This window comes from Bacillus sp. T2.9-1, from assembly GCF_950097965.1.
Taxonomy (GTDB): domain Bacteria; phylum Bacillota; class Bacilli; order Bacillales; family Cytobacillaceae; genus Niallia; species Niallia hominis.
In genome coordinates this window covers 1-57,671 of sequence record NZ_CATNHG010000079.1, presented here as the reverse complement: position 1 = coordinate 57,671, position 57,671 = coordinate 1, and the positions used below count along the sequence as shown (strand labels likewise).

The window sequence follows — 57,671 nt, the reverse complement described above, 5'->3', positions numbered from 1 at the left end:
CCAATACCAGGCTGTCTTTTTAACTTGGCACTCGGAAATTTATTTAATAATTGCTCCATTTTATTCAAATCATTACGCACTGTTTTTTCCGAGCACTCTAATCGTTCGGAAAGCTCCTGTATATTCCGAGTCTCCCCTTCATTCGAAAGCAAAAGTTGAAGTAGAACTTTTTGTCTATCATTCATGTAAAACACCTACTTTTATTTATCATTAAAAAGTGTAGCTTATAAAGTAGACGAATTCAATTTTATTTTAATTTAAACCCCTTCTTCAAGATGGGTGGATCTATAGTTCTAGAAAATGACCATTAAAAAGGATTTACAACTTATTAATCTTAAGTAGTAAATCCCTTCTTTCTTACTTATTTCGATATAAACATCTGTGTCCAATAGTTTCCGCTTTGGTAATAGCCTACTCCTATTTGCGTGAAACTTTTGCTTAAGATATTTGCTCGGTGACCACTTGAATTCATCCATGCTTGTACGACTGCTTGTGCACTTGTTTGTCCTTGAGCAATATTCTCTCCAGCTGATTTGTAGCTGATTCCATATGCTTTCATCATATCAAATGGTGATCCGTATGTTGGACTTGTATGGCTGAAATATTTCTTTTGTGCCATATCCATTGATTTGTCTCTAGCTACTCGGGATAATTCCCAGTTTTCCGTTAATGCTGGAAGTCCATTTTTTTGACGCTCAATATTACAAAGTCTAATGACTTCACGTTCTACTGTTTTAATAGAATCAATATTGGGAATCGTTAATTTTTGATTAGGATAAATTAAGCTTGGGTTTGAAATCTGCGGGTTTGCATCAATAATTTCCCGTAAGCCGATTTGATATTTCACAGCAATTTTCCACATCGAATCTCCGCTTTTTACTGTATATGTATCAGCGATTACCATCGTTGGAAGTGTAACTAAACATATAAATAAACTAAACATTGCCATAAATTTTTTCATTTTTCTTTCACCTCCTTCTGAGTAATAAGTTGCGCACAAAATTTTGTTCTTATCCTTTCTTTCTATGATTTTTTGATTTTTTTCAAAAAAAAGCAGAAATCAGATTTTACACATAAAATCCTGACTTCTGCTCTTATTTCACATTAGTGTATTTGTTTTTTTCTACGAAGGATAAGAAAAAGACTTACTCCAGTAACTAAAAGAATAGTACCAATCAACAGATATGTTCCATTATTTGTTGCTGTATTTGGCAATGAATTTTCGGAATTTCCATCGTTATATACTTCCTTTTCATTTGCTGCTTTTTCGTCGCTACCAGCATTGACTTCCTTTTCAGCTATAACTGGATCTTCGTCCTTTTCAGCCGGATTTTCTGGTGTAACTGGATCTGTTGACTCACCTGGCGTTTCTGGCTTAGTTGGCTCAGTAGCATTATTATCCGGCTTTTCTTCTGTTTCTTTCTCATCTTTTATAACAACTGTAGTTAACGGCTCAAGTGTTATTTTGTCAGACGCTAATGTAAAGCCACTTTTCTCTGAAACAGCATCTTTGCCAGCTTCATCATCGTCCACTAGCACTTTGTAGCCTGTTAAGTCCTCCTTTAATGTTAGATCTCTTGATTTTGTATCACCATTCATAAATACATAGTAGCTTCCTGTATTATCTGTTGAGTCATTTTTATATGCGATTACAAGATCTTCTTCCTGAATTTCCTTCGCTTCTATTAATGTCACATTAGAATTTACAAGGCTCTTTTCCCCTAAACGAAATGCATTTGTTGATTTTCTTAATTCAATCAATCCTTTTGTATATTCGACTGTTTCATCATTCACTGCATATTCTTCCTTATTTGTTGCTTTTGTCCAATCAAACATATTGATTGCATCAGAAGAATCATACGAATCATGGATAAAATAGCCAAAGGCGTTACCATTTTCATCGGTGAATTCATCATATTTTTGCTCTGGAATTCCTTTACCTAGCCATTGCTTTGTTCTTCCATATTCCTGGCCAGCATGTAAGAAAGCCGTTCCTTGAGATGTTAAAATCAACGAGTTTCCAAGACGAATACGTTTATGAATTTCCAGATCATTAGCTGGAATGGACGGATCTTTTTTCAATGCTTTCGCAATAATATCATATAATGGTAAATTATCATGTGCTTCAATATATTGCACTATGTCCCCTGGATCATCTGCCGGAGTATTGGATGGCTGTGCTTTAATATTGTTGAAAATCGTTTGAATATTACGAGCTCCTCCCGTAATAAAGCGCGGCTCCCCTTCTGATCCAAACCCTGACTTTAACTCATTTCTCATTTCATCGGAGAAAACACCAACATTATCTGTCTTATCCATCCAGTCTTGATCCGCACCTTTTCCTGCTAAAGATGAATCTGCTAGTTGTCCAGAAAAGGTCCTCCAGCCTTCCCCGATAAATAATGCATCAGGATTGATAGCTGCTGCTGCATCATAAGCATTTTGAACAGCTTCATAGGTCGCATCCCCCATCATATCCCATCTCATACCATCAATTTTAAATTCAGTAAACCAGTATTTTACCGAATCAATCATTAGTTTTTCCGCCATTTTGTGATTTGTTGCCAAGTTATTCCCAAACCCTCCGACAAATTTCCCATTACTGTCCTGGAAAAAATAATAATCTGGCACAATATCATTTAATAGACTCGCATTGGACATATGGGTATAAACGACATCTAGTACGACTCCCATTCCGGCATCATGAATGGCATTTATTAACTCCTTTAATTCTTTAATACGCTGCTCAGGGTCTTTCGGATTTTCAGAATATGCACCATCTGGAGAGAAATAGTTATGTGGGTCATAGCCCCAATTATATTCATTTCCTGCTGAAGAATACTCTAATTCTCTGTCCCCCATTTTTGTCTCATCCCCCCAATACCATGCCATTACTGGAAGTAACTGAACATGCGTGACACCAAGGGATTTAATATAATCTAGCTTATCAATAAATGCCTTATAGGTACCCCATCGACCATTTAAATCTGTTTCAATTGTCGGATCAGAAGTAAAGTCACGAATATGCGCTTCCCAAATGATTGCATCTTCTCGTTTTTCATAGCCATTAATATTCGCACTATTAAAGTTTGCTGGGTTTGTTTGACTTAGATCCACAATTGCTGCCTTACCAACTGTATCACCATCGCTGCCAACCTTTCCTTCTGTGTTCACAGTAAAAGCAGCCATTGATTTAGCATAAGGATCTAAAACTTTTGATACTTTCCCGTCATTTGTTACTTCATATTGGTAGTAATATCCTCTTACATTGTTAATCCCCAGCTCTTTTGCCTCTGCTTCCACGCTCCAAACACCTTTGTCACCTTGTACTAAATCTAAACTACCAATTTTCTTAGCAGCATCATTTTTATCATAAAAAACAGCTGTAACTTTTGTTGCCTTTGGCGCCCATAATTTTAACGTTGCATCCCCATTTTGATAAGTAGCCCCTAAATCGTCGCCCTCATAGAAATAATTTTCATCTAACATTTTCCATCCAGATTTAACTGTTACTGATCTTCCTTGATAAGAGATCGTAAAAGGCCCTTGTTCCGCATCAAAAACACCTGTTATTTCCACAGTTGTTTCATTGACAATTTTCACTTCATTAAAATCGATTGTTTCTTGATTTTTATCAATAATGGTTAATCCTTTTGCTAACTCTTCTTCTGCAAGATCTTTTGTACTGGAAAAAATTAATTGGATTGTTGTGTCAGACAATAATTCGCCAGATACTAAATCAGTTGGAGATTCCCAGTATGGTGAAATATAAACTTGATCATCTTCATTCTTAATCCATAAATGGTCGTATTCCTCCAATAATGCGAACCCTTTATCCCCGCCAATTTTTTCTCCATTTTCACGGTTTACAATAAGAAATCCAATCTTCTTTGCATCTTCTTTCACTTTTACATCGACATAAGCACCATAGCGATCATTTTTTTCTAATGCTACGGCATCAAGCGGCCAATTTGCAGAAGGAGACTCTACATCTTCCCACAGCCACAGCCCTAACTTTTCATAGTTTTGATCTTCTCTTTGATAATGAATTCTGATTGTGTTCTCAGGTAAAGCTACTGGCTCAAATAGATGAACCGTATCCGATCCTTCCTTTATCCATATTTCATTCAATGACGGATTGGTTAAGGGAACAACCTTGTCCCCGCCCTTCTTCTCTCCATTTGTTCTGTTTACGACTAGAAATCCTACCTTTTTTGCATCTTCTTTCAAAGGAATATCAATATATGTACCATACTCATCTTGTTGTTCTTTTTCAAAAGCCACAGCGCCTTGTGGCCAATTCGCAGTTGGAGATTCTACATCATCCCACAGCCATAATCCTAGATCTTGATAGTTATTATCCTTGTTTTGATAGTGTATTCTTAATGTGTGTTCAGGTATGTCTTTGCCATCTGCATTCTCTGCTTTTACACTCGATTGATCGAACGCAAATCCTCTTGTGGTTAACACAAGGACAAATACAGTTAGAATAATGAGCAATTTCCTTAACCATTGGTTCATTCCCTTTCCTCCTATTCAAAAATATAAGCAACCTGTTCATTTAAAAATTTATATTCCTAAAAATAGTTGCTTGCGTAACAAAACATTTACCTGTAAAATAAGCTACCGACAAAAGTAAACGCTTTCTTTCTATGTGCGATTATAAATATAGTAGATTAAGAGTGTCAATGATCCTTTTAATTGTTCACGGTAACAGAATTTTCAGTTAGAAACATACAGGCATTCAGACTTATTAAATATACATAAAAAGGAAGACTTAGATAGGGATTAAATCTAAATGATAGAAGGGGTACAATAACTAATTAATCGTTTTTGTTTACGACTTTAGAAAGACATCATGGGGATTGGATACGTTTTGTTTTGGCTGATATCCATGCCACATTGGCTGATTTATCTTTGTTTTGGCTGATATCTATGCTCCGTTGGCTGATTTATTTTTATTTTGGCTGATTTATCTTTATTTCGGCTGATATCTATGCCACGTTGGCTGATTTATCTTTATTTTGGCTGATATCTATGCTCCGTTGGCTGATTTATCTTTGTTTTGGCTGATATCTATGCTCGGTTGGCTGATTTATCTTTGTTTTGGCTGATATCTATGCCACGTTGGCTGATTTATCTTTGTTTTGGCTGATATCTATGCTCGGTTGGCTGATTTATCTTTGTTTTGGCTGATATCTATGCCACGTTGGCTGATTTATTTTTGTTTTGGCTGATATCTATGCTCGGTTGGCTGATATCTATGCTCGGTTGGCTGATTTATTTTTGTTTTGGCTGATATCTATGCCCGGTTGGCTGATTTATCTTTGTTTTGGCTGATATTTATGCTCAGTTGGCTGATTTATTTTTGTTTTGGCTGATATCTATGCCCGGTTGGCTGATTTATCTTTGTTTTGGCTGATATTTATGCTCAGTTGGCTGATTTATCACTGTTTTTGGCTGATATCCATTCCCATTTGGCTAATTTATCTCTTTAAGAGCAAGGAATATCCTTCTCCTATTGCTATTTCACTGTCTGAATAGATAACTCGGTCAGTGAAAAATTCAGACAGTGACCTATCATTCAAAAAACGAAAATCTTAAGCTTATTATCTATTCAACTGCCACATATCCAGTTTCCGAGACTATCCTTTGCCCCTGCTCTGACAACATCCATTTTAAAAATCTATCAACTTGGGGAGAATCATTATCCTCCAGCGTAATTGCATAAAATTCATTAATGAAGGGATAGCTTCCATCTTTAATTGTTTCTATTGTAGGTGGAATTCCTTCAACCGAAATATTTTTTATTTTGCCATTACGAACCATCTCTTCTGAAAAATGACGGAAAGAAAAACCAATGGCATCACTCTTATTCTGATAATCTGCAGTTTCATTAATAATCCCTTCCATTGCACTTACAACATCTTTTGTGGGCGGATCCATTAATGGCTTTCCACCCATTACCCTTATCAATGCTGTTTGACTTCCACTTTCTGCTGGCCTTTGAAAGGCTCTTATTTTTTTCCGGTTTCCACCGACTTCCTTCCAGTTTGTTATTTTCCCAGAATAGATATCCTGTATTTGTTCCACGCTAAGTGTCTCTATTGGATTCTTCGCATGAACAAAAAAGATAAACGCTTCTCTTCCAATTGGAGTTAATTTTAATTGAACACCATGACTTTCTGCCAACTTATATTGTTGCTCTGAAGGCTTCGGTATAAATATGATGTCTGCCTCTTTATTTAACAATCTCTCAAATGCCTCACCTGTTTGGCTAGATACTACTTCGCTTTCTTCTATAGAATAATCTTTTTCTGGATATACAGCTTGAGCAAACCCAGCATATACTGGATAGAGAGCCGTTGAGCCATCTAACTTCGGAAGATTCCCTTCTATTTTTAAGGTGGATTCTTCATTTAATTGAACTACTTTTGTACCTTCAGAATATGGTATGTATTCCGTTAAATCTGCATCTTGACTACTGACAACCTCTAGACTTCTATCATATTTCACAAAAAGGATATGACCAATCACAATACTTATACTAATGATAAGGATAAATAGATTCGCTTTTTTTGCTGTTCTTTTCTGCCATACTTCAAAGATTGGTAGATTTACTGTCATAATAAAAAATAAAGTTACTATCGGTATAAGCCATAAATAAAACGTACTTGCTGTAAATAAGGATGTGAGGACCGTTAAGATAAACCCAATAAACCCGATACATCCCGTAATAACTATTGCTTGTAATATTTTCATTTTTTCTCCTTTATGCGTTTTTTTTCACTTTCAACAGAAAAATACCACTTTCTTCCTTAAAAACACCATAATAATGTTATATTATCATTTTAGTGTATTTTTACACCTTATTCAAGTGATTATTATTCTTTTTTTAAAATTGTGATTTAAACTGCATAAAAAAAGACGAGTCTCTGTGAAGAACTCATCCTTAAATATACCTTTTATATCAGCTTTCTTGAGCAGTATCGATCTTAAAATAATGGAATAATAAATATGATAGCCAAACACAATCGCGATGATGCCGAATATTTTCAATTAAGCCTTTTAATAGAACTGGATTTAGTGTTTCCTCTTCCAACTGCTCTGTAAGCAAAAGAAGAGATTCTTTCACATAGCGATCATCAACTTCTTCTATTTTCCCTTTTACTAGCTTTATTATTTCCTCTCCTGCAATATTTTCTTGCGTAACAGACTGATGTAACAACTGATATATATTTTCAGTGAAATATGGTGACTTTGTATGTGTAGCAAGAATATCTGTTTTCTCCACCAGCGATTTTGCAAGCATATGTAAATCAAAATCAATCCATTCATTATGACTTAATACAATATGAGTATAAGCATTAAGAAATCCTTTAATACTAAATACTAAATCATATTTAATTGATTGTTTTGATGAATCGTACACTTTTTCAATCATGTGCTCAATTGTTTTTTCTAGCAAATGATCATAGTAAGTAAATTTCTTAATAAATTCTTCATTAAACGAAAGCGCTTGCTCTTTAATGAATAGAGTTGCAAAACTGGAATTTTCTTTAAAGGTATAAAAGATCTCATAATAAAAATGATAAAGGATATCATCCACATGATTGACTGCATAGTCAAGTTTTGCAATGAACTGTTCCATAAAATAATCAACCAATGCCATAATCAGCTCATCCTTGGACTTAAAGGATAAGTAGAAGGCACCTTTTGAAATGCCACAATGATCCGTGATTTGTTGAACGGAAGTAGCCGCAAATCCCTGTTTTGCAAATAATTCTATTGATTTTTCCATAATCAGTTGTTTTTTTGCCATGTTCATACACTCCTATGCACTATTGATTGACATATGACTACTTAGTCATTTATTATAGGTAAATGAGTAAGATTAGTCAATAAAGGGAAGGTGTAATATGAAAGGTTTAGTAAATTTTGTGTTAGGTAACAAGCTAGCGGTTTGGTTACTAACCATTATTATTACTGTATCAGGTATCTATTCTGGTACAAGAATGAATATGGAGACCATACCGAACATTTCGATTCCATACTTAACGGTAATGGATGTTTATCCGGGAGCAACACCGGAAAAGGTGATGGAAGAAGTATCCATGCCGATAGAAAAACTTGTGGAAAATCTAGAAGATGTGAAAGCTGTTTATTCGAATTCTTATTCGAACATGGCAAATGTTCAATTAGAATATGAATATGGTACAGATATGGATGAAGCAAAACGTGCTTTACAATCCGCTCTAGATAATATCACCTTGCCTGACGGCGCACAGGAACCTACAATCACAGCAATCAGTATGAATATGATGCCAGTTGTAGCGTTAAGTGTCAGCAGTACAGAAGAAGATATTACTGAATTAACATCAACTGTTGAAGAAATCATCCTTCCGAAGATTGAAAAGATTGATGGTGTTGCATCTGCAACGATTACCGGACAACATATCGAAGAAGTAGATTTAACATATGATAAGGAAAAAATGGAACAATTAGATTTAACAGAAGACACTGTTAAAGATATGATCCAAGCAAGTAATTTAGCTGTTTCTTTAGGACTTTATGAGTTTGAAGAAGGCGAACAGGCAGTTGCAATTGATGGTAAGTTTATGACAGAAAAAGAACTTAAAGATATGCTTATCCCTGTCACTCCTTCTGAACAAAATCCATCCCCATTTGTTAAACTTAGTGATATTGCCACAATCGAAGTGGTTGGGAAAGTTGAATCTGTTTCTCGTACAAATGGTGAAGATGCTATTGCCATCCAAATTGTCAAAGGTCAACAAGCAAACACTGTTGATGTTGTTAACAGTGTAAAAGATTTAATTAAAGATGAGCAAAAGAATATCGATGGATTAGTAATTGATGTTTCCCTAGACCAAGGGGCTCCAATTGAAGAATCTGTATTTACGATGATTGAAAAAGCGGTGTTTGGTTGTTTAATTGCCGTATTAATTATTTTACTATTCTTACGTGATTTTAAATCAACGATAATTTCCATTATTTCTATCCCAGTTTCTATTTTCATGGCATTAATGCTATTAAACTGGATGGATATTACGTTAAATATCATGACACTTGGTGCTATCACTGTTGCGATTGGCCGGGTTATCGATGACTCTATTGTTGTTGTTGAGAATATTTACCGACGCTTGCACCTGAAAGAAGAAAAATTAACCGGCCGTGCACTAATTAGAGAAGCGACGATTGAAATGTTTAAACCAATCCTTTCTTCAACTTTAGTAACAGTTGCTGTATTCGCTCCATTAATGTTCGTTGGGGGAATGGTGGGAGAGTTATTCCGTCCTTTCGCATTAACAATGGCATTTTCACTTGGAGCATCACTACTTGTTGCGATTACAATTGTACCTGCTCTTTCTCATTTCTTATTTAAGAAAAAATTATATGGTGAGAAAACAGAAAGTAATCATAAAGAAGCCGGTAAATTGGCAAATTGGTATAAAGGCATTCTTGAAAAAGCTCTTAACCATAAAATCATCACTTCCCTTATCGCTGTTGTTTTATTAGCCGGAAGTGTTGCTCTTACTCCGCTAATTGGCTTTAGCTTCTTAGGAAGTGAAGAAGAAAAAACAATGTATATCACTTATACACCAGAAACTGGTGAATTAAAGGATGAGACATTAAAGAACGTTACAGAAGTAGAAGAAAAAATGCTTGAACGCAAAGATATTGATATTGTTCAATTATCTATCAATGAGACAGCAGATGCACAAAGTGCGATGATGGGTATGGGATCTGGCGGTGCACTTATGTACCTAATCTTTGATGAAGATATGAAAAACTTCCCTGAAGTCCGCGATGAAATTGAGGACTATATTACAAATATCGATCAATCTGGCGAATGGAAAACACAAGACTTCACATCCATGGGGATGTCAACAAATGAAGTTAGCTATACATTCTACAGTGAAGATTTAGATAAACTTAATGAGTCTGTGAAAAAAGTAGAAGACATTTTAAAAGAAAATGATGGATTAGAAGATGTTACTACAACTGCTGAAGATGCTTATGTAGAATATACATTTAAAGTTAATCAAGATGAATTATTGCAGTATGGGTTAACTGCAGGACAGCTTCTCATGATGCTAAGCCCAGACAATACTAAAGATGTACTAACAACAATCGAAAAAGATGGCGAAGCACTTGATGTTATTGTCCAACAAGAAAAATCAGCACAACCTAAATCAATTGACGAAATGCTAGATATGGAAATTCCAACTGCTCTAGGAAATACGATGCCACTTTCTGAACTAGTAGAAGTTGAAGAAGGAACAACTTTAAATACTCTTTCTCGTAGTAAGGGTGAGTATTATGCAACAGTATCAGGAAAAATTCTCGGTGATGATGTTTCCAAAGTAACGAACGAAGTCGATAAGGAAATTGATAAAATTGACTTACCAAAAGGAGTTACAATGGGAGTTGCTGGTGTAGCAGCAGATATGAATGAAACATTTACGCAATTGGGTGTAGCAATGATTGCTGCTGTTGCGATTGTATACTTTATTCTGGTTGTAACATTCCGTGAAGGGGTTGCCCCATTCTCTATCTTATTTAGTTTACCGTTTGCCGTTATTGGTTCATTTGTAGGCTTATATCTGGCAGGTCTAACTATTTCCGTATCGGTTATGATGGGATTACTCATGTTAATTGGTATTGTTGTAACAAATGCCATCGTATTAGTAGACCGCATCATTCATATGGAACGTGATGGAATGCATATGCGTGAAGCGATTCTGGAAGCAGGTTCTACTCGTCTTCGCCCTATTCTAATGACAGCAATTGCAACAATTGGTGCATTAATTCCATTAGCAATTGGATCAGGTGGTAGTGGATTAATCTCTAAAGACCTAGGTATTACGGTTATTGGCGGTTTAATCAGTTCTACTCTATTAACACTTGTTATTGTCCCAATTGTTTACGAAGTTCTTTCTAAAGTATTTAAGAAAAATCGTAAAGATATTGACGAAAGCTAATATTAACTTTTACTAAAAGCCAGTGAAGAATATTTCACTGGCTTTTTGTTATCATAATTCTCCTGCCAACCTCTTATTTTTAATGGCTGTTTTCTAAAGGATTGCTGTTTTTTCAATAGAAAAAAGAATTAGTAGGAAAATTGGAGCAGCCGGAATACACTTCGCTTTCCGTGGGGCTAAGCTTAAGCCTCCGGGGTCTCAGACTGTCTCGCTAATCCTCGTGGCGTCTTCGTGTATTCCGGCTGCGAGTAATCGCAACAAACTTTTGCGAAAACAGCCTTTTTAATAATAGGTTTCGTTTACTCGATTGCTCCTTTTTTACTGCTTTCTAATAATTTCAGCTTTCATTCACAATAAAGAAAACTTCCATTAGTGGGTGTTTTTTCTCATTCCCCTTTGACTTTTAAACTTAAAAGACTTTTTTAATTTTCCACAACTCGAGCTCGGGCGTTAAATGGAATAAAATTAATTTCCCATGTTCCCTTCATAAAAAAATACAAACAGGAAAAACTATTCACAATACTCCAATGGAAAGGATTTTGTCATGAAAGTACATTGCTCGAATGAATATGATCCATTAAAAGCAGTCGTCTTAGTTTCTCCCGAATATATGGCTATTAAAGTTCCTATAAACGATATTCAAAAAAAACATGCAAAGAAAAATATCGATCGAAAAGTGGCCGAAAAACAACATGAAATGTTTATTGAAAAGCTGCAAGAAAACGGGGTTGAAACAATCCTTCTTCCTCCTGTGGAAAAATATCATGAACAAGTATTTACAAGGGATATTGGTTTTACTTTAGGAAATCAAATCTTTGTAGCAGAAATGGCCCGAGATGTAAGACGTGGAGAAGAGAAAATTTTAATCGACTATTTGAAGGAACAGGAGATTACTTATACGGATATTAAAGGAAATATGATTGAAGGCGGAGATGTTATCATTGACGGTAAAACGATTTATATTGGCCTCAGCCAACGCACAAATAAATTTGCTATCCGGCATTTACAAACATTACTTCCTTCTTATGATGTCATCGCTGTTCCATTTACAGACTCGTATCTTCATTTGGATTGTGTTTTCAACGTACTTTCCCCTACAGAAGGATTAATATTCCCAGGCGAGTTTCATAAAGAGAAAGAAAGAATGCTGCGAGATCGCTATGATTTAATCCATGTAAATGCAAAAGAGCAAGAGACATTAGGTACAAACGTATTATCCATCGGTAATAAAAAGGTTATTAGCTTACCTGTGAACGAAGGAGTCAATAAAGAGCTTCAAAAAAGAGGCTATGACGTGATTGAGGTGGATTTTTCAGAAATCATCAAGTCAGGTGGATCCTTTCGTTGCTGTTCTATGCCATTGCTGAGAGAATAATTAAGTAACCAATGATAATCAGTGGGGATTCCCATCCCCACTGATTATAGTTTTCTTTATCCTATTGAAAAAAATGTCTCATCAAATATAGCTTTTCACTACTTTTGTTCCCCTAATATTTTTCTTAAATTATTTAAGCTAATTTCAATGCTTTCAAATGGTGTTCTTCTTGTGGCATCCTGTTCAATAATCCACCACTGTATATCCGCTTCCTCTCCCTTTTCAAGAATTGCTTGAAAATCGATACTCCCAGTACCAACTTCTGCAAAGAATCGTTCTTCATCTGTTGTCATGTCTTTTAAATGGACAAGCTTTGTTCTGTTTTTATATGTATCAATCCATTGTGCAGGATCATACTCTCGCTTTGAAAGCCAGTATACATCTAGCTCTGCAAAAACCAGCTTAGAATCTGTTTCTTCCATTATCGTATCTAATGCTGTTCTTCCATCATACAATCTATCTAATTCAAAATCATGATTATGATAACACAGCGATATCCCTTCTTTTTGACACTCCGCTCCCGCCATATTTAAGAAAGCAATTAGTGACTCATAATCCGCCTCCGTTCTTTTGTCTGGTAAAAGATAGGGACATACTAAAAACTTACTCCCTAAAACTAACTGGTCTTGAACGACTTGGGTTAGATTGCTCTCTAAGTCTGCTAAAGGTACATGACTAGCCGCTACTTGAAGATTTAGTTCATCCAGTAATTCCTTTAATGCGGCTACAGAAATCCCGCCATACCCTGCAAGCTCTACTCCTTGAAAACCAAGGCTTGCAACCTTCTGGAGAGTTCCACGGAAATCCTGTTCACATTCCTCTCTTAACGTATACATTTGAATGGCAATTGGTATATTTTTCACTATATTTCCTCCTTTTAATTAATTCCTTTGAAATCAACCACTTCTACATTATGAAGTAAGTCAAAATAAGTTCCTCTTATCATTGTATAAGAAAACGCTATCATTTTTATAGATTAAGATGGTAAATCGTTAACTTTTTTTGTAAAATGGACTAAAATAACTAGGATGTGTAAGCCATTGGAAAACCATATCAGAAAAGTCATCGAACAAGCAGAAAAAGAATTTGCCATAAAGGTGCTTTATGCCTGTGAATCTGGAAGTCGTGCATGGGGATTTCCGTCAAAGGATAGTGATTATGATGTCCGGTTTATTTATATCCATCATCCAAGCTGGTACTTATCCATTGATCAAAAGCGAGATGTAATAGAAATTCCAAACCATGATCCTATATCAATTCCTGTTGATCCATTATTAGATATGAGCGGCTGGGAATTGACTAAAACACTGAAGCTTTTTCGTAAGTCTAATCCTCCTTTATTAGAATGGTTGCGATCCAACATGATATATTATCAGCGCTTTTCAACCATTGAAAAAATGAAGCAGCTTGAAAAACAAATATTTTCTCCTACTTCTACCATTTATCATTATTTAAATATGGCTAAAGGAAATTTCAGAGAATATTTGCAAGGAGATACCGTTAAGATTAAAAAGTATTTTTATGTATTGCGACCAATTCTAGCAGCCAAGTGGGTACAAACATTCCAAACAATTCCTCCAATGGAATTTGATATTTTGGTACATGGACTTATTCCTGAGGGTGCACTTCGCACAAAGATTGACATTTTATTAGAAAGAAAAAAATCTGGAGAAGAATTGACTCTTGAACCACGAATCAACCTTATTAATGAGTATTTGGAAAGAGAGATGCAACAATTAGAAACGTATGCAAAAGGTTTAGAGAGAAATTTAATTGATCCAACTGAACAATTAGATCAGCTGTTTCGTTATACTTTAAAGGAGGTTTGGAACGACTAAGAAGAAGTCATTGAAAAAAGGTATGTTCTCACAAATACTTTTTTCGATGACTTCTTCTGAATTACGATTAAAAACACTTTGTTTTATTAGGCATTTTTCGTATAGTTTGTTGCGATTACCCACAGACGGAATACACCTCGCTTTCCGTAGGGGTCTCAGACTGTCTCGCTAATCCCCGTGGCGTCTACGTGTATTCCGGCTGCTCCATTTTTCCAACTAATTCTTTTCTCCTATTGAAAAAACAACAATCTTTTAAAAAACAACAATCTTTTAAAAAACAGCCTTCTATCAAAAAGTAATTGCGGCATCTTTTGCACGAGCAATTGCATTCGCTTTAATCTCTTCTGCTCTTTCTGGTGCTAAATCATGACCTTCCACAAATAAACCTTGGAAATCATTAATGCCGAAAAATGCCATTAGCGTCTTTAAATAACGGTGTGCCATTTCTTTATCCGCTGCTGGTCCATGAGAATAAATCCCACCACTTGCTTGAATATGAAGAACTTTCTTATCAGTAAGGAGTCCCTTTGGTCCTTGGGCTGTATATTCAAATGTCTTACCTGCAACAGCAACAGAATCTAAATAAGCTTTCATCACTGGAGGAAACAATAAATTCCATAGTGGCGTAACAAATATATATTTATCTGCTTTAACGAATTGTTCACTTAGCTCTGCCAAACGACTAACTTTTGTTTTTTCCTCATCAGAAAGCTGATCAAATCCACTTCCAGATTGTAGCTTTCCCCATCCTTGAAATACGTCTGCATCAATGGAAGGAATATACTCATTGTATAGATTAATATGAATAACCTCATCATTCGGATTAGACACTTCATATTGATCAATAAACGCTTTACCAACTGCCATTCCATATGATCTTGATTCATCAAATGGGTTTGCCGTAATATATAATACTTTTGCCATTTTATTCAGCTCCTTAGAAAAGTCTCTAGTCATCTTTTCTTTACTATAGTGCTGATCGAAACGATATTCAATGGAAGCAGCTATATATTACTAATATTGTCACATTTAAAATAACCGTTAAGGTAGAGAGATCTTTTCTCCCTAAAAACTATTCCTTAAAATATGGATTTAAATGGATAAGTACTTCGTTGATATTATCGTGTTTTTTCATAAGTTTCTTTTTTATTTGTCTAGATAAGTCATGACCTTCCTTAATCGTCTTGTCATAATCGATAGAAATGCGTAAATCGACTAATATATAATGTCCATGTTCTCTTGCACGAAGACGATCAATCCTTTTTACTTCAGAGAAGGAAGCAATCATTTCACGATATTCTGTTAAGATCTCTAAATCGATATTTCGCTCCAGTAATATATCGAAAGCTTCACTTACCATTTCCTTCGCAATTTTAAAAATTAAATAAGCAACGATAATAGTAGCTACTTTATCGCCATAGAGCAGTGCATTTATCGTTAAATTTTCTCCAAGTATAGACAGTAATACTCCTATTGCAGCGGCAATCGAGGCAACTATATCTGCCTTATGATCATAAGCAATTGCTTCAATGGCTTTACTACTTTGTTCATTAGCGATTTTCTTACTATAACGATACAATAGTACTTTTGAAACGTATGAAATAACAGCAACCCACATTGTAATCATACTTGGTGTTGTAATGGGATGGAAGAAACCAATTATAGCTTCATACACCAAATAGATGGCAACACCGAGTAGAATCATCCCGACTATTCCGGATACAATTATTTCAGCTTTTCCATGTCCATATGGATGTTCCTGATCAGCAGGTTTATTGGCAATCCGTATCACTACTAAAACAATGATAGAAGCAAAGACATCTGCAGCAGAGTGAATACCATCAGCAAAAACAGCATCACTATTCCCCATCCAGCCAACTATTAATTTTCCCAATGTTAATACAATATTACTAATTACACTAATCCATGCAACTCGTTTAGCTAGAGATTCTCTTGATCCCATTTTCATCAACCTCATTTATTATTTCCAATAATTTCTATATGTACAAAAAGTCAACCTAACTATCTTAGCAGAAAAGAAATCAGTGGGTATAGAGAAAAAAAGTTGGCTCTCTTCAAATTTTAAATTTACCAATCATTGCGTATTTATTCGATTATGCGTGCCAATAATAAATACGATATAAATCACTTAGTATTTTTCTTACAAACAGAGCATTTTTGCGAAAAGACAATTGTAAGCCTTCGAGAGGATGACTGCCTAACAATCCATTGTTTTTTAACTAAGTAATGTTGATTAAAGAAAAAATTCACTATTAGGATGGTTAAGATGACAACTATTTTTGAAGCATTAAAAGATTATTTACAATTAAATTTAGATATGGAGCCCAAAAATCCTCTTCATGTAGGCGAAGTAATGAGTTGCTGGACCTATCTTACTATTGTGGATGAAGCCAATATTTATATTCAGGTGGCGTTAAATACGACAACAGATGATGATGTTATCAAGTCACTAAAAGACAGTTATAAACAATGCGATGCACAAGGGCAAAGATTTCGAGACTTTCTTAAAGCAGAAGGAATTCCATTGCCACCAACTAGTGAACAACGACCACTTTCTAATTCACAGGCTGTACCACTTGGTGTTAAGATGACAGACGACGAAATAATGAATGGGTTAAGCATTAAAACCGTTGCATCCATTACTCACTGTGCCGCTTCTGTATCTCAATGTATACGAAATGATGTAGCTACTATGTTTACCCAATGTATGTTAGAAAAAATGAAATTCGGTGCAAGTATAAAGGATTTAATGAGAAAAAGAGGCTGGATTAAAGTTCCTCCTTATTACTATCCACCTGGTGCACCAATTGAAAACTCATAAGAGATTATAGAGAAAGGCAAAATTAAGGGCCCCAGCTTCTTTCTTTTTAGCAGGGGCACAGTGTGTATTAATGGCATTAGCTTATGGACATTCTTTGTTATATTTTTTTGAATGAAAACTATATTTAATAGCTATCTTTTTCCAATAGTAAAGCATCCATAATTTTATTTTTTCCCACTTATATACTTTTGCTTTTGTATGATGTAATTCTTCCCATGCAGAATCTAATTGGTTTGCCTCTAGTAATCTTTTGCTGTAATCTAATTTTAATTTTGATAAATAGACATCTATATAAGGAAGATTTTCTTTATGAAGGAGTCTCTCTAAGTAGTCAATAATTGAATATCGATTTAAAATACTCAAATCCATGCACACACTATTTTCTAAACCACGATAATAAATCGCAAAGCTTTCATTTTTATAAGCAATCGGATAATTCAAACCGATTCTCAGCCACATATCTTGATCTTCCCCAAGTGGTTCTCCTTCTTTAAACAAACCTATTTCTTTAAAAACTTCTTTTCGAACAGCAACCGCAGAGGATATAATAGGCAAATCCTTTAGTGTTCTTTCCACATAGTTAGTAAACACACCTTCCCAGTGCTCTGGTGTTTCATAAATAGTAGGAATGATCTTTTTTTTGCTTGGCAACTGAATCTCATAACTTGTTGCATAAGCACCACAATATGGATATTTGTTTTTTAAATCGATGATATTTTCTAGGAATCGCGGCTTCCATTCATCGTCTGCATCAATAAAAGTAATTAAATCTGCCGTTGCAACTCGAATGCCTTCATTTCTTGCTGCTGAAGCACCCTTATGTTCCATTCTTCGAACTGTAATTCGATTGTCTATCCATGCTTCGGCTTTTTCTACACTGCTATCTGTAGAACCATCGTCAACAATAATAATCTCAAAATCCTGAAATGTTTGGGATAGAATAGACATTATCGTTCTTTCAATATACTGTTCTTTATTATAAAGGGGGATTACTACTGAGACAGCAACCATCTTGCACCCTCCCAATTTTTCATTGCTAATGATTGTGCTTTTTTTATTGGCAGTTTAGGATACTGATATTGACCAGCTGCAATTTCCCTAAGAGCGTGCCATATACTTTCCTCCGCAAAGGAATTGGAGGAAATAATAAAATCATTGTTTGCCTGAATTTGTTTTGCCCATCCATCGCATTTGGGATGGTAAGAGAAAATGATAGTTGGTGTATTAGTGATATAGCCAAAAACAGCACTATGCAACCGCATACCAAGCAACCCTTTTAAAGAAGCAATAGTGCGAAGAATATTTAATGGGTTTTTATCATAAGAAAGATGTCTAATTGGTATATTCGTGTGTAGCTGCTCGATAACCTCTCGATGAATATCCTCATCTCCAAAAATAGGATGTCCATTAAAATCGATAAAAACCAATTCCTCAAATTCCTCTTCTTTTAACCCATTTAAAACATTTACTATTTTTTCAACCCTTGTTTTTTCTATACTTGTATCTCCACCAATATATCTTTCATAATGGCATAAGGAAATTCCTAGCCCCTTTCTCTTATGATTTCCTGAAAAATCTTCTCCAGATACTAGCGGTAAGAGGACTGCTAAATCAAACGTTAATTCTGCATTAATAGTAGAAGTGAGAGATCGAATTAATTCATAGCTTTCCTCATCCCTGCAACCGATATATTTAAATCTCTCAACAAGCTTCCTACATGTCTCCTTGGCAGCAGAATCTCTAAATGGGCCAAAAGATACCCCAATCGCCGCTGCTCCTTTTCCTCTATTTAAATCGATTAAATCACCATCTCTTGTCATTTTATCTGTTGAATGAAAAACAGATCCGCCACCAAATAAAATGATATCACTCCGGTAACACTGCCTGTACAATCGTAAAAGGTTTTCACTGCGCTCTTGTTCTTCTGAAACAAAAAGCGCTTCAATATCAGCATCTAATGGAAGAACAGGTTTTTGTGTACATGTCCCATAGATTTTCTCTCCAAAAAGAAATTTCCGGCTACCCCAAGAGGATACTAGGAGTAATGCATCATCTCCACTATTTAGTTCCCCGTAATAACCAGAAAGAAGAATCTTATTCATCTAAGTACGCCTCCTACCTCTCATGTCTCTTAATAGTATATGGACAATCCATTAAAAGGTGACCGCAAGCTAATAATTGGACAAATTGCTATGGTCCGATTTAAGGGGACAAGAATAGAATATATAGTAAACATTAGGGAAAGGACATGATGCTGATGACATTAAAGAAGAAGAGAAAGATACTTTTTATTACAAAAAACTGGGAAAATGGGATAGAAAGAAATACGTATTATTTATCAGAGGAATTAAAGAAATACGTTGATATAAGAATCTGGGAGGAAGACGGTAATATAAGTGAAATACTACAAATAATGAACTTTCAGCCTGACTTTATCCTAGTAAATGATTTACGTCCTACTCGATCACCACAAGTAACAGGACTAAAGGACTGCAATATTCCATTCGGAATAATTATGCATGATTTAAACTACCAGATGGACCAAAGAAGAGCCTTTATTAAAGAAAATAACGTAAAATACATTTTCACCCATTATAGAGACACATTTTTAGAATGGTATCCAGAATTTAAAGATAAAATGATATGGTTCCCTCATTATGTAAATATCGATATATTTAAAGACTTCAATCAGAAGAAAACGATTGATTATTTAATGATGGGTGCTGTACATCCTACTGTATATCCATTACGTCAAAAAATCCTCGATGAAATGAAAAGTCTACCTAATTTCACCTATCATGCACATCCTGGCTATTTTCACAAACAGTACGACGAGAAATCGTTTAAGGTAGCTAGTAGTTTCGCAAAAGAGCTTAATAAAGCAAAAATGTTTTTTACCTGTGATTCCATTTATCATTATCCTGTAATGAAATATTACGAGACTCTGGCTTGTAATACATTACTATTAGCCTCATGCACGAAAGAAATTAAGGATTTAGGTTTCATCCCCGGTGTCCATTTCATTGAAATAAATGAAGAGAACTTTATGCGGAAAGCAAAATATCACCTAACACATTATGATACATTAGGGAGACGAATAGCTTTAAACGGTTACAAAATGGTCCGAAAAAAGCATTCTGTACAAGTTCGTGCCAAACAGCTCCTCCATCATATCGAAGCGATTCTTTCTAAGGAAGGAGGAAACGAACTGTGAGGATTTTATATCTTGGTTATTTAGGAGCCAATAATATAGGAGACGAAGTTTGTTATGAAGCATTTGCTCAAGCATGCGAAAGATGGCTTAACGAAAATTACACTTTATTTTCCTATCCAATTAGCTCCTCTAAAACACTGAAAGAATTACATGCAGAGAAACCTTTTGATCTGGTCGTCTTAGGAGGGGGCTCTTTATTTCAAGGTAGTTTCTTTATTGATTTAGCCTTAGAAGCAATTGAAATGAAGCTTCCTCTTTATTGCTATGGAACAGGCATTGATTATATGACGGAAGAAACAATAGAATCTTTTAAAAGAGGAGATTTCCAGTTATCGTCTACTTCTTTTAATAATAAAGAGATAAATAAAGAAAAAATAAAAAAAGTGATTGAATACTCCACATTTGCAGGTCTTAGAGGTCCACTTACACACAAATATGTTAAAGCTTTAAATCCATCACCAGCAAGTAATTATCAGATAATCGGTGATGCTGGGATGCTTTTTACTCCTAAAAAAGATGATTATATTCAAAAAAAATACTTGCATGACACTAGCAAAAAAACAATTGCAGTCAATTGGGGTACAACTCAAAATATTTTATTTGGCTATGATGAAAATAAACTTAAAAAACAAATGATTAAAGCTTGTACAAAATTATTACAAAAGGGATATCAAATTGTGATTTTCCCAATGTGGGATATGGATATCCCTCATTGCAAAAGTTTGTATGATAACCTAAAAGAAAAAGGTAACGTCATTTTTATTCCAGAAGTATGCACAGCTTCACAAATTTATCACTTCTTATCACTTTGCCATTTTTCTTTAAACCTAAAGCTTCATGCAAACGTGCTTTCTGCATCTAGCGGTACTCCATTTATTCAATTAGCCTATCGCTCTAAAGGAGTGGACTTCGCAGCCTCCATCCACCAATTACCTTATACAATATTAACAAATACAAATACTCTGTCTGAAACAATTGAAAAGAAAGAATTTTATTTAACAAGCAAAAAGAATCGGAAAAAAATACGTTTAGCAAAAGAAAGAATCGTAGCTAGACATAAAAACTTTATAGCTTCATTGAAAAAATAAGAAAACAGGATATTCCCATGCTGGAATATCCTGTTTTCTTATTTATAGAGGGATGAATACCACTCTTTGATTTATTTTATTATAAATACCTAGCAATACTCACACTTTTTACACAGAAATAAAATAGAAGCTTTCTAACCTTTCTTTCATGTGTAGTGGATCGAACGAAAGGAATCGAATAGCTTCTATTTTTCTGTTATCTTATTTTTCATAATTACTTATCTGTTTTAAACAAAGCTCATACACATCTACTTCTTTATACAATTTATACCATTCTATTGTATAATATACAGTTTGATCAATGTCCCATTTTGGATACCAAGCTAAATTATGCTTTGCTTTATTTATATCCAAGCTAAGAAGCTTTGCCTCATGTTCAGTAGAGTGTGACGTATCTACTTCCCATGTACCATCCTTCCATTGCAGTACTATTTTTTCTACTAATTGTTGCACCGTCGTCACACTATCTGATTCTGGTCCAAAATTCCATCCCTCTGCATATTGTGTTTTTCCTTTATATAAATAAGCTCCTATTTTTAAATAACCAGAAAGCGGCTCTAAAACATGCTGCCATGGACGCACAGATTGAGGGGAACGCACCTTAATAGATTGACCCGATAATAAAGAGCGCACACAATCAGGAATAATTCGATTTTCCGACCAATCACCGCCACCTATTACATTCCCTGCTCGTACAGAAGCAATGAGCTTCCCATGCTTATTATAGGAGTCAATAGGAAAGAAAGAATGCTGATAAGAGGAGATCAATAATTCGCAGCATCCTTTACTTGAACTATACGGATCATACCCTCCCATTGGATCTGTCTCCCGATATCCCCATACCCATTCTTTATTTTCATAGCATTTATCACTTGTTACCATTATTCCCGCTTTAACAGATGGTGTTTTTCTTATCGCTTCTAACACATTCATTGTTCCCATTACATTCACTTCATACGTATATACAGGATCTCGATAGGACTGTTTAACTAATGGCTGTGCTGCTAAATGAAAGACAATCTCTGGCTGATATTGCTCAAAAACAGCTTGAAGCTTAACCGCATCACGAATATCCCCTCTTATGTCCTTCATTTTATTACTCAGCTCAGCCAATTCAAAAAGACACTTGTCACTAATCGGATCTAAAGAATAACCAATTACATCTGCACCTAGCTTCGCTAACCAAATAGCTAGCCAAGAACCTTTAAAACCTGTATGACCAGTTATAAGAACCTTTTTATTTTTGTATATGGTTTGCCAATCAGTTGTCATCGTTACACCTCCGCTCCCTTATTGAAAATGATAATAACTTTTATGCCAGGCAATTGTTTTCTTAATCCCCTCTTCTATAGAAACAGCAGGAGTCCACCCAAGAATTGTTTGAATCTTTGTTATATCCGGTATTGGTGCGTTCCTCTCATTATGCCTTTTTGGAATGGCGCCATAATGAGGAACTTGCTTCGTATCTAAATGCTGATAAATTAAATCAACAAAATATCTTAAAGGATGTGCTTCACCAGAAGCAATATTTAAAATCATATTACTGCTTCCTTCATTTGTGACTCCAAGGATTAAACCATCGACAATATTGCCAACATAGCTATAATCGCGATATTGATCACATGTCGTTAATTGTACCTCTTCACCGCGAAGTACTTTTTCAATAATATGAGAGAATAATTTATGGTTATCCTCCGCTTCTCCAAAAATATTAAATGCCCTTAAGGTGATGATCGGAATTTTATATTCTTGTGCTAATTGATGGGCAATAATTGTAGAGGCTGCTTTCGTACTTCCATATATATCTACTGGTTCTAATAGCATTTCTTCATGAATCTGTTCTTTTTTATCTCCATACTCCGAACTACTGCCAAGACAAATAATTTTTTGGCAATTTATATCCTTTGCAGCAAAGAGAAGATTCATGGTTCCTAATATATTAGTCTCAAAAGCAAGTAAATCATTTCTATTATTTGGATTCGTTCCATAAGCTGCTAGATGAAAAATATAGTCTGGTTGGAATTCATGGATAATACGGCAAATTTCGGGGCGATTTTGAATATTTGCCTCATATATTTTTAATTGAGGCAAATATTCTTGAACTCTCCATGGATTAGAATCTTTTCTAACAATTACAGCAATAGTCGCATTTTCTTTCACTAGCTGTTTAATAAGATGCGATCCAATAAACCCATAAGCACCTGTTACTAACACTTTTTTATTTTTCAATTTCATCGTATTCACCTCTTATAAAGAGGAGATAGAATAGGGATTTTTTGCTGAATAATCAGCAGGTACGTTCGCAAAAAATTCTGGATTATTAGAGAAACTATTTGAGAACTCTTTTAATTTCACTAAATAAGGATTATAGATATTTATTAATATTGGGTCTGAAATACTAACTTCTTCTTGCTTCCATAGATCAAATTCATTCTCATTAAGCATTAATAGACTACCAAAATGGAAGAACATCAATGGGTAATTGTCAATATATACCTTAGTCTCCCTCATGGTTACTTCTTGTTGCGTATTATTTAAGATAAGATTCCATGGCGCAGCATTAATTCCTGGGTTTTTGTTAACTTTTATATTTTCAAATAACTCTGGAATACGATCTAAATACAATTGATCTCCCCATGATTTCCGTTCATCATTATATATTTCAGAGCATTCTTCTAAGCATCTCTTTTTCCACCAATTTAGAATCTTTCTGCTGTTTTTTTCGTTTTTGAATCCGATAAACCCAGCCTGATACTGACCATGGAAATGTTCTAATAAGTCTGTTCCTCGTTGACGACATAGATAGACAGAGTATCTAGCGAAGTCATCTAACACAGAGATAGGGTTGGAGAAGAAATATATATCACTATCACAATAGAAAAGATGGTCAATATCGGAATGAGTGGCTAATAAGTGTTCCACTAATGTCGCTTTTATTGTCCAACAATATTCTTGCAGTGTTCGTTGTTGCTTTAACTCTTTTAATTGCTGTGTCTCAATTGTTTCTATTGGCACTAATGTTACATTTTTTAAATTTAAATTTGATAGGACATCGTTGGTTTCTTGGTCCATCGTACAAATCCATAAGTGAAAATTGTCTATCTGCTTAACCAATGAATCGTACATCGCTAATCCTTTAACTAAATATTCTTTACTAAAAATAGAAGTTAATAGTAAATAATTATTATGCGTAATCATTTTTCTTTTCAATTTAGTGTTATGATACTTTGTCTTTGCCTGAATAAAGTCATTTGTCGAAAGCGTTGCTCGAATAATTCCAGGATAACTATTCTGATACGACGTAATTAATTCCTCTAAATGATCAAGGTATGGAACATATATATAGTTCATAATTTCCTTTTGAATAGTTAATTGATGCATACTCCATAAATCATATTTATTACTATCATAAATAGTTAAACAAGAAAAATGGTAAGCAACTAGCGGGTCATTATTTATGAAAACTTTATCTCCTTGTAGAGAAATTTTAAAATCATTATTGTAAACAATATTCCATGGTGCAGCATTAACCCCTAAATTAGTAGATATTCGAACATTATCATACATAATTGGAAGCTGATCTAGATACTTTTGGTCACCAAATCGGCCATTGTTTTCCACTACACTACACCATTCAAGGCATCTATCCTTCCACCATTGAACAGCTGCCAATCCTGTCTCATCTTTTCTAAATCCGACAATACCTGCCTGATACTTCCCGTACTTTTGCTCTACCCAGTCTAAATCTCTTTGTGGAGTCAAGTAGATGGAAGCAGAGCCCCATTCATTAAAAATACTTTCAGGATTAGAGAAGAAATACATATCCCCATCACAATATAAAACTTGCTCAATATCATTATTTTTAAGAATGTATTCAATTAAAAAAGATTTTAATGTCCAACAATATTCATTTATCATTCTTTCTTGTTTAACAGCTCTTAATTGATCATTCTCTATTTCTTCTACTCTAATAAGATGCATATTTTTTAGATTTTTTTCATTCAAAAACTTGTACGTAATAGCATCCGTACAACAAACCCATAAATTGAAATTCTCACTATTTTTAACTAGTGATTGATAAACCGCCATAATCTTCATACAATATTCTTTACCTGCAATTACACAAAAATTTTGATTGGTGGATGAAATCGGCTCTGTTACAGACGTTTTTCTTACCTCATTTATTTTAGCTGATGCTCGTTTTACTTTTTCCTGTGTGACTGCTTCCTGTCTTGCCTTTTCTTGTGCGGCTGCTTTCTGTCTTGCCTTTTCTTGCGCGGCTGCTTTCTGTCTTGCCTTTTCTTGTGCGGCTGCTTCCTGTCTTGCCTTTTCTTGCGCGGCTGCTTTCTGTCTTGCCTTTTCTCGTGCGGCTGCTTCCTGTCTTGCCTTTTCTTGCGCGGCTGCTTTCTGTCTTGCCTTTTCTTGTGCGGCTGCTTTCTGTCTTGCCTTTTCTTGTGCGGCTGCTTCCTGTCTTGCCTTTTCTTGTGCGGCTGCTTCCTGTCTTGCCTTTTCTTGTGCGGCTGCTTCCTGTCTTGCCTTTTCTTGCGCGGCTGCTTCCTGTCTTGCCTTTTCTTGCGCGGCTGCTTCCTGTCTTGCCTTTTCTTGCGCGGCTGCTTCCTGTCTTGCCTTTTCTTGTGCGGCTGCTTTCTGTCTTGCCTTTTCTTGCGCGGCTGCTTCCTGTCTTGCCTTTTCTTGTGCGGCTGCTTCATCATTGTTTGAAATACCGTTAATTGTGCTTGGATTAGTTTCATTAATCAATTGATTTTGTATAACATTACTCTCTTGTGATGGTGTATCATCTTGTGGAGATGGTAAAGCAAGCATTTTATTATTTTTGTTTTTAGCTCCATTTAAAACTTCAACAAAATTATCTACATGGAATTTTACTGAAACCCCTTTAGAGAATAGTTGAATATTTATAGTAGCAGACTTATCTTCCTTTTCGTTACTGGACAATGCTTTCAAAAAGTCGTTTATGATATTCTTTTTTAGCCATTTCATGGCAGTCCTCTCTCTCCCCTGTCTCTTTATTTTTGTTTCCATATCTTTCTAGCATCTTCTAAATCCTTAGGCGTATCAATAGATATCCATGTTCCTTCATGTAAATAGACAGCCAATTCTCTTTTGTTAATTAGCTTTCTCAAAGGTTCTTCCTCTAACACACAATCTGGCTGCGCAGATAAATAGTGAAAGAATTCCTTATTACAAACAAAAAATCCGCCATTGATCAAGTTATCTAAAATTGGCTTTTCTGTAAAGCTAGTAGCAATTCCATCCTTTATATCAAGTACTCCATATTGATTATTTTTTTGAATACCTGTAAGTGTAACTGTTTTTCCTTTTTCTTTATGAAAGGCAATGAGTGCATCTAAATCAATATCAGATAAACCATCTCCATATGTTAATAGAAAGATATCATCCTGTATAAATTCTTCCAACTGTTTAATTCTCGCTCCTGTCATCGTATCTATGCCTGTATCAATACATGTGATTTTCCAAGGCTCTGTTTTTTCGAGAATGTCATATTGATTCTTTTCTAAATCTATTTTTAAATCATTTTTTTTCCAAGCTAAATTTACAAAATAGTCCTTTATTTGCTCACCCTTATATCCCAATGGCAAAATAAAATCCTGATGTCCATACTCACTATAATGCTTCATGATATGCCATAATATCGGTTTTCCATTAACATCAGCTAAGGCTTTCGGTAAGTTCTCTGTCAAGCCTCTCATTCTCATTCCTTTGCCCCCACATAAAATGACAACTTTCATGCTTTCACCTCTTCTCTTAGTATTTTCATGCCATTATATGTACAGGCCACTAATTATGCATAGGTTGTTTCATTAAGTTTTACAAGATATAGGCATAATTTCTGAGAGAGTGGGAAAAAACTTTTTTTCCCATTACTTTTTTCATATGGAATAAAGTTATTATTACTCCTTACAGGAAGCAAGCCCTGGTTTAAATTAAAGCGATTTCAATCGAATAGTAAACAAGCATTATTGTTTGTTAGATTGGCTAAATAAACATATATCTATTATCACAGTAGTAGTTGGTACTAAAGAACAACAGGATTAGAAATATTCCAAAAATCAACTTCACAAAAAATACCGCCCTACATGTAGGACAGTATAAACTAACATTTTTTTGGCTAAAGATTGATTTTCCCTTTCTTCTTTTATCTTTCAACTGCAGTTTTACCTGAATTTTATTTCAACTTTTCTCTTTATAAAAAATGCTATGAGGCTGTTTCTCCCCATAGCATTTTTTCTTATCCTATTTTTATTTCGTTGCCTTCAACTACTACTTTTTCATTTTCGCCTAGGTTTGTAAATACCATTGGAGTAATAATAGACGGAACCTTTGACTTAATTGCATCAAAATCGATTTCCATTAATTTTTGTCCTTGTTTCACTTTGTCTCCGTCCTTTACAAAAGTAGTAAATCCTTCCCCTTTTAAAGTAACGGTATCTAATCCAACATGGATTAAGATTTCTTTGCCATTATTGTCTGTCATGCTTAATGCATGTTTTGTAGGGAATACATTCATAATTTGTCCATCAGCAGGAGCAACTAAAACACCATTAATTGGATCTACTGCTATACCATCCCCCATCATTTTTTGTGAAAAAACAGGATCAGGAACTTCACTAATATTTAGTAACTTTCCTTCTAAAGGCTGAATATAATTTTGACTAGGCGTTTTATCTTCTTTATTTTTTTTAAATAGATTTTTAAACAAGCTGATTCCCTCCAATTAAAGATTCTCTCAATCTAGTTTAACGCAATAACAAAAATTTTCCCATAAATCTGATTAATGATATTTCCTGCGAGAACCTCCATTCGCAGGAAATAATTCTTACTTCATATAATAAACAATGGATTCATATGGTCTTAACTTAATACTCTCTCCATATGAAGCAGAATCTGGATAGTTAGAAAGAAGAGTTGTACTTGTTAATCCTGTAGTATCAACATGCTTCGGTACAGTAAATACCGCTTCTTCCTCGTAAAAATTATTTATTACGAATAGCTTTTCTTTATCTGTACTACGTAGGTAAGCAAATATTTTATCATCATCAGGAGCAAGTAACTCATAATCTCCAACTGTCACAATATCGTATTCTTTACGAAGGTTAATTAACTTTTGATAGTGATAGAAAACAGAGTCCTTATCCTTTAATGCATTTTCTGCATTCAGCTCTTTATAATTTCTCGCTGTTTCTATCCATGGTGTTCCCTCCGTAAATCCAGCATTTTTCTCTCCATTCCATTGAACAGGTGTACGAGAATTATCACGGGATTTTCTACGTAGGACTTCTAAGATTTCTGCTTCTGGCTTACCACTTGCTTTCAATATATTATACATATTTAAAGATTCCACATCACGGTATTGGTCAATAGATGTAAATTTAGGATCGGTCATCCCAAATTCTTCTCCTTGATATATATATGGAGTGCCCTGCATCATATGAATCGTGGTCGCAAGCATCTTCGCAGATTCCTTATGATATTTCCCATCATTTCCATAACGAGATACAATCCGCGGCTGATCATGGTTACACCAAAATAGGGCATTCCAGCCTCCACCTTCATGCATCCCTACTTGCCAGTTAGATAGAATTTGTTTTAAAGCATGAAAATCCATTTCCCCAATTTCCCACTTTTCTCCGTTTGGATAATCTACCTTTAAATGGTGAAAATTAAAGGTCATGCTTAATTCATTACGTTCTGGCATTGTATATTTAATACAATGCTCTAATGTTGTGGAAGACATCTCCCCAACTGTCATACTGTCATATTTTGAAAAAACAGCTTGATTCATTTCATGGATAAATTCATGCACACGTGGACCATCTGTATAAAACTTTCTTCCATCACCAGGTGCTACTGAACCATCATCATCTGGAAAATCCTGATTTTTTGAAATTAAGTTAATAACATCTAGACGGAAGCCATCTACTCCCTTTTCAAACCAGAATTTCATCATTTTGTAAACTTCATGGCGTAGCTGTTCATTCTCCCAATTTAAATCAGCTTGGGTTACATCAAAGAGATGTAAGTAATATTGATCTGTCTTTTCATCATATTGCCACGCATTCCCACCAAATTTTGACTGCCAGTTTGTTGGCTCCTTTCCATCTTCTTTTCCATCTTTCCAAATATAAAAATCACGATAAGGATTATCCTTAGAAGAGGCGGCCTGTTTAAACCACTCATGCTCTGTGGAGGTATGGTTAACGACAATATCCATAATTATTTTTATCCCTTTTTGATGAGCTTCATTTAATAGCTGATCAAAGTCATCCATATTTCCATATTCATGATGAATGGCATAGTAATCACTAATATCATAGCCATTATCTTTTTGTGGGGAAGCATAAATAGGTGTTAGCCACAGGACATCTACCCCTAATTCCTTTAAATAATCTAGTCTTTTTATTATTCCTTGAATATCTCCTACTCCATTTCCAGTTGTATCTTGAAAACTCTTCGGATAAATTTGATATACTACTGCCTTTTGCCACCATGCTTGTTCCATCTATTACACCACCGATGTGAGAATTATGTCCTTTTCCTTTATCTCAAAAAACGTAATGATTTTAGGAGGCCACTGAAAAAGTGAATTACCTGGTGAATCGGTAGTTACCAAACCTTTCTAACTTAGTGTAGGTTTTTGTTTTCCGAGGCTTACCGCTCGCTTTCCACGGGGCGAGCGCCGAGCCGCTTCACAGCTCACGCTCCTGCAGGGTCTCGGACTTTCTCGCATCTCCCGTAGGAGTCGAGCGGACGCCTCTCCAAACCAACTTATTATTCGCTTTCAAATAAATAAAACCTCATTTTATTTGGAGAACTAGACTTTTTCAGTGCCCTCGATTTTAGTATCTGTGTTTTTTTCCATTAAATTTATTAGAATAAGTTCAAATACCTTATGCTCATCTGCACACAAACCGGTCGACATCATAATGAATATCAACTTTCTTTGATTTAGTACTCTACGCAACACCATAAGAACGAATTTTTTATGTTTTCCTTCCCTTCCATCATAACATGTATATACAAGTTGTCAACTAATTTAGTAATACGTTTTCAAAACATCCTTTTATGAAAAAGATATTGTATATAAACTTGTACGTATAATAAATAAGAAGGATTATACTTGCCACATCATTTTTCACTATTTCCTTGCTAAACTCTATGTTTTCTTTTTCTTGTGCCTCTCACCCGACTTTCCCCCCTTTATCAAAGAAAACATTGGTCTTTTAAGCCTATTTTTGATACGATATCTCTATGATTTTTATTGTACGTATAAGTTAACATCGTTAACTACAATGGAAAGCGGTGAAACAGTGGCACAAACAACAAAATACAATATGGTGAAAGAAAAAATTACGGACTGGATCACTAGCGGTAAAGTGCAGCCCGGAGAAAAAATATACTCAGAAAATGAGTTGGGGAAAATGTTTGGGGTAAGTCGACATACGATTCGTCAAGCATTAGGCGATTTAGTACAGGAGGGCTGGCTGTACAGAGAACAGGGTGCTGGTACTTTTGTTTCCCATCAGCAGATTCCTTCTACACAAATGGCATTATCCCAATCTCAGCTTCCATTAAAGAAAACGAAAAATATTGGTGTCATTACAACATATATATCAGACTATATTTTCCCATCCATTATTAAAGGAATTGAATCTTATTTAACAGATCATGGATATTCACTCACTTTCGCTTGTACGGACAATGATATAAAAAAAGAAAAACAATGTCTTCAGACAATGTTAAACAGAAACATTGACGGTTTAATTATTGAACCGACTAAAACAAATGTCTTCAATCCAAACATGAAGTTTTATTTAGAGTTAGAGCAAAATAAAATCCCTTATTTAATGATTAACCAATTTTATCCACAGCTCTCTCCCCCTCATTTAGTGGTGGATGACGAATATGGTGGATTTATTTCGACAGAGCATTTAATAAAGCTTGGGCATAAAAAAATCATTGGATTATTTAAATCCGATGATTTGCAAGGAATTAATAGAATGAAAGGATTCATACAAGCATATAAAGCTTATTCGATTCCGTTCTTCCCAGAAATGCTGATTAATTATTCTACCGAAAATCAAGTTAAATTTCCCATGGAGCGATTGGCAGAGACTTTCAAAACAGATAATAGACCGACCGCTATTATTTGCTATAATGATCAACTTGCCATCCAAGTAATCCAGTATCTTCGCTCCTTACATTTATCCATTCCAGATGATATCTCCATCATTGGCTATGATGATTCATTCTTAGCCGAAGCCTCTGAGGTTAAATTAACTTCTGTATCCCACCCAAAAATGGATATGGGCTTAGATGCAGCAAAATGGATTGTCAATGCAGTGGAAGAGAAAGGAACTTTACCATTGTCCTATGCGTATAAGCCTAACTTGGTATTAAGAAATTCCACAGGACCTTATCCAAAGACATTATAGAAGTTCATTTGCTCCACATATTAGGAAAGAACATGTATACTATAAATAGATTTATACTTAGGAGTGAGCCGTTTTGAAGGATGAATTAGCTTATATAGGTAACAAAATCATAAAAAACAAGAACATCCTTGCTGAAAATACAAATACATTGCTATCTCAATTTTTACAGCAAACCTCTGATTTATCCTTACCTTATCTAAAAGAAGATATGCATAAATGGAATGCGAAACTCTTTTTCATTTTAGCTGAATCATTAAAGGATAATAAAGATACAGATGAAATACAGCAATGGTCGGAAAAAACTGCAGAAGCATTTGTAAGGAATCATATTCCTTTACAATCCGCCCTTCGCTCCCTATCCATTTATCGAAATGTTATTTGGGACGTATTTACAGAAGAATTGGAGCAGAAGTCTTTTGCACCAATTACTATGTTGGATGTAGGAAAGATCATTGATCCGATTCTCGATGAAATAAGTGCTTATATTGGGCATATTTATGAAGAACATAATACAAAGATAATGAAGCTTGCCTATAATGCATTAGAAGAACTGTCTGTACCAGTTGTTCCAATCGCGAAAGAAACAGCGATTATCCCACTTATCGGCGAAATAGATACACAACGTTCGCAATTAATTTTAGAGGTAGCATTACAAGAATCTGCCAATTTAAAAATCGAATATCTCATTTTAGATATCTCTGGCGTACCAATTGTCGATACAATGGTTGCAGATAATTTATTTAAAGTAGTGCACGCTTTGGATTTGATTGGAGTTAAATCCATTGTCTCTGGAATTAGACCTGAAATTGCTCAAACGATTATTTCTTTAGGAATCGACTTTAGCAAGATTACCACGTGTGCAAATTTACATACTGCTTTAGCTAGTATTGGGTTGAAGAGAGTAATAGAATAAGAAAAAGAGGATGTCTTAAAGTGTTATTGTAATAAATAACTCTGCTAAGACATCCTTTTTTTATGCTGTATAACGCTCTTTTTCAATTTCTTTTAATGATTTTCCTTACTTGGAAGCCAAATGTTATTATTATAAAATCTCTTTAAACATAGAAATGACTTCTTCCTTTGTAGGTTGGAATGGATTTCCTGGAGCGCATGCATCTACTAATGCAAAATTCGCTAATTTATCCAAATCAACCTCATCTACACCTAATTCTGATAATTTTGCTGGAATTCCTACTGTTTGGCAAAGCTTTATTATGGCAGCAATTACTTCCTCAGCACACTGGCTATCCGTTTTTCCTTCAATAGAAATACCAATCGCTTTAGCTATTGCAGGAAATTTATGAGGATCCCGTCTAGCATTTTCTCTTTCCACGATAGGTAAGAGCATAGCATTGCATACACCATGTGGTAAATCATATACGCCCCCTAATTGATGTGCCATTGCATGAACAAATCCTAAACCTGCATTATTAAATGCCACACCAGCTAAGAACATAACATATACCATCTGTTCACGGGCTTCTATATCATGTCCATCCTTAACTGCACGCGGTAAATAAGTGAATATCTTCTCTACTGCAGCTAAAGCGGTAGCATCGGTTACTGCATATGCTCCCGGAGTAACAATTGCTTCTATCGCATGTGTTAAAGCATCTATTCCTGTTGCAGCTGTTAATGCAGCAGGCTTATCCACCATTAGCACAGGATCGTTCACAGATATTGTTACAAGGCAATTTTTATCCACCATCACCATTTTGACTTGTCGTTCCTCATCTGTAATGACATAGTTAATGGTGAATTCACTGGATGTTCCAGCAGTTGTGTTTATCGCTACAATTGGTACTGATTTTTTTGAAGTTTTTCCTACACCTTCGTACTCCCTAATATCTCCACCATTCGTTACATAAAGTCCAATTGCTTTTGCTGTGTCTTGAGGAGATCCTCCACCAACAGATACAATAAAATCACATTCATTTTCTTTGTATGCTTCTACTCCTTTATATACATTTGCTGTTGTCGGATTAGGTTTTACTTCTGCATAAACAACATACTCTATCTCTGTTTCGTCGAGTACTTTTTTTACTTTTGCCACAATCCCGCTTTTATTTAGGAAAGCATCGGTTACCAATAGTGCTCTTTTTACGCCTAATTCTTCTATTTGTGGTCCTACTTCCTGTAGACAACCTCTTCCCATTAAATTCGTACTTGGAACATAGTTTTTACACTTGACTATATTTAAAGACATAGATAACCATCATGAGAAAGTAGCTTTATTTAAGGGGCTAACTTAGAGATTGTTCTTCTTTACATATTTTTCCATTTAGTTTTATCCCGCCTTCTATCGACCTTATTTCCCCAGCATATCAAGTGTTTCTTCTACTCCTACAGCATAATCTTCAAATATACCATTTTTAATTTTTAGCATTGTTGGGGTGCCAGTAATTTCAATTTCCTTCGCGGTTTCTGGCGCTTCATTGCCGTAGGCTGTATTATGTGTGGCAATAATTTGATTATCCTCATTTGCAACAACCCCCCAGGCAATATTTTTATCATTTTGGAAGTCCTCTATATTTATTCCATCATTCCAAACTTCTTTTCCGTCCACTATTTTACCTATTATTTTGTCATACTCTTTATGGTGGGCTTCCCAGTCATACCAGATAGATTCATTCTTTTCTTCCTGCATATCGACAATATAAATTGGAACGTCTCCACTGTTGCTAAACTCAATAACATCCTCTTCAATTTGCTTACAATATGAACAGGTTGCTTGCCAAAAATAAACGATATATTCCTCATCTTGCTGATTGAATGTAGAGGATGCTTCTATTTTCGTTAAATCCTCAATAGCATTAATACGATTACTGTTTAACAACCAGATAGCTGCAAAACAAACAATCAAGATTACCGCAATCACTATGAAAATAATCATTGGTCTATTTTTTTTCTTCATTTATAAATCTCCTTCACTACAATAAGTAATACCTATATTCTATCTAAAAAGCCACCCCAATAAATCATCAAACCAGCCACAATTTCAACATAATTGTGAACAAGTCTTCTCCATTGATGGCTTTATTCTAATTGCAACGAAAATGTTAGCAGCAAATTCACTATATTCGTATTATTCATTCCTTCTATGATAAAATCAGAATATCTTGAAAAGGAGTTGAATACCGTGAAAGAAAATATAATAAATCGCTTTATATCATATGCTGTTGTTGATACACAATCGAATGAGAACAACGCAGAATGTCCTTCTACTCCAGGACAGTTAACACTAGCTAATTTATTAGTAGAAGAACTTAAAGAAATTGGATTAGATGAAGTAACTATTGATGAAAATGGCTATGTGATGGCTACTTTGCTAGCAAATACGAATAAAAAAGTTCCAACCATTGGTTTTCTTGCTCACTTAGATACTGCTACTGATTTCACAGGAAAAAATGTACGTCCACAAAGAGTAGAAAATTATGATGGGCAAGATATTATATTAAATGAAGCTTTACATATCGCTTTATCTCCAAACGATTTCCCTGAACTAAAGAATTATGTGGGGCATACTTTACTTACGACAGATGGAACTACCTTACTTGGTGCAGACAATAAGGCTGGTATTGCTGAAATTGTCACTGCCCTAATTTACCTAAAGGAAAATCCCGACATTAAACACGGAAAAATCAGAGTTGCTTTTACCCCGGATGAAGAAATTGGCAGAGGTCCTCATAAATTTAATGTAGAAGCCTTTGATGCTGATTTTGCTTACACAGTTGACGGTGGCCCCTTAGGCGAATTGCAGTACGAAAGCTTTAATGCTGCTGGAGCCAAGATTACAATAAGTGGAACAAATGTGCATCCAGGTACAGCAAAAGGGAAAATGGTTAATAGTATAAAAATTGCAATGGAATTACAAAGTCGCCTGCCAGCAAGTGAGGCACCTGAATTTACAGAAGGATACGAGGGCTTTTATCATCTACTGTCCTTTGAAGGAGATGTTGAAAAGACAAATCTCCATTATATTATCCGTGATTTTGATCGTAATTCTTTTGAAGAAAGAAAAAATGTTCTACAAGAAATTGTGGTCGAATTAAATCAAAAATATGGCGATAATACGATAAAGTTAGACTTAAAGGACCAATACTACAATATGCGCGAAAAAATAGAACCAGTAAAAGAAATTGTTGATGTTGCCTACAAAGCAATGGACAATCTCGGTATTAGCCCTATTGTCCAACCAATTCGTGGTGGAACTGACGGCTCCCAGCTCTCTTATATGGGACTACCGACCCCAAATATATTTACAGGTGGCGAAAATTTCCACGGCAAATATGAATATGTATCTGTTGACAACATGATAAAAGCGACAAATGTCATTGTAGAAATTGCTCGCTTATTTGAAGAACGAGGAGAGTAATAGGGAGAAGGCTATATGCCTTCTCTTTATAGTTTGCTAGATAATTTTTTAATAGTCACCCATTTCGCACCAGATGTTTATTTCGGATTTCGAATTAAATTTTGTACTTTTAATAGTTTAGTATATAATGATTCAGTGCCAAAATCCCTATATTCCATGGATTTAGGGTTGAAAGAAAAGATTAGAGGAGTTTTGCAATGAATACAATCAGTAAAATGCAAGAAGAAGTTACACAAAATACAGAGTTACATCACTTTATTTTAGAATCCTTTGGACTTCAATCCAAGAAAAAGAGAGTGCGCAAAAAACTGTTTAAACAAGTAATCTCTCAAGAAAAAATCCTAAAAAAAGTAGTGAAAGAATTTAAACTAGCAGGTCAAGAGCAGTCAATTCCAACTGCCAAACAGGAAGAAAGCAATATATCCTTTAATAGCCTGCCAATAACTACTTTATTAAAAATCGGAAAAGAATTTTTTAAAGAGGAAGAAAGTGTTCGTTTTTACTATAATAAAAACAAAGAACCTTTCTATAAAAATAAAGAAATGTTAGTTACTTGTATTTCCACAAATTTTGCAGATGCACCTGCTGAAATTCAAAAAGAAATCATCAATAAATTATAATTCTTTACATTTCATGATTCATTTTTTAATAGCCACTTCCTCTCATCCTCCTAAATTATGAAGTGGCTACTATTTTTTATTCCCTCTTTCCCCATGCAATAGTGCTACCGCTTTTAATTTTCTTGTTCCATATCTCACACTCTGCTATAATTTTCATGTGTATATTATTGCACTTATATTAGACTAGAAAGAGGAGGAATACATATGATTAAAGTTGCACCCTCCATTCTCTCCGCTAATTTTGCGAAGCTAGGAGAAGAAGTAAAAGACGTTGAGCTAGGTGGAGCAGATTATATCCATGTAGATGTCATGGATGGACATTTTGTACCTAATATTACGATTGGCCCACTTATTGTAGAAGCAATCCGTCCAGTTACAACTTTACCTTTAGATGTTCATTTAATGATTGAAAATCCTGATTCTTATATACCACAATTTGCAAAAGCTGGTGCTGATATCATCACAGTACATGTTGAGGCATGTCGCCACCTGCACCGTACTATTCAATTGATTAAAGAAAATGGGGTTAAATCAGGCGTAGTATTAAATCCAAGTACTCCTGTAGATACAATCAAACATATCATCGAAGATATTGACATGGTTCTATTAATGACCGTTAATCCTGGTTTCGGTGGACAAGCATTCATCCATAATGTACTTCCAAAAATTAGAGAAGTTCGTCAATTGGCTGATCAACTAAATCCGGCACTTGATATTGAAGTGGACGGTGGTATTAATGCCGAAACGGCAGTATTAGTGAAAGAAGCAGGGGCAAATGTTCTTGTTGCTGGATCATTTATTTATAATAATCCAAATCGTGAAGAAGCAATTAAGGCTGTACGTGGATAAATAACATGAATTTATCATCGTGGGCGTTTTCCTTTCCCTCACTGATGATAAGTTGTTAATTGAATTTTTTAGTCAGTAAGACAGTTCATTAGTGGAGACTTCCGAATTAATTGATAACAAGAGGCTGGGACAAAAGTAAATAGCCACTATCACAGCTTTTATAAACCAATAAAAAAACCTGAACAAGCATATGGAACTATGATTGTTCAGGTTTTTCTATAGCAGGAATCTTCTTTCCTTTTTATCTTTCGCCTTTCTCCTCAAAGTGAATCTATCACTTAATCTTGCGAACACTACCTCGCACTTGATAATTGCAATCATCAATTTTTAGATTATTTGACTATTTCTCCTTTCCATTCACTCACAAATCGTATCAAATACTAGTAATCCTTCCTCAATTATTATATTAGAAATGCTTATTCTATTCTAAAAATAGAGATTATTAAGACTTTAATAGTATATCCTCCTTATATTTACCTATATTAAAGCAGAAATAAAAATTTTTTTGACAAATCTAGCACCTTTTCAGTATTATATTAAAATAATAGAGGAGGTTTCATGATGTCAGAACTAAATAAACAGAAAATTGTGGACAGTGTTCCCCAAAAGGGATTTTTTGGGCACCCTAAAGGATTATTCACTCTTTTCTTCACAGAATTTTGGGAGAGGTTTTCTTACTATGGAATGAGAGCCATCCTAGTTTATTATATGTATTACGAAGTTTCTAAAGGCGGATTAGGTATCTCTGAAGGAACAGCAATAGCTATTGTTTCCATTTACGGTTCCCTTGTTTATATGTCGGGTATAATCGGCGGATGGTTTGCTGATAGAATTTTTGGTACGTCTATGGCCGTTTTCTATGGTGGTATTTTCATCATGCTTGGTCATATTGTTTTAGCCGTTCCAGGAAGTATTACCATGTTCTTTATTTCGATGGTCTTAATTGTTATCGGAACAGGTTTATTAAAACCCAATGTATCAAGTATTGTTGGGGAAATGTATAGTCCAGAGGATGCTCGACGTGACGCCGGATTTAGTATTTTCTACATGGGAATAAATCTTGGTGGATTCCTAGCACCGATTATTGTCGGAGAGATTGGAATGAATTATAGCTTCCATCTTGGTTTCGGACTTGCTGCAGTAGGGATGTTATTAGGTTTAATTGTATTTATGATGACTAAAAAGAAAAACCTAGGTCTTGCTGGTACAGTAGTGCCAAATCCTTTGTCAAAAGAGGAAAAGAAAAAAGTTTATTCTTCCATCGGAATTGGTGTAGTTGTCCTTGCCATTATTCTTGCTATTACTATTTCTTTAGGAATATTAACATTTGATTCTTTCATCACAATTGTTGGAATTCTTGGTTTCTTAATTCCCGCTATCTATTTCACTGTTATGTATCGCAGTCCCAAGACAGATCGTGATGAGCGTTCCAGATTAATTGCATATATTCCGTTATTCTTAGCTGCAGTTATGTTTTGGGCTATCCAAGAACAAGGCTCCACTATTCTAGCTACCTATGCAGATAAACGAACACAATTAGAGTTTGCTGGATTAAGTCTTTCACCGACAATTTTCCAATCCATCAATCCGTTGTTTATCATCATTTTTGCTCCAATATTTGCATGGATTTGGATGAAGCTTGGTAATCGACAGCCTTCTGTTTCTAAGAAATTTTCGATTGCTTTATTATTTGCAGGTTTATCCTTTATCATTATGATGTTACCTGCCTATATTGGTGGAGAAAATACACTAGTAAGTCCATTATGGTTAGTATTAAGCTATTTCCTTGTAGTTGTTGGAGAGCTATGTATATCTCCAGTAGGACTATCCGCAACTACAAAGCTTGCGCCTAAAGCCTTCTCTGCACAAACAATGAGCTTATGGTTTTTATCTAGTGCAGCTGCTCAAGCACTTAATGCACAAATCGCACCATTATTTACAAAAATATCGGAAGTTGCCTATTTCGGTATTTTAGGCGGAATAGCAATCCTCTTAAGTATTATCCTTTTCTTGTTATCACCAATGATTCAGAGCAAGATGAAGGGAATAAAATAACATATAAAGACAAGTGGGGGTTTATCCTCCACTTTTTTTTACCTCTGCTTTCCATATACACTAAACGTGGAGTGGTAATGCTCTGTTAACTCTCTATTTCTACTTTATGTCCTCCTATTGAAATTCCATCTACATTTTTTGAACTTACTAGACTTCTTTGAAGTAATTTTAAGGCACGATGCTGTGTTGTCTTCACCTTGCTTTCAGACCATCCTAAATTTAATGCTGTTTCTACAATACTCATGTCTTTTAAATATCTACAATAGATTACCTTTTTTTGATCTACCGTACAGCATTTTAGTAAATGATTCAGCCAATCCAGTTGTTCTTTATATAGTGCCATTTCCTCAGGAAGTGCCTGTTCATCTTTTATATGAATGGGAATTTCACAATCAAAGGAATAAGAATTTTTTTGCTTTCGAAAATGATCGATAGCGATATTTTTTGCAATTGTATATAACCAAGTTCTTTCACTACTTTCTCCTTTAAAGGAGCATTTTGTTTTAAGAACTCTGATAAAAACTTCCTGAACTAAATCCTCCGCCTCCTCTTTTTTTACTCCTAAATATATTAAAAAATGAATTAACTCTTGATTATATTGTCTATAGAGCTCATCAATCGAACCCATTTCTCCCACTCCCAACAAAACCAGTGAATCCATGGAAAGATAGCAAATTAAAAAATCTTCATTTAAATTAATGAGAGCAATAATAATTTAATGCATACAATTTATTTCTTCATTTAACTTCCTCATTAAGTTGTTACTATCTCGATAGTGTTTATTCATTAGATTTGTTACAAAATAGTTTCCAAATCAACTTTTGTAACATTAATGAAATATATTATACATCTTATCGTAATAAAAGTCCCATATTTTTCATTAAATTTCTGCTATTTTTCTATTTCTTTTTAGCTCTCTTCCATCAAACCGTTGCGTCTACTATTATTTTGTTAGGAAAACTCAAAAGATTCATAGTCTTTTATAGGAGAAGCAAAGCATTAATGCTTTGCTTGTTTGAAATTTTGAATGCTTATATCAGACTGAAGGAGCGTGTTTCTGATTGTTTTTACGATAGATAAGCCCTCGTTTGAATCTCCGTGAATACAAATTGTATCTGCTTGAATCGGTACCTCTTCTTCTTGAACTGAGACAACCTTTTTCTCCTTGACCATATGAAGTATTTGCTTTGCTGCATAATTTGGATCATGTATAAGCGCTTGTTCCTGTGTACGTGGAGTTAAGCTACCATCTGACTGATAGGTGCGGTCTGCAAATACCTCATTGGCAACATTTAAGCCATATCGCTTACCTGCCCTGATTATTTCACTATTCGCTAATCCAAAAAGGATATATTCAGGATTCACCTTATAAACCGCTTTAGCAATAGCCTCTGCAAAGTGGATATCCTTTGCTGCCATATTGTATAATGCACCATGGGGTTTTACGTGCTGCATGGCTCCCCCTTCTGATTTCACAATTGCCTCTAATGCCCCTATTTGATAAACAACAAGATCATAAATTTCATTAGCTGATATATTTATTTCTCTTCTTCCAAAGCCTAGTACATCATTAAAGCCTGGATGTGCTCCAATCGCAACTTTATTCTCAAGCGCAAGCTTTACCGTTTTTCTCATGGTCGTTGGATCTCCAGCATGAAAGCCACAGGCAATATTAACACTTGTCACAAATGGTATAATCCCTTCATCATTCCCAATACGATAAGCACCATAGCTTTCTCCTAAATCACAATTAATATCAATAGACGACATAATGGCTCGCTCCTTCCACTTTTATATTCAACATTTAATGTATTTTCCTATCTATGGTGATTCTAGATAACCGACAGTTAAACCTGCTAATTTCTCAGTTTTCTTAAGTCTACAAAAAATGCGGTAGTCCTAAAAAAGAGGGACCACCGCATTTGAATTTCCATTAGAAGATTCTTCTTTAGACTATTATTTTCAACTAGGGCTGTTTCACCTTCTAATGTTTATTACTCTCTAATCTTTTCAATCTCATCTGCAACAAATTGAACTTGTGTTCCTACAATTACTTGAATGCTTGTTTTTCCCACTATATTGATCCCTGGTACACCGGTTGCTTTAATTTTCTGTTGATCAACAGCATCCATGTCCTTCACTTCAACCCGTAAACGTGTTACACAATTATCAACAGAAGTGACATTATTGTCGCCACCAAGACCTTTATAAATTTCAGAAGCCATCACAGCAAATTTATTATCTGTAGTCACTGCAACCTGATCTAATGATTCATTCACTAACTCATCATCTTCTCTTCCAGGTGTTTTAAAATTAAATTTAGTAATAAGAAAACGGAATAATGTATAGTAGATAACGGCAAATACTAGTCCTTGAACCATTAGCATATATGGATTATTTGCTAGCGGCAAACGTGAACTTAAGAAGAAATCAATAAATCCACCACTAAATCCGAAGCCTGCTGTCCAATGAAAACTTGCGGCAATAAAAAGAGAGAGACCTGTTAATGCTGCATGAACTACATAAAGGGCAGGTGCTGCAAACATAAATGCAAATTCAATTGGTTCTGTAACTCCTGTTATAAACGCTGCTACCCCTGCTGCAAGCATCAAGGAAGCCACTTGTTTTTTTCTTTTTGTTTTTGCAGTATGATACATAGCAAGCGCTGCTGCTGGAAGTCCAAACATCATCACTGGGAAGAAGCCCGCTTGATACATACCAGTTACACCTTTTACCCCATTATTAGACCAGAAATTATTAATATCGTTAATTCCTGCAATATCAAACCAGAATACAGCATTTAAGGCATGATGCAACCCTGTTGGAATAAGTAGTCGGTTAAAGAAACCATATATACCAGCACCAACTGCTCCAAGCTTACTAATTGCTTCACCAAAAGAAACAAGTCCTGAAAAAATTGCTGGCCAAACAAATAATAAAATGACGGAAATGATTAGCATCGAAACAGCACTAAGTATAGGAACAAGCCTTTTTCCGCTAAAGAAGGCAAATGCTGTTGGGAGCTGTGTCTTACTAAAACGATTATACAAAGCTGCAGCAACAGCACCTGCTAATATACCGATAAATGCATTTTCAATTTTAGAGAAAGCCAAGTTCACCTCTTCTACAGGAATCCCTTGTAACATTGCTACAGAAGCAGGAGATAGCAAAGTTTTCACAACCAAATAGGAAACTAAACCACTCATAGCGGATGCGCCATCTTTATCTTTTGATAACCCTAGCGCAACTCCTATTGCAAATAAGATTGCTATATTATCTAATATGGACGAACCAGCTTTAATAAAAAAGGATGCAATTGGGCTTTCGGCTCCCCATCCACTTGGATCAATTGCATAACCAATACCCATTAATAACGCTGCTGCTGGTAAAACAGCCACTGGCAGCATTAATGCACGCCCGAGCTTTTGTAAGTATGATTTCATTTAACTTCCCCCTAAAAATAATTAAATAAGTTAAAATAATGCCACCAACTACTGCTGTTTTATAAGATAAAATCTCTCTATTACTGTCTCTTTTTAGGCATCCCTCCTTTAAATAGTCATTCTCTAATTTTTTTGATAATACAATTGAATAGCATGCTTAATATGCCCGTCAGCTTCACCAAGATAATGAAGCGAATCCTCCTTTGTTCCACCTGTTAAAACACGAAAAATCGATACTTTCAAATTATGATCATTCTCTTTTAGTATTCTTGCAGCATCTGCCTCACTAAGATCTGTCGCATTCATCAATGTTTGTACAGCCCGATATACAAGCTTATTATTAATGAGCTTCATATCTACCATTTCATTGCGGTATACCTTCCCTACTCTCACCATTGATGCGGTTGATAGCATATTCAACACCATTTTTTGAGCTGTTCCCGCTTTTAAACGTGTCGATCCTCTAATAACTTCTGGACCTGTTATTGCTTCAATTCCATAATCACAAATAGAGGAGAGCATTGTACTTTCATTATTGCTTATCCCGATTGTCAATCCATTTCTTTCATTTCCATAATGAATGGCTGCAAGGACAAACGGGGTGGACCCACTAGCGGTCACACCAATTAATACATCTCTCGCTGAAAAATTATAATCTTCTAAGGTTGATTGTATAAGCTGTTCGTCATCTTCTGTCTCTTCTAAAGAGGTCCACATCGCCTCATAACCACCTGCTAAGATTCCTATCCAGCGATCCTCTTCAATCGAAAAAGTAGGAACAAGCTCAACAGCGTCTACTACTCCTAACCTTCCGCTAGTACCTGCACCAATCACAAAAATTCTCCCGCCAAGCTTCCATCGGTCTACAATTCCATCAACAGCTAAGGCAATCATTGGCAATGCTTCTTTTACCGCATTTGTAATTCCGCCATCTTCTTGGTTCATAAACTGAACAATTTCAAAAGAACTCCATTCATCTAATAACAGGCTTTTTTCATTACTGGTTTCTGTCGTTCTATGCTTCTTCATGATTGGGACCTCTTCATATCAATCACAAATTTATAACGATCGCCACGATAAATAGATTTAACATATTCAAAAGGCGTACCATTTTCCAAATAACTATATCGTTCCATCAATAATGCAGGTGCTCCTTCTTTAATCCCAAGAGGTATACTTTCATTTTTTTGAGACAAGGTTGACTCTATTGTCTGGGTGGCATGACTAATCTTTAATTGTAAAGTCTTTTCCACATACTCATAAATAGAACCATGCAAAGTTTCTTCCTGAAGCTCTTTAATCAAAGCTGTCGGAATATACGAGGTTTCAAGTGCCATAGGAATTTCATCTGCTATTCGCAAGCGACTAAACTCATAGACCATCTCTTCCTCTTCTATCCTTAATTTAGAAGCAACCCCTCTTGGACAAGGTATCGTCTTAAAATCTAAAATTTTTGTTTTCGGAGTTAGTCCTCTTGAACGCATATCTTCTGAAAAACTTGTCAGCCCAGAAAGCTCCTGTTCTACTTTAGGAGTAGCAACAAAAGTTCCTTTTCCTCTTTGACGAACAAGAACACCTTCTGCTACTAAATTATTTATTGCTTGACGTACCGTCATCCTGCTGATCCCGTACTTTTCGGAAAATTCCCGTTCTGAACTAATCGGATCCCCTGGTGTTAATTCTTTAATGATTTCTTTTATTTCCATCTCTAATTGATAATAAATGGGGATATGCGAATCTTTTATGATCAACTAAACACACTCCCTTTTTTTTCTTTTAAAATCGAAAGTGCTTCCTGATCAGCAATTACCGTAACATCCGGATGTTTTTTCAAAATAGATGCAGGTAGATTCTCGTTCACATCTGTTTGGAATAACTGATTTAAAATTGGAGCTTTTTTCACTCCGGAAACAAGTAACACGATTTGTCGACTTTTCATGATGGTGGATATCCCCATAGAGATGGCATGTGTTGGCACGTCTTCCATTTTAGTAAAATAGCGTGCATTTGCTTTTCTTGTAGAGTCAGCTAGTTTTACAATACCTGTAGTAGAAGAAAAAGAAGTCCCCGGCTCATTAAAACCGATATGCCCATTTTCTCCAATTCCTAAAATTTGCATATCTATTCCACCTACTGTTTCAATAAGCTTTTCATAATTTCTACCTGCCTCTTCATCGTGAACACTTTTGGCAGATGGCAAGTATGTTTGATTTTCTGGAATATTAATATGGTTAAATAATTGCTCTTTCATAAAATAGCTATAGCTTTGTGGATTGTCCTTTTCCAACCCAATATATTCATCTAAATTGAGTGTAATTACTTGCTCATAGGAAGTTTTATTTTGGGTGAAATCCTTCATTAAATATTGATACATACCTACCGGAGTACCACCAGTTGCAAGTCCTAAAACACTATTTGTCTTCGTTTGGACTTGCTCAATAATTATTTCCGCAGCTAATTTGCTCATTTCATCATAATTTTGTACTTCAATTAGTTTCATGCTGTTACTCCTCCATTTGAATAAACGATTTGTCCATTGCAAATTGTTAATGCAACTTGATTATTTTCATCTAATACGACTAAATCTGCATCCTTGCCTTTTGCAATACTTCCTTTTCTATCTAAAATTCCTATTTGCTTAGCTGGATTATAAGAAGCCATCTTTACTACATCCTGCAATGTACATCCTGTAAAATTCATCATATTATTGATAGCATCATTCATTTTTAGGGTACTTCCAGCAAGGGCACCATTTTCCAATAAAGCCTTCCCATCCTTCACAATTACCTTTTGTCCGCCTAATGAGGAAATACCATCGTCAAGCCATTTGGCACGCATACTATCTGTAATTAGAATGATATGATCAACACCCTTTTGGAAAAAAGCAAGCTTAACGATTTCTGGATGAATATGTACACCATCAACAATCATTTCTGCCACTAACTCTGAATGAAGCAAAGCTGCACCTGCAACTCCAGGATCACGATGATGGACGCCTCTCATGCCATTAAAAAGATGTGTAACATGATTAACTCCCGCTTGAATGCTTGATAGTACTTGATCGTAAACAGCATCTGAATGCCCCATTGATGGGACAATATTTTCACCCTTTAAATAGCGAACAAGTTCGAAGTTTTCATCTTCCTCAGGTGCCATTGTAACAAGCTTGATGTGATTTTGGGCTAGTCTTTGCCATTTTTTAAAAAGGGCTACATCAGGCTTTTTAACAGACTGGATTGGCTGCGCCCCTACTCTTTTTTCTGAGATAAACGGACCTTCCAAATGAATTCCGATTATTTCTGCTTTTCCAGTTTGATTAGCAGATCCGAGATACTGAGCAATAGTAGACAGCGCCTTTTCGATACTTTCTGCATCTTGCGTCATTGTCGTTGCTAAAAAGCTTGTTGTCCCTTCCTTTGGTAAAGTATCGGCCATTCTTTCTAAGGCATTCCATGACCCATCCATCGCATCTGCATCATTTGCTCCATGGATATGGATATCAATGAATCCTGGAATTAAATTCATCCCCATAGGGAAATCTATTATTCGCATATTACTCCAGTCTTCTTCATGAAAGGATTCCATTAAGCCTATCGTATCGATTTTTCCACCCTTTATTACCATATACCCTTTTGGAAAAATGCCTGATTCTGTGTAAATGCATAAGTTTTTTAAAACTAATTCCTGTTGTTCATCTGTTATCATGATTTCATTAATCCCTTCTAAAATTGATTTATCAACTATATATCTAGATGTCTAGACCAGTTATTCCGTTCCTTTATCATTATCACATATACTACTAAAAGTATGCCTAGAAAACTCTAAACTTGTCAGGAAATTTAACAAACTTTTTTTATTTTTAATAAACACACTGATCAGTAATCGCTTTCATAATGAATTATAATTTATTTCTTTTTCCCGAGTCAACCTTCATTTGTTCTTAAAAGGATAACCGCCGAAGCATAATGTTGCAAACTTCAGCTGTTATCACCTATTTTATCATTATTATATTCATACAGCTTACCTGAACGATAGGCATTCCTAAACCTGCCTTACACTTTCCCTATAAATGATTTCAAAACCAGATACTGTTTTCAATGGGGTATCCTCTCCTCTTATTAGACTAAGCATCTTCCTAGCGGCAAGGTTTCCAGCATCTTCATAAAAAAACTTAGCAGTGGTTAAGCCAGGATGAATCATTTCTGTCATTTCGTATCCTCCAAAACCAGTAATGGATAGATCATTCGGAATAGAAATCCCCATCGAATAAACCGCTTTCATTGCACCGATTGCAAGATTATCTGTAGCACAAACAATGATACTAGGACAGAATGTATTCATTATGTCATAAACAACGGAAGACGCTTCTACATTATTTCTATTTATTTCAAAAAATCTTACATCTATATCTGCTATATCCTCCAAACTTTTTTTAAAACCTTCTTTTCGATCAATTCCTACCGCAACATTTTTTTCATTGACTCCAAGAAATGCAATTCTTTTATGTCCCTGAGATAGAATATATTTCCCTACTTCATAGGCTGCTTCATAATCATTATGAATTAAACTATGAATCTCCTTATGCTGTTGACCGACAATTAGCACAGGAATATCTACTTCCTTTATTTTCGATAAGTGACGGTCCGTTATTTCCGTCGCTAATAAAATAATCCCTGCAACCTTTTGCCTTACTAATGAGTGAATATTTTCAATTTCTCGTTCTAAATCTAGATTGGAATGAGAAATAAGCATTTGATAATTCATGGTCTTTAATTCTTCATCTATTCCAATTAAGGTGCGCGAAGAAGCATATGAATCTAATCTAGGAACAATAGTCCCAATAATATTTGGTTTCTTTGCCTTTAAGCTTTGAGCAAATGCATTAGGCGAATAGCCCGTTTCTTTAATAATATGCTGTATTTTCCGTTTTGTTGCTTCACTTACAGAACCATCATTTAAATAACGAGATACCGTACTTTTCGCTACACCTGCAAGTCTTGCAATATCCCCAATTGTTGTCACCAATAAACCTCCTTATCTCTTACAAACCTTATTAATTAATCCCCTTACTTTTCCAATTAATACTATAGAAAGCCCTTTCATTTTATTACACTTATGTACTTGATTACATCTAGCTAGTTTCACTTTGGTCCCTTTTCTTTTCTACCTTTATTATACAGGATAATAATACAAACGTATTAACTATTTTTTCTATTTAGACGTATACTCTCCTGCTTGTTGATTCATAATGATTGCTAGTAGGAGTTTCTTTTAGGTTAATATGAAGGTAGGGAAACCAATGAAAAAGATATCATCTCTTCACAAAAATAAATATAACTTTGATTTATATCAAAGTGAAAACTATTTAAATCAGCCCCTTATCTCTGTCATTACACCCGTATATAATAATGAAAAAACAATCAAGCATACAATTGAATCTGTTTTAAATCAATCTATTATGCCGCAGATTGAATATATAATTGTTGACGATGGCTCTAAAGATCAGACTCGTTCTATCTTAAAAACGTTCGTTAAAGAACATCCCAATATTAAACTCGCCTTTCTTGCAAAAAACAGCGGTACCCCTGCTTATCCTAGAAATTTGGGAATCGAACTTTCAACTGCCCCCTATCTAACTTTTTTAGATGCGGATGATTGGTTTGAAAAAACTGGCTTAGAAAAGCTTTATAGTGTATTAAATGAAACAGATGATGACTATGTAGTGGGAAAAACAATTAGAGTTACTTCCAATAAAAGTGCCATTGTAGCAGAACATGAATCTTGGAAAGAAAGGAGAAGTATTCCCCCAACGAGTATCCCACATATTTTTCATCATTTAGGACCGAGAGCAAGATTAATGAAAGCCAGTATTGTTAAAGATAATCAAATTAAATTCCCTGAGATGAAATATGCGGAGGACAAGCAATTTTTCATGGAATTACTAACGAATTGCAAGAAAATCTCGACCACGAAAGCGATTATTTATTATTTAAATCGTTTAGATGAAAATAATGAGTCTTTGACTAAGCAAACAAATGTTTTAAATAAAATGCATTGTAATAGAAAAGTCATTCACTATTTTAAAAAGAAGGAGATGGATGCAGAATTAAAGAAAATGATTTTTAATCGACTTTATGAATTTGATTGCTTTAATGGTTTTATGAATCGATATCATACGCTAGGAAACGAGAACACTCAAACATTTAAGGGAAAAATAGATGAATTTTTAAAAAGAAAAGCATATATAGCAACCATGAAAAAAATATTACGTACGACTTCTTCCTTTGATTATGAAATCAGCGATCATTTTCATCATCCTTATAATGTTGTTTGTTATCAATTATTTCAGCAAAAGCGCTATAAAGATATTGAAACATTATTTAAATGGATGAACCAAGAAAAAAACAAAAAACATATTGTAAAAAAAGGTACAGCTTATTGGGCAACCCCTTTAAGTCAGCCCTATAACTATATTAAAGTTCCCATGTATGCAGAATTAGTAAATTGTGAATATACGAATGGTTTCTTCCGGTTCGATATTGGTATAGCCGGCGATTACCCGGAAGACATGGAACAGATACTTTTCCGTGACCGAAATAATATGCATAGACAGTATTTCTTTCAGATTGAACCATATGAAGGAGCTTTAAAAAGAATTATGATACCTGAAGCATTCTTTGCTTCTTTTGGGAAATCGGTCTATACCATTTATTTATCGTATCGAGATTATCATAAAGTACAGTTGCATATTCCCAATCCAAAACTTAGGCTAAAAAAACGCCAAACAGATAAGCATCATTTTTACAAAACGATTCATAATCATTTGGCGTTAAAGGTTCTTGGATAGACAAAATTAGTTTGATCCTAGTCGTCCACTCGCTTTCCATCAGGCGAGCGGGCGACTATCCAAAATTCTAATTTCCTTCTATAAAAACGGGAAGGAAATAGTCCATTATTTTCACTTTGTTTTTTGCAATGTTGCTACAAATCGTTGAAATGCTTTCTTTCCTTTGTCATCTCTTTTAAATACACCTGCATGATGCAAAATGGTCTCAAACACTATCCCTATTTCTTTTTGTAAGATGGAGTGTACATTTTTTCTTGTCATTTGCGGATTTTTTTCTTTAACAACCTTTGCCCAATTTAGATGTTTTATAATAGCAGGCTCGTCTTTGATGTTCACTTCGAAATCTGCTTGTAAAATTTTGTCTGCAAGCATGCTCATCTCTTCTTTTAAGCGACCTGGCAAGACTGCTAAGCCCATCACTTCAATGAGACCGATATTTTCCTGTTTAATTGCATGGACTTCCTCATGTGGATGAAAGATGCCATGTGGATGCTCTTCACATGTGCGGTTATTGCGGAGCACTAAGTCTATTTCAAAGAATCCATTTCGCATTCTAGCAATCGGTGTAATCGTGTTATGGCGAGTATCTGCTGTGTATGCAATAATATCTACCGTTTCATCACTATAACCCATCCATTGTTTTAATATATAATCAGATGCCTCTACTAATTCTTGTCTATCTGTTCCTTGTAATCGAAGAACAGACATCGGCCATTTGACAATACCTGCTTGAATAGAAGGAAACCGGTCCATTGTAAACGCTGTTTCTACTTCCGCCTTTGCCATCGGAAATTCATGAAATCCTCCTTGAAAATGCTCATGGGTCAAAATCGATCCTCCAACAATTGGTAGGTCTGCATTGGAACCTATAAAATAATGAGGGTATTGTTTGACAAAGCCTAGTAATCTAGCAAATGTATGTTTAGAAATTGTCATTGGTTCATGCTTCTCGGAAAAACATATAGCATGTTCCTTGTAATACACATATGGCGAAAACTGCAGAAACCACTGTTCCTCTTCTAACGTTACAGGTATAATGCGATGATTTTGTCTTGCAGGATGATTTACTCTTCCCGCATAACCAGCATTTTCTTTACATAGCAAACATTTTGGATAGGAGCCTTGCTTTACTTTTTTGGCAGCTGCAATATCTTTCGGATCTTTCTCTGGTTTTGATAAATTAATCGTAATCTCTAAATCCCCATAACCCGTTTGTGCCAGCCATTCTTCATTTTTGGCAATTCGATCGGTTCGGATATAATCCACCTTTTTCGAAAAATCATAAAACCAGCTCGTTGCTTGCTCTGCTCCCTTTTCTTTATATAGCCTTTCAAATCTATTATTTATTTCAGATGGCAATGGAACAAAGCAGCCCATTAATTTTGTATCCAATAAATCGCGGTAGGTAATCGTCGACTCTAGTAAGCGATTATTGTCTGCTGCCCAATCTATTATATTATCTAAAATAATTCGCAAATCTGTATCTGCTACTTCATTTTTTTCAGATGGAACAAAATCATCCAATTCTAGTATTTCGAGTAATTTATTTCGTACTACATCTATATCCCATTTATTTAATAACCCTGATTTTAGTCCATAATGAAGCAATTGTTCTACATGATGATAAATAGTTGTTGTCATCTACTATTGCTCCTTTCTTCTTAGTCATTCCCCATTATCTATCTTGATAGCCTTCTGGATTTTCCTGGAACCATCTCCATGCACTACCAATCATTTTTTCTAAAGAAGTATACTGTGGATTCCAGCCTAATTCTTCTTTTGCCTTTTCTGAAGAAGCAACTAATCGGGCAGGATCTCCTGCTCTTCTAGGTGCAAGCACAGTTGGGATAGGATGGCCGGTTACCTTTCTTGCTGCTTCCATTACCTCTTTCACAGTAAATCCAGTTCCGCTACCTAAATTGTATATCCCACTTGTCCCCTCTTTTTCCAATTTATCCAAAGCAAGTATATGAGCATTCGCTAAATCAGTGACATGAATATAATCTCTTATACATGTTCCGTCATGCGTATCATAATCATCTCCAAAGATGCTAATTGCTTCTCTACTTCCTAATGCCACTTGTAAAATAATCGGAATCAGATGTGTTTCAGGAAAATGATCTTCTCCTAATTTACCATCCATATGTGCTCCTGCAACATTAAAGTATCTTAGAGCAACAAAATGAATCCCATACGCCTCTTCCGTCCACTTTAACATTTTCTCAATCGCAAGCTTTGTCTCACCATATGGATTCGTCGGTGTAGTAGGATCACTTTCTTGTATCGGAAAATTCTTCGCTTCCCCATAAGTTGCAGCAGTTGACGAGAATACAATTTTTTTCACACCATTTGACTGCATTGCCTTTAAAAGCGACATCGCACCATATACATTATTGTCATAGTACTTCAATGGATTGTTTACACTTTCTCCTACTAAGGAGTCGGCAGCAAAATGGACAACCGCATCAATCGAATGTTTCTTAAACACAGCATCTAGGAATTGTGCATCTCGCAAATCACCAATATAAAGTGCTGCATTTTCTAATACGGCTGCTTTATGTCCTGTTTGGAGATTATCGACAACAACTACTTCTTCCCCTCTGTCTAATAGTTCAGACACCATATGACTTCCAATATACCCAGCACCACCACATACTAGAATTGCCATTTCTTACTCCTCCTCTTATTATTAGCTTCTACACTTCCACCATTTCTTTTGCACCATCGCCAACTTGAACAACATAAAAGTCTGCCTTTAATCCTGTCTGCTCTTCATATTTCGCCCCTACCGTTTCGATGAAGGCATCAATATATTTGTTGTTCACAATGCTGATTGTACAACCACCAAAGCCTGCACCTGTCATACGAGAACCTATGACACCTTCTTGTTCCCATGCTGCCTCCACTAAAGCATCCAATTCTTTCCCAGTAACTTCATAATCATCCCTTAAGGAGACATGGGATGCGTTCATCAATTGTCCAAATCCCGCAATATCGCCTTCTTGTAGTTTCTTTACCGCCATAATAGTTCTGGCATTTTCATATACAGCATGCTTTGCTCTTAATCGATCAATATCTTGCTTAATGAAATGAGCATTTGCATCAAATTCCTCCTTAGTTAACTCTCCAAGCGAACGAATATCTAGCTCTTCCTGCAAGTCTTTTAGTGCTCTCTCACATTCCCCTCGTCTCTCATTATATTTAGAATCAGCAAGCCCCCTGCGCTTATTGGTATTTGCAATAATTAGTGACGCATCTTCTAAATCGAGTGGACTGTAGGTATAATCAAGCGTATCGCAATCTAGTAAAATAGCATGTTTTTCTTTTCCCATTCCAATTGCGAACTGATCCATGATGCCACAGCTTACACCAATAAACTCGTTCTCTGCCTGCTGACACATTTTCACTAGCGAAATTCGATCAATCGCAAAAGAGTAGATCTCATTTATCATGATAGCTGTTACTACTTCAATAGAAGCAGAGGACGATAGGCCTGCACCATTTGGTATTGCTCCTTCATATAAAACATCAAATCCAGAATCTAGTTTATATCCATGTTGTGCAAGTATTGCAATAACTCCTTTTGGGTAATTCGCCCAATCATCTCCTTGATCGTAGACTAGATTATCTAAGGATATCTTTATCACACCTAAATTGGAAAAATTGGTAGAATAGAATTGAATCATTCTATCATATCTTTTTCGAACAATTGCTGTTGTTCCAATGGATAAGGCACAAGGAAAGACATGCCCTCCATTATAATCTGTATGTTCTCCTATTAAATTCACACGTCCTGGTGCAAAAAAAGTACGTATTCTTGTTTCCCCTTCGTTAAAAATATCAGTAAAAGTTGTATATAGGTTATTTGCCATTTGTGTCTCTCCTTTATATATGAACGATTATTTTCCCTCTCGTTATCAATAATTTATTGAACCGTTTACATTTTTATTTTATGCTTCAAACCGTTCTCTCTCAATGGTAAAATAAGAAAGGGAAAAGGGTAATATTTTGCTATTCAGCAGAAAAATTTCTGATAAAATTAATATTAGCTCAAATTACCATTCATCTATACAGGCAAGTATCTACCTATGTTATCTCGACTTAGAAAGGGGCTTTCTCATTGCCTAAAAAAGATAATAATGTATTTGCATACAGATTTACGGAAAAAATTACAAAAGAGGTTGCCCAAATTTGGTCGATTGGATGGGAAAATCAAACATCTTATCTTTATAATTGGAAAGGAAAAAAGCGTAAAGAGGATAGCATGTATATTTTCCAATATACTATTTCTGGAATGGGAGCAATTGAAGTTGGAGGAAAAGATCATCGATTAACCGCTGGAAAAGCATTTCTGATTGATATTTCAGAGGAATACAGATATTATCTACCACAAAATAGCGAGCAATGGGAATTCATTTTTATTACTTTATATGGGGAATCGGTAAAAAAATGCTGGCATTCCTTCACAGAGAATAATCAATTCATTATCCAATTAGCTTCTGATTCTAGACCCATACAGCAGCTTCTTCACATTTATCAATTAGCAAATGAGAAGAATATAACGAATGCGTACCAAGCATCTAGTCTTGCTTATTCCTTTATAATGGAAGTGTATCAATACAAGAAGAATATGGGAGACATTCCATTGCCTGAAAGTATATTAAATGCAACATTATTTGCGCAAAATCACTATGATAAACCAATTGGTCCTGATGATATGGCTGAGGCAGCCAAACTTTCCCGCTTCCATTTTACCCGTTTATTTAAAAAAGTGCTTGGGATTACACCTATCCAATACTTAACAAATATCCGGATAATAAAAGGGGCAGAGCTATTATATCAAACCAAATATTCCATTGAGGATATTTCCGTTCAGGTAGGCTTTGCAAATGCAAACTATTTTACGAAGGTGTTTCGAAAATCAACGGGCATGACACCTGGAGAATTTCGAAAGAAGAATATTCGTCCAAGCGAAGATATTCTTCTTTAATACTTATTTTTCATCAAACATTTCCAGGCTGAACATTCCTTTTTCATAAATGAAGTTCAGTTTCTTCCCTGGTGTTAGCATATTTTCCAGAATATCTTTTGAAGCTTGGAGAGCAATAGACATTCGATTAAACTGTTCTTGCTCCTCTTCTTGCAATGTATCCGAATTTTGACATAAAATTGCTTCCAGTTGGTTTTGATAATGGAGTATTTGATTATAAATAGTCTCATACATCGTTTCCATTTCGTTATTCATTCAAACAGCTCCTTACACTTAGGATGGTTTCATCTTAGCATATTTTTGCTTTGTTTTTACACTATTTAGAGCAAAAATGTATAGCTAACCCTTATATATAGACAATCAAATTCAACCAGCCTCTAAAGGAAAGCAAATTAATTTAAAATAATACATGAAAACAGTTTCAAAATTAATATATATCCTTTAAAATATAGATAAAGAATTTTTTTTCTATATAAAATGTTTTCTATGAAATATTTTTTACATTTTTCCATATAAAGGAGTTTTTATAATGAGTTCAACATCCCTATATTTAGGTGTAGACATTGGCACAACAAGTACAAAATCTGTTCTATTTGCTGAAGCTGGCAAAGTCTTAAGCATGCATCATGTAGAATATCCACTACACAGCCCTGCACCTGCAATTGCCGAACAGGATCCTGAACAAATTTTTCAGGCTGTATTAGAAACAATGAACACAGCTATTCAAAAAGCCAAAGTGGATGCAAAGAACCTAAAATTAGTTTCCTTCAGCTCTGCCATGCATAGCGTTATTGCATTAGGCGAAAATGGAAAACCATTAACACGTTGTATTACGTGGGCAGATAGTCGTGCTTCTACTTGGGCGAAAAAAATCAATGAGGAGCATAATGGCTTAGACATATATCGCAGAACGGGAACACCAATTCACCCTATGTCTCCTTTAGCCAAATTAACATGGCTAAGAAATGATCAACCAGACATTTTTACAAAAGCAACTAAATTTATTGGCATAAAGGAATATATATTCTATCGCTTATTTGATGAGTTTGTTATCGATTATTCTATTGCTTCTGCGACTGGAATGTTTAATCTTGAACAGTTAAATTGGGATCAGGAAGCTTTAGAAGTTGCTGGTGTAACTCCTGAGCAGTTGGCGAAGCCAGTTCCTACTACTCATTATTTAACAGGGCTTAAGGATAAATATGCTAAAGAGATTGGAATTCCTGCAGAAACTCCATTTGTTGTTGGGGCAAGTGATGGTGTTCTTTCTAATCTGGGAGTAAATGCTATTGACCCTGGTGTAGTTGCAGTGACAATCGGTACAAGCGGAGCGATTCGGACTGTAACCGATAAACCAGTCACAGATCCTAAAGGAAGAATCTTTTGCTATTGCTTAACAGAAGATCACTGGGTAGTTGGCGGACCTGTTAATAATGGTGGAATGACTTTCCGTTGGGTTCGTGATGAATTAGCCTCTTCGGAAGTTGAAACGGCAAAAAGACTTGGAATTGATCCATACGAAGTTTTAACAAAGATTGCTTCCCGGGTCACACCTGGTGCGGATGGTTTATTATTCCATCCATATCTAGCTGGAGAAAGAGCGCCTTTATGGAATTCCAATGCAAGAGGATCTTTCTTTGGACTCGGATTACATCATAAAAAAGAACATATGGTAAGAGCTGTATTAGAGGGAGTTATCTTAAATCTTTATACGGTTATGCTTGCCCTTCAAGAAGTTATTGGAGCACCAAAGCAAATTCAAGCAACAGGTGGATTTGCCCGTTCCGAACTATGGAGACAAATGATGGCAGATATTTTTGATCAAGAAGTAGTCGTTCCAGAAAGCTTTGAAAGCTCTTGTCTTGGTGCTATCGTTTTAGGCATGTATGCATTAGGGGAAATTGACGACTTTTCCATTATGAAACAATTAGTCGGTAGTACACATTCCCATCAGCCAATTCAAGAAAATGTTGACATTTATCAAGATTTAACAGCTATTTATATCCGTATATCTCGAGCATTAGAGCAAGAATATGATGCAATCGCATCGTTTCAAAATAAATGGGTGAAATAACCTTTGAAAAAGATGTCTACAGTTAGTAAGTAGCTAAAGGAACTGGGAGAAAAGATTACATTGTAGTCTTTTCTCTTACAATATTATTTGTACACCAAATGACATGGCAAAACGCTCGGACCTCCAATCATTTTGCCGTTTTTTTACATGCTACTCACCTAAAAAAAGGCACAATATCCTTATGAGGTTCCATGTGCTAGTTCGTTTATGTGTCTTTCTCTTCTACTCCCATATTTTATTCATTAATAATACGGGTATAATTCAATCTATTGTTGAAAATTAAAGATCTTCAATTAATAGTTTCATTGCTAATCCACTAAACTCCGATAGTTATGAGTCCCTTCTTTTTAATTGAACTACCCGTCAACTTCTAGATTAATCCTTCTTAAACTTAATTACGATCACTAGTGTTGCATTAATTTAATTTCACTATTAAAAATACTCGAAATGTTCACTTTTATTATTTTATGCATAGAAAAAGTCCTTTATAATGGATAAGTCAGGTGGTAACCCGTCCAAATCCACTAAAAAAGGACCAATCTCATGGACAAGATTACACGAAAAACTTCATTTGGACAATGGT

At 35.2% G+C, this 57,671-nt stretch carries 45 protein-coding genes (1 of these 45 running past the window's edge); 15 read left to right on the top strand and 30 right to left on the bottom strand.

The features are described 5' to 3' along the window. From QQZ16_RS08330 to QQZ16_RS08310, 5 genes are all read right to left on the bottom strand, one after another. A protein-coding gene (locus QQZ16_RS08330) for a BglG family transcription antiterminator (RefSeq protein ID WP_284561282.1) crosses the window boundary here: on the bottom strand, nt 1-185 show its 5' portion. The gene continues 1,738 nt to the left of window position 1, outside the view; 185 of the gene's 1,923 nt are visible here — the first part of the coding sequence; its start codon is at nt 183-185; its stop codon lies beyond the left edge, outside the window. A 176-nt stretch (nt 186-361) separates the two neighbouring features. After that, the gene (gene safA, locus QQZ16_RS08325; protein WP_284561281.1) at nt 362-961 is read right to left on the bottom strand and encodes a SafA/ExsA family spore coat assembly protein; all 600 of its coding nucleotides are present in this window, start codon (nt 959-961) and stop codon (nt 362-364) included. Between the two features lie 143 nt (nt 962-1,104). Continuing rightward, complete coding sequence (locus QQZ16_RS08320; protein WP_284561280.1) at nt 1,105-4,521, bottom strand: pullulanase; 3,417 nt, start codon at nt 4,519-4,521, stop codon at nt 1,105-1,107. A gap of 1,092 nt (nt 4,522-5,613) precedes the next feature. Continuing rightward, nucleotides 5,614-6,762, bottom strand: a complete 1,149-nt coding sequence (locus QQZ16_RS08315; protein ID WP_048718730.1) for a PstS family phosphate ABC transporter substrate-binding protein — start codon at nt 6,760-6,762, stop codon at nt 5,614-5,616. 208 nt (nt 6,763-6,970) lie between these two features. Continuing rightward, entirely contained in the window at nt 6,971-7,822 is an 852-nt protein-coding gene (locus tag QQZ16_RS08310; RefSeq protein WP_048718732.1) for a TetR/AcrR family transcriptional regulator, read from the bottom strand. A gap of 97 nt (nt 7,823-7,919) precedes the next feature. Between QQZ16_RS08310 and QQZ16_RS08305 the strand changes: the two genes are divergently transcribed. After that, entirely contained in the window at nt 7,920-11,003 is a 3,084-nt protein-coding gene (locus tag QQZ16_RS08305) for an efflux RND transporter permease subunit (RefSeq protein WP_284561279.1), read from the top strand. Nucleotides 11,004-11,547: 544 nt separating this feature from the next. Then, on the top strand, nt 11,548-12,378 hold the full coding sequence (locus tag QQZ16_RS08300) for a dimethylarginine dimethylaminohydrolase family protein (RefSeq protein WP_048718737.1): 831 nt from the start codon (nt 11,548-11,550) through the stop codon (nt 12,376-12,378). A gap of 98 nt (nt 12,379-12,476) precedes the next feature. Here the strand turns inward: QQZ16_RS08300 and QQZ16_RS08295 are convergent, their stop codons facing one another. After that, nucleotides 12,477-13,241, bottom strand: coding sequence for a sugar phosphate isomerase/epimerase family protein (locus QQZ16_RS08295; protein ID WP_284561278.1), 765 nt, complete (start codon nt 13,239-13,241; stop codon nt 12,477-12,479). Between the two features lie 177 nt (nt 13,242-13,418). On the opposite strand from QQZ16_RS08295, the gene QQZ16_RS08290 reads away from it, so the two are divergent. Then, on the top strand, nt 13,419-14,216 hold the full coding sequence (locus QQZ16_RS08290; RefSeq protein ID WP_048718742.1) for a nucleotidyltransferase domain-containing protein: 798 nt from the start codon (nt 13,419-13,421) through the stop codon (nt 14,214-14,216). 288 nt (nt 14,217-14,504) lie between these two features. Here the strand turns inward: QQZ16_RS08290 and QQZ16_RS08285 are convergent, their stop codons facing one another. Next, nucleotides 14,505-15,140, bottom strand: a complete 636-nt coding sequence (locus tag QQZ16_RS08285; protein ID WP_048718744.1) for an FMN-dependent NADH-azoreductase — start codon at nt 15,138-15,140, stop codon at nt 14,505-14,507. Between the two features lie 148 nt (nt 15,141-15,288). Then, a complete protein-coding gene (locus QQZ16_RS08280) occupies nt 15,289-16,179 on the bottom strand; it encodes a cation diffusion facilitator family transporter (protein WP_101730264.1) in 891 nt (296 codons plus the stop codon). Nucleotides 16,180-16,503: 324 nt separating this feature from the next. Between QQZ16_RS08280 and QQZ16_RS08275 the strand changes: the two genes are divergently transcribed. After that, entirely contained in the window at nt 16,504-17,058 is a 555-nt protein-coding gene (locus QQZ16_RS08275; RefSeq protein ID WP_048718750.1) for a DUF3231 family protein, read from the top strand. Nucleotides 17,059-17,139: 81 nt separating this feature from the next. Here the strand turns inward: QQZ16_RS08275 and QQZ16_RS08270 are convergent, their stop codons facing one another. After that, complete coding sequence (locus QQZ16_RS08270; RefSeq protein ID WP_048718752.1) at nt 17,140-18,069, bottom strand: glycosyltransferase family 2 protein; 930 nt, start codon at nt 18,067-18,069, stop codon at nt 17,140-17,142. Then, nucleotides 18,051-19,160, bottom strand: a complete 1,110-nt coding sequence (locus QQZ16_RS08265; protein ID WP_284561277.1) for a polysaccharide pyruvyl transferase family protein — start codon at nt 19,158-19,160, stop codon at nt 18,051-18,053. The genes QQZ16_RS08270 and QQZ16_RS08265 overlap by 19 nt, the downstream gene beginning before the upstream one ends. 155 nt (nt 19,161-19,315) lie before the next feature. Between QQZ16_RS08265 and QQZ16_RS08260 the strand changes: the two genes are divergently transcribed. Then, nucleotides 19,316-20,272, top strand: a complete 957-nt coding sequence (locus tag QQZ16_RS08260) for a glycosyltransferase family protein (RefSeq protein ID WP_284561276.1) — start codon at nt 19,316-19,318, stop codon at nt 20,270-20,272. Then, nucleotides 20,269-21,360: a polysaccharide pyruvyl transferase family protein gene (locus QQZ16_RS08255; RefSeq protein WP_284561275.1), complete on the top strand. Its 1,092-nt coding sequence runs from the start codon at nt 20,269-20,271 to the stop codon at nt 21,358-21,360. Before QQZ16_RS08260 ends, QQZ16_RS08255 begins: the two co-directional genes overlap by 4 nt. Before the next feature lie 201 nt (nt 21,361-21,561). Here QQZ16_RS08255 and rfbG read toward each other — a convergent pair whose 3' ends face one another. From rfbG to treC, 6 genes are all read right to left on the bottom strand, one after another. After that, nucleotides 21,562-22,632, bottom strand: a complete 1,071-nt coding sequence (rfbG, locus tag QQZ16_RS08250; RefSeq protein ID WP_284561274.1) for a CDP-glucose 4,6-dehydratase — start codon at nt 22,630-22,632, stop codon at nt 21,562-21,564. Between the two features lie 18 nt (nt 22,633-22,650). Next, a complete protein-coding gene (locus QQZ16_RS08245) occupies nt 22,651-23,595 on the bottom strand; it encodes an NAD-dependent epimerase/dehydratase family protein (protein WP_284561273.1) in 945 nt (314 codons plus the stop codon). A 12-nt stretch (nt 23,596-23,607) separates the two neighbouring features. Continuing rightward, nucleotides 23,608-26,361, bottom strand: a complete 2,754-nt coding sequence (locus QQZ16_RS08240; protein WP_284561272.1) for a cell envelope integrity protein TolA — start codon at nt 26,359-26,361, stop codon at nt 23,608-23,610. A gap of 26 nt (nt 26,362-26,387) precedes the next feature. Then, complete coding sequence (locus tag QQZ16_RS08235; protein ID WP_048716690.1) at nt 26,388-27,131, bottom strand: sugar phosphate nucleotidyltransferase; 744 nt, start codon at nt 27,129-27,131, stop codon at nt 26,388-26,390. Between the two features lie 500 nt (nt 27,132-27,631). After that, nucleotides 27,632-28,102: a PTS sugar transporter subunit IIA gene (locus QQZ16_RS08230; protein ID WP_284561271.1), complete on the bottom strand. Its 471-nt coding sequence runs from the start codon at nt 28,100-28,102 to the stop codon at nt 27,632-27,634. 117 nt (nt 28,103-28,219) lie between these two features. Continuing rightward, nucleotides 28,220-29,902 carry an alpha,alpha-phosphotrehalase gene (gene treC / locus QQZ16_RS08225; RefSeq protein WP_284561270.1) on the bottom strand — a complete coding sequence of 561 codons (1,683 nt, stop codon included), beginning with the start codon at nt 29,900-29,902 and terminating at the stop codon, nt 28,220-28,222. Between the two features lie 808 nt (nt 29,903-30,710). On the opposite strand from treC, the gene QQZ16_RS08220 reads away from it, so the two are divergent. Both QQZ16_RS08220 and QQZ16_RS08215 read left to right on the top strand, forming a co-directional pair. After that, complete coding sequence (locus tag QQZ16_RS08220; RefSeq protein ID WP_284561284.1) at nt 30,711-31,835, top strand: GntR family transcriptional regulator; 1,125 nt, start codon at nt 30,711-30,713, stop codon at nt 31,833-31,835. Nucleotides 31,836-31,908: 73 nt separating this feature from the next. Beyond that, nucleotides 31,909-32,748 carry an STAS domain-containing protein gene (locus QQZ16_RS08215; RefSeq protein ID WP_031536843.1) on the top strand — a complete coding sequence of 280 codons (840 nt, stop codon included), beginning with the start codon at nt 31,909-31,911 and terminating at the stop codon, nt 32,746-32,748. 129 nt (nt 32,749-32,877) lie between these two features. Here QQZ16_RS08215 and QQZ16_RS08210 read toward each other — a convergent pair whose 3' ends face one another. Both QQZ16_RS08210 and QQZ16_RS08205 read right to left on the bottom strand, forming a co-directional pair. After that, nucleotides 32,878-34,041: an iron-containing alcohol dehydrogenase gene (locus tag QQZ16_RS08210; protein ID WP_284561269.1), complete on the bottom strand. Its 1,164-nt coding sequence runs from the start codon at nt 34,039-34,041 to the stop codon at nt 32,878-32,880. Nucleotides 34,042-34,143: 102 nt separating this feature from the next. Beyond that, nucleotides 34,144-34,749, bottom strand: coding sequence for a hypothetical protein (locus QQZ16_RS08205; protein WP_284561268.1), 606 nt, complete (start codon nt 34,747-34,749; stop codon nt 34,144-34,146). Between the two features lie 225 nt (nt 34,750-34,974). Between QQZ16_RS08205 and pepT the strand changes: the two genes are divergently transcribed. The 4 genes from pepT (at nt 34,975) to QQZ16_RS08185 (ending at nt 39,734) form a co-directional block, all read left to right on the top strand. After that, on the top strand, nt 34,975-36,210 hold the full coding sequence (gene pepT, locus QQZ16_RS08200) for a peptidase T (protein WP_048718783.1): 1,236 nt from the start codon (nt 34,975-34,977) through the stop codon (nt 36,208-36,210). Between the two features lie 197 nt (nt 36,211-36,407). Beyond that, nucleotides 36,408-36,830, top strand: coding sequence for a hypothetical protein (locus tag QQZ16_RS08195; protein WP_031536838.1), 423 nt, complete (start codon nt 36,408-36,410; stop codon nt 36,828-36,830). A gap of 204 nt (nt 36,831-37,034) precedes the next feature. Beyond that, nucleotides 37,035-37,679 carry a ribulose-phosphate 3-epimerase gene (gene rpe / locus QQZ16_RS08190; RefSeq protein ID WP_048718780.1) on the top strand — a complete coding sequence of 215 codons (645 nt, stop codon included), beginning with the start codon at nt 37,035-37,037 and terminating at the stop codon, nt 37,677-37,679. Nucleotides 37,680-38,240: 561 nt separating this feature from the next. Next, the gene (locus QQZ16_RS08185) at nt 38,241-39,734 is read left to right on the top strand and encodes a peptide MFS transporter (protein WP_284561267.1); all 1,494 of its coding nucleotides are present in this window, start codon (nt 38,241-38,243) and stop codon (nt 39,732-39,734) included. A gap of 85 nt (nt 39,735-39,819) precedes the next feature. Here QQZ16_RS08185 and QQZ16_RS08180 read toward each other — a convergent pair whose 3' ends face one another. From QQZ16_RS08180 to QQZ16_RS08145, 8 genes are all read right to left on the bottom strand, one after another. Continuing rightward, the gene (locus tag QQZ16_RS08180) at nt 39,820-40,395 is read right to left on the bottom strand and encodes an RNA polymerase sigma factor (RefSeq protein ID WP_342395199.1); all 576 of its coding nucleotides are present in this window, start codon (nt 40,393-40,395) and stop codon (nt 39,820-39,822) included. A 338-nt stretch (nt 40,396-40,733) separates the two neighbouring features. Continuing rightward, nucleotides 40,734-41,504 carry a LamB/YcsF family protein gene (locus tag QQZ16_RS08175; RefSeq protein ID WP_284561266.1) on the bottom strand — a complete coding sequence of 257 codons (771 nt, stop codon included), beginning with the start codon at nt 41,502-41,504 and terminating at the stop codon, nt 40,734-40,736. Nucleotides 41,505-41,728: 224 nt separating this feature from the next. Then, the gene (gene nagE / locus QQZ16_RS08170) at nt 41,729-43,177 is read right to left on the bottom strand and encodes an N-acetylglucosamine-specific PTS transporter subunit IIBC (RefSeq protein WP_031536832.1); all 1,449 of its coding nucleotides are present in this window, start codon (nt 43,175-43,177) and stop codon (nt 41,729-41,731) included. A gap of 123 nt (nt 43,178-43,300) precedes the next feature. Beyond that, nucleotides 43,301-44,206 carry an N-acetylmuramic acid 6-phosphate etherase gene (gene murQ / locus QQZ16_RS08165; protein WP_031536831.1) on the bottom strand — a complete coding sequence of 302 codons (906 nt, stop codon included), beginning with the start codon at nt 44,204-44,206 and terminating at the stop codon, nt 43,301-43,303. Further along, nucleotides 44,203-44,928: a GntR family transcriptional regulator gene (locus QQZ16_RS08160; RefSeq protein ID WP_031536830.1), complete on the bottom strand. Its 726-nt coding sequence runs from the start codon at nt 44,926-44,928 to the stop codon at nt 44,203-44,205. The genes murQ and QQZ16_RS08160 overlap by 4 nt, the downstream gene beginning before the upstream one ends. Then, entirely contained in the window at nt 44,925-45,677 is a 753-nt protein-coding gene (gene nagB / locus QQZ16_RS08155; RefSeq protein WP_284561265.1) for a glucosamine-6-phosphate deaminase, read from the bottom strand. The genes QQZ16_RS08160 and nagB overlap by 4 nt, the downstream gene beginning before the upstream one ends. Continuing rightward, complete coding sequence (gene nagA, locus QQZ16_RS08150; RefSeq protein ID WP_284561264.1) at nt 45,674-46,882, bottom strand: N-acetylglucosamine-6-phosphate deacetylase; 1,209 nt, start codon at nt 46,880-46,882, stop codon at nt 45,674-45,676. Before nagA ends, nagB begins: the two co-directional genes overlap by 4 nt. A 336-nt stretch (nt 46,883-47,218) precedes the next feature. Beyond that, nucleotides 47,219-48,199 (bottom strand): LacI family DNA-binding transcriptional regulator, encoded by a 981-nt coding sequence (locus tag QQZ16_RS08145; RefSeq protein ID WP_284561263.1) that lies wholly within the window; start codon nt 48,197-48,199, stop codon nt 47,219-47,221. 277 nt (nt 48,200-48,476) lie between these two features. On the opposite strand from QQZ16_RS08145, the gene QQZ16_RS08140 reads away from it, so the two are divergent. Continuing rightward, on the top strand, nt 48,477-50,024 hold the full coding sequence (locus QQZ16_RS08140) for a glycosyltransferase family 2 protein (RefSeq protein WP_065429043.1): 1,548 nt from the start codon (nt 48,477-48,479) through the stop codon (nt 50,022-50,024). A gap of 111 nt (nt 50,025-50,135) precedes the next feature. Here the strand turns inward: QQZ16_RS08140 and galT are convergent, their stop codons facing one another. Genes galT through QQZ16_RS08125 form a run of 3 tightly spaced genes read right to left on the bottom strand, consistent with a single transcriptional unit; the run spans nt 50,136 to nt 53,896 of the window. Next, complete coding sequence (galT, locus tag QQZ16_RS08135; RefSeq protein ID WP_284561262.1) at nt 50,136-51,665, bottom strand: UDP-glucose--hexose-1-phosphate uridylyltransferase; 1,530 nt, start codon at nt 51,663-51,665, stop codon at nt 50,136-50,138. A gap of 34 nt (nt 51,666-51,699) precedes the next feature. After that, nucleotides 51,700-52,692 (bottom strand): UDP-glucose 4-epimerase GalE, encoded by a 993-nt coding sequence (gene galE, locus QQZ16_RS08130; protein ID WP_284561261.1) that lies wholly within the window; start codon nt 52,690-52,692, stop codon nt 51,700-51,702. Nucleotides 52,693-52,720: 28 nt separating this feature from the next. Next, nucleotides 52,721-53,896, bottom strand: coding sequence for a galactokinase (locus tag QQZ16_RS08125; RefSeq protein ID WP_284561260.1), 1,176 nt, complete (start codon nt 53,894-53,896; stop codon nt 52,721-52,723). Nucleotides 53,897-54,144: 248 nt separating this feature from the next. Here QQZ16_RS08125 and QQZ16_RS08120 point away from each other — a divergent pair, with 248 nt between their 5' ends. After that, a complete protein-coding gene (locus tag QQZ16_RS08120; protein WP_031536821.1) occupies nt 54,145-55,014 on the top strand; it encodes an AraC family transcriptional regulator in 870 nt (289 codons plus the stop codon). A 3-nt stretch (nt 55,015-55,017) separates the two neighbouring features. On the opposite strand, the gene QQZ16_RS08115 is transcribed toward QQZ16_RS08120, so the two are convergent. Continuing rightward, complete coding sequence (locus QQZ16_RS08115; protein ID WP_031536820.1) at nt 55,018-55,269, bottom strand: hypothetical protein; 252 nt, start codon at nt 55,267-55,269, stop codon at nt 55,018-55,020. A gap of 274 nt (nt 55,270-55,543) precedes the next feature. On the opposite strand from QQZ16_RS08115, the gene gntK reads away from it, so the two are divergent. After that, entirely contained in the window at nt 55,544-57,088 is a 1,545-nt protein-coding gene (gene gntK, locus QQZ16_RS08110; RefSeq protein ID WP_235251796.1) for a gluconokinase, read from the top strand. Nucleotides 57,089-57,671: the final 583 nt, after the last annotated feature.

What these genes read in the sequence shown, in the direction of transcription:
- murQ (WP_031536831.1), bottom strand. Translation starts at nt 44,206, where the DNA reads ATGAAGAAGCATAGAACGACAGAAACCAGTAATGAAAAAAGCCTGTTA.
- QQZ16_RS08305 (WP_284561279.1), top strand. Translation starts at nt 7,920, where the DNA reads ATGAAAGGTTTAGTAAATTTTGTGTTAGGTAACAAGCTAGCGGTTTGG.
- galE (WP_284561261.1), bottom strand. Translation starts at nt 52,692, where the DNA reads ATGGCAATTCTAGTATGTGGTGGTGCTGGGTATATTGGAAGTCATATG.
- QQZ16_RS08175 (WP_284561266.1), bottom strand. Translation starts at nt 41,504, where the DNA reads ATGTCGTCTATTGATATTAATTGTGATTTAGGAGAAAGCTATGGTGCT.
- QQZ16_RS08320 (WP_284561280.1), bottom strand. Translation starts at nt 4,521, where the DNA reads ATGAACCAATGGTTAAGGAAATTGCTCATTATTCTAACTGTATTTGTC.
- QQZ16_RS08265 (WP_284561277.1), bottom strand. Translation starts at nt 19,160, where the DNA reads ATGAATAAGATTCTTCTTTCTGGTTATTACGGGGAACTAAATAGTGGA.
- QQZ16_RS08210 (WP_284561269.1), bottom strand. Translation starts at nt 34,041, where the DNA reads ATGTCTTTAAATATAGTCAAGTGTAAAAACTATGTTCCAAGTACGAAT.
- QQZ16_RS08180 (WP_342395199.1), bottom strand. Translation starts at nt 40,395, where the DNA reads ATGGATTCACTGGTTTTGTTGGGAGTGGGAGAAATGGGTTCGATTGAT.
- nagA (WP_284561264.1), bottom strand. Translation starts at nt 46,882, where the DNA reads ATGATAACAGATGAACAACAGGAATTAGTTTTAAAAAACTTATGCATT.
- QQZ16_RS08240 (WP_284561272.1), bottom strand. Translation starts at nt 26,361, where the DNA reads ATGAAATGGCTAAAAAAGAATATCATAAACGACTTTTTGAAAGCATTG.
- QQZ16_RS08300 (WP_048718737.1), top strand. Translation starts at nt 11,548, where the DNA reads ATGAAAGTACATTGCTCGAATGAATATGATCCATTAAAAGCAGTCGTC.
- rfbG (WP_284561274.1), bottom strand. Translation starts at nt 22,632, where the DNA reads ATGACAACTGATTGGCAAACCATATACAAAAATAAAAAGGTTCTTATA.
- QQZ16_RS08260 (WP_284561276.1), top strand. Translation starts at nt 19,316, where the DNA reads ATGACATTAAAGAAGAAGAGAAAGATACTTTTTATTACAAAAAACTGG.
- QQZ16_RS08285 (WP_048718744.1), bottom strand. Translation starts at nt 15,140, where the DNA reads ATGGCAAAAGTATTATATATTACGGCAAACCCATTTGATGAATCAAGA.
- QQZ16_RS08280 (WP_101730264.1), bottom strand. Translation starts at nt 16,179, where the DNA reads ATGGGATCAAGAGAATCTCTAGCTAAACGAGTTGCATGGATTAGTGTA.
- QQZ16_RS08185 (WP_284561267.1), top strand. Translation starts at nt 38,241, where the DNA reads ATGTCAGAACTAAATAAACAGAAAATTGTGGACAGTGTTCCCCAAAAG.
- QQZ16_RS08115 (WP_031536820.1), bottom strand. Translation starts at nt 55,269, where the DNA reads ATGAATAACGAAATGGAAACGATGTATGAGACTATTTATAATCAAATA.
- QQZ16_RS08245 (WP_284561273.1), bottom strand. Translation starts at nt 23,595, where the DNA reads ATGAAATTGAAAAATAAAAAAGTGTTAGTAACAGGTGCTTATGGGTTT.
- treC (WP_284561270.1), bottom strand. Translation starts at nt 29,902, where the DNA reads ATGGAACAAGCATGGTGGCAAAAGGCAGTAGTATATCAAATTTATCCG.
- nagB (WP_284561265.1), bottom strand. Translation starts at nt 45,677, where the DNA reads ATGAAACTAATTGAAGTACAAAATTATGATGAAATGAGCAAATTAGCT.
- QQZ16_RS08205 (WP_284561268.1), bottom strand. Translation starts at nt 34,749, where the DNA reads ATGAAGAAAAAAAATAGACCAATGATTATTTTCATAGTGATTGCGGTA.
- rpe (WP_048718780.1), top strand. Translation starts at nt 37,035, where the DNA reads ATGATTAAAGTTGCACCCTCCATTCTCTCCGCTAATTTTGCGAAGCTA.
- nagE (WP_031536832.1), bottom strand. Translation starts at nt 43,177, where the DNA reads ATGAAATCATACTTACAAAAGCTCGGGCGTGCATTAATGCTGCCAGTG.
- QQZ16_RS08235 (WP_048716690.1), bottom strand. Translation starts at nt 27,131, where the DNA reads ATGAAAGTTGTCATTTTATGTGGGGGCAAAGGAATGAGAATGAGAGGC.
- galT (WP_284561262.1), bottom strand. Translation starts at nt 51,665, where the DNA reads ATGACAACAACTATTTATCATCATGTAGAACAATTGCTTCATTATGGA.
- QQZ16_RS08140 (WP_065429043.1), top strand. Translation starts at nt 48,477, where the DNA reads ATGAAAAAGATATCATCTCTTCACAAAAATAAATATAACTTTGATTTA.
- QQZ16_RS08125 (WP_284561260.1), bottom strand. Translation starts at nt 53,896, where the DNA reads ATGGCAAATAACCTATATACAACTTTTACTGATATTTTTAACGAAGGG.
- QQZ16_RS08310 (WP_048718732.1), bottom strand. Translation starts at nt 7,822, where the DNA reads ATGGCAAAAAAACAACTGATTATGGAAAAATCAATAGAATTATTTGCA.
- gntK (WP_235251796.1), top strand. Translation starts at nt 55,544, where the DNA reads ATGAGTTCAACATCCCTATATTTAGGTGTAGACATTGGCACAACAAGT.
- QQZ16_RS08270 (WP_048718752.1), bottom strand. Translation starts at nt 18,069, where the DNA reads ATGGTTGCTGTCTCAGTAGTAATCCCCCTTTATAATAAAGAACAGTAT.
- safA (WP_284561281.1), bottom strand. Translation starts at nt 961, where the DNA reads ATGAAAAAATTTATGGCAATGTTTAGTTTATTTATATGTTTAGTTACA.
- QQZ16_RS08195 (WP_031536838.1), top strand. Translation starts at nt 36,408, where the DNA reads ATGAATACAATCAGTAAAATGCAAGAAGAAGTTACACAAAATACAGAG.
- QQZ16_RS08315 (WP_048718730.1), bottom strand. Translation starts at nt 6,762, where the DNA reads ATGAAAATATTACAAGCAATAGTTATTACGGGATGTATCGGGTTTATT.
- QQZ16_RS08275 (WP_048718750.1), top strand. Translation starts at nt 16,504, where the DNA reads ATGACAACTATTTTTGAAGCATTAAAAGATTATTTACAATTAAATTTA.